We start from the raw sequence: 57,671 nt of genomic DNA on the forward strand, positions 1-57,671 counted from the left end.
CATTAACGATTATGCGTGAAATTGCCGCAATTGCCCTGGAGAATGGGGAAAACCTCTCTGATGAGGAAACGCGTAAAGCATGCCTTGAAGTATTTGCACTCTCTTCAATCGTTGCGGGTAATAAGGAAAAAAGCGAGAAAGAAATGGGCTTTTTTGCAGCGCGGGCTTTGATGAGAGGGCAACCTCTTGTTCTGCTTATGGCTGAAGTTGCCGGACATTACGGGATAGGACTTTCACGTCATTTTGCGGCAAAAATGGTGCCTGTGGCGGGGGCTCTTTGTGGCGCATCTCTCAATACAGCATTTCTTGCACATTACCGGGCGGTGGCCCGTGCCCATTTTACCATTCGCAGGCTGGAGCGTAGTTATGGGGCTTCAGTGCAGGAAGCTGCTGAAAATTATCGGGGCGAAGAAAGCGGCGTCTGAGCGGCTCACAAATCTCCGATATTTTTACCATATTTGCGGTCGAGATAATATTCCAGCAAGCCAGAGAGGACGATAAAGATCATCCAGATTATTTCCAGAACTTTCATGAGAGGAGAGAGTTGCGGAAAAAGGAAATGCACAATCGCAGTTATCAGAAGGATAATGGTATAAACATAGGTCTGTGGGATATGAAGCATGTCAGCTATCCTACGATAAAGGCAGTCCTCACTATTATAGTAGTTCGGGGAGTCATTTGCCAGTATTGTTTCCTAAAAGCAGGAATTGTTAGTATAGTTCCTTGATGATTATTATAGATTTTTATGAATATAACGCCTGAAATTTTACTATCGGCCTATGCTCAGGGGTTTTTTCCCATGGCGCCTGAGCGAGAGAGCACAGAGCTTGATTGGTATAAGCCTGAGAAGCGGGGGATTATTCCGCTGGGGAGACCACATATTCCGCGCCGTTTGCTCAGGACTGTCCTGTCAGGTGATTATCACGTCTATACAGATAAAGATTTTGACGAGATGACAGAAGCCTGTTCCCGTCTGCTTCCCGGAAGGGAAGAAACATGGATTAGTCCGAAAATCAGGGAGCTATATAGGCAATTACATGAGAGAGGTCATGCACATTCTGTAGAGGTGCGCAATCAGAAGGGTTTATTGGTTGGAGGGCTTTATGGTGTAACACTTGGCGGGGTTTTTTTCGGCGAAAGCATGGTATCGTTTGAACGGAACACATCAAAGATTGCTTTGGTTCATCTCATTGCAGCGCTGCGCAAGGCAGGGTATCATCTCCTTGATACACAATTCTTAACCCCTCATTTGGCCCGATTGGGCGGGATTGAGATCGACTCAGTGCATTATCAGACCTTATTAATGCAGGCACTGAAAGTAAAAGTTACTTGGCCAGAAGATGTAAGTCTTACGGGGCTTGAAGATTATATCCGGAATTTACGTCATGAAACTGGTATGAGGCAGGAAGGAATGTCATGAATATTTATAAAACTATTTTACAAGCCAGCACTGGGGTAGTTTTATCCCTGTCTTTTTTCAGTGTTGCCCAGGCTGCTTCTTCTCCTGCTCAGGGTAATCTGCCTTCCCTTGATCACCCCCGTCTTTCTCCAGAGCGTGATGTGGTTGTGACCTATCATTTCCAGACGAATGAACGCCCTTCATCAGCCGATGATATTAACGAAGTGACAGTTGCCTTTGCCTCATCTGGCGACAGGCTCCGGATTGACCCTGTTAATCACAAGACGGCCACAATTCTGGATCGTCCTGCCCAGAAGGTGACGCTTATCAATATGGAAACGAAAACATACGCCCAGTTGATGCCGCTCCGTGGGTTGCGCAATCCGTTCCTGCTGGATTTGAGTATGAGCTATGAAGCGGCAGACCATAAAAAGATTGCTGGTTATGACTGCCAGAACTGGATGATTAAGAGTGCGGCAGGAAAAGCACAGGCTTGCGTAACAGCTGATGGGGTTATCCTTTCGGAATCTGGCGTCGATGCTGACGGAATTACAGGCCAGCTTGAGGCGATAAATGTCACGTATCGTGATATTCCCTCGACTGAATTCGACCCTCCAGCTGATTTTAAAAAACTGATGCCGCGTTTCAGAAACCAGAAAGGGGCAGAAAATCCCATACCTGGTATTGTGGTCCCTCAAGCTGGTGGACCAGTCGAATCTCCATCATCTCCGGCTACGGAGTCTCAGGCTGCGACGGGAAGTCCGATGATTGAACAACAAGAACAGGCGGAGCAGGATAAAACACAACCCAGTCTTCCCAATGATTCCGCAAGTGACGGAAGTGTTACACATGCTGACCAGCCATGAGTGAATCAATGACAGGGATTTCTTTACAAAAGGGGGATCAGGCACCTGATTTTAACCTCCCTTCTTTTGGCCCGCATGGGGAGAGAATCTGCAGCAGCCACGCGCTTAAAGGACAGATTTATCTGATTTACTTCTATCCAAAGGCCATGACACCAGGCTGCACGACACAAGCTTGTGCATTGCGCGATGCCACAGCCGAGCCGCATGGCCTAAATGGACTGGCTCTGCCTGTTTTTGGTGTTAGTCCAGACCCTGTAAGCAGGCTGGCACGTTTTTATGAAAAAGAAAGCCTGAATTTTACATTAATTTCAGATGAAGAGCATATCCTTTCAGAAGCCTATGGTGTGTGGGTTTCAAAGTCCATGTACGGGCGCACGTATATGGGAATTGAAAGAAGCGCCTTTTTGATTGATGGTGATGGAAAGGTTATGGCGGCAAAATATAAAATCCGTCCTGCCGAGCAGGTAGAATGGGCCCGGAATTTCCTGGCAGGATTGACCCCCTGATCGGGGCCTATCTCGGATGGATCGCGTGCTTTCCTCAATAGGCAGGCGTGTCTGGCAGCTGATAAAATGCCTTATAAAGGCAGTTTTAGGGCTTTTAGGCTTATTGCTTATTCTCCTTATGGTGGCAGGGGGAGGGCTTTTATGGCGTCTGGCACAAGGACCGCTTGATGTAACGGCCCTGTCTCATTACTGGGGCCCCGTCACTCTTTATCAAAATCCCCAAAATAGAATAAAAGATATTACATTGCGGTGGGAACATCTTTCGCTGCAATGGTTTCCGGGGAGGCCGTCAGAGCCTTCTGCTCTTGATGTTCATCTACGAGGTTTGAAAACATTTTCAGGTCAGGGACGGGTTTTTGATCATCTTGCAGATCTGGAACTAGCTCTTGATCTTTCCTCTCTCTGGCATGGCTCGGTCAAGTTTTTACGCGTTCATGTAGAAGAGGGAAGCCTCGGACTAGTCCAGAAAGGGGCCTCTTACTGGGCTGTGGGGGGCATGGTTCCGCTTGCACAGCAGCAGAATTCTTCTCCTCAGCTGTTGAAATTTGACTTTTCTTCTTTTCAGAAACTCACGATCAATCATTTGAAAATCGTGCTTGAGAAAGAAAAGCCCGATCAGAAGCAGCTGGTTTTGAATATGTCAGAACTTGTTGCTTCCTATCAGCATGATAGTGGATGGAAAGGCGTTTCAGAATGTGCTGTAGAGCAGAAAGAGGGGTCTTCGCCCGAGACATCTGTTAATTTCTCCTTGTCTGTTCAACCAGATGATACGGGTAAGACAAAGTTGTCGATCCATTCTTCCATGTTTAAACCAAGTGCATATGGAGACTGGGTTCCTGGGGGGGGAGAAGGACTTTCCATCTTTAATTTCCCGGTTTCACTTGAAGGTGATGGCCTTATAACCCGTAAAAATATGGCAGGAGACTGGCAGGATTTTACCATCCGTCTTTTGGCGGGTGAAGGGTTGTACAGACAAAATGGTGCACCGCCTTTACACGTTAAGCAGGCTGATTTCACTTTCTATGGAAAGAAACAGAAGGCCCGTGAAATTTCGGTGCAGCTAAAGGCTGGGACATTAATTTTATATGATGATGCCAGTCAGGAAGCGCATTTTGCTTTTACGGGGCATATGGAAGCAGATGATCTTTTGTCGCCTAAAAATATAAAGATAATTTTTGCTTTCAAGGTGCCAAAGCTCGATTTTGCTCATCTCCCTTCCGTCTGGCCTATTGACGTCGCAAAGGGAGGGCGCCGTTGGATGGGGGCAAATATGACCTCCGGCACGGCTGAGAATTTTACACTTAAAGTGACACTTGCCAGTAAAACAGGCTGGAACGATCTAAATGACACCAATCTTGAGGGAAATCTTAAGGGACATGATCTGACGGTCTATTGGCTCAAGCCCCTGCCACCTGTGAAGCATATTGAAGCTTATGCGCATTTCCTTTCAGCCGATGCCCTACAGATTGACCTGCAGAAAGGTCATATGAGCGTCAAAGGGGGGAAGGGCATTGATGTTCCCAAAGGGAGTATTTTACTGACAGGTTTGGCAAAACCAGACCAGATGGGAGATATCAGACTTGATTTAAAAGGCCCTGTTAGGGATTTTTTGACAATTCTGGTTCATCCCCGCCTGCATCTTCTTTCACGTTATCCAATTTCATTTACGCATGTGAAAGGCAGTATGGAGGGGAAGCTTGGAGTTGTGTTGCCTCTTGATGCCAATGTGCTGATGTCAGATATAGGTTTTGACAGTCAGGCGCGGTTCACTCATGTCGGATTTAACAATAAAATGACGGGTGAGGTAGAAGATGGTCATGGCTCATTTCATGTTACAAGCGATGAAATTTCTACTGATGTGAAAGTAAAAATCAGACAGATTCCTCTTAGCTTTACATTCTGGGATTCTTTTAAGAAAAAGCCTCCCGGAACGGTTAATCGTTCCGTAAAGGCAAAAGCCGTTATTGACCTGACCCATTTGAAATCATTTGGTATTAATGCCTCTCCTAGGACAATGAATGGTACGGTGATAGCTCAGGCGGCTTATCAACAGAAAGAAACTGCGCAGAAGAAGCAGCAAGGAGATCTGAAACTTTCCTTAAATCTGACGCAAGCGGTTTTTGACGCAGCTGTCTGGAAAAAGGAGAGGGGGGCTTCTGCATATATATTAGCGCATCTTGGCTGGCTTGATGGCAAGCTCCATTCGGTAGATCAGCTTGAAGGTAGCGGACCTGATCTGGCGATCAGAGGGAAAAGTATTGTTACGAAGGGAGAAGTCACAGGTTTAGATGTCAGCCCGCTTCATCTTGGCCGCAATCAGGGCAATTTAATGATCAGTTGGCCTGGATCGCATGATATCAGGCCAGATTACAATATTTTCTTTGACGGGGCTTCTCTGGATATATCGCCGTTATTGGAACTGAATACCCCCCATAAAAAAGAAGGGAACAAGAAAAAACTGACCGGTCCCTTACTGAAGCCAGTAATCCTTCCTCAGGGAAATTGGTCAGTCGCCTTCAAGGCGGACAAACTTTATTATAATGGTTCCAAAGCGTTTTCTACTGTTCTGGCTGGGGCGCATTGGTCACGGAAATCTTTGCAGGAAATTCATGTTGCTCTAACGCGTCCTTATTCCTTTAATCTGGTCGTGCAGGATAGCCTCCTTCACAAAGGGGGAAAGTCCTTTTATCTCTCAAGTCAGGATTTGGGGAATAGTTTAGCCAGTTTTGATATTTCCAAAAGGTTTGAAGGAGGACGTTTTTTAATGAAGGGGTACTTTGCTTCCCGTGGAAAGGAAAATGCCCTGGGGTTAGGCTTAGGGGCTTTTTATGGTCGTGCGGAGTTGGGAGATATAGCGCTTCTTCATCCTCCGACTTTCCTGAAGCTTGCAACTTTATTCACCCCCTCGGAATGGCGGCAGCTTGGCAGCGATCGTCTGGAGCATATTAAGGCATCAGTCGATTTTTCTCTTGATGAGAAGAGTTTTTCCTTCCAGAAAGGGCAATTAGGGAATGCAGTTCTAGGGGGGCGTTTCAGGGGCAATATAAATATGCGCAACCGTGTCTTTGAGATGCAGGGGAGTGCCTCACCTTTTTTCTCATATAAGGACCCCTCTCAGAAACCTTTGGAAAAGAAACCACCGGAAGCACTTAAAAAATCATTTAGCTTTGTGGCGCTGACTTATAAAATTGACGGAACAGTGGATGATCCCCATGTTAAGATCACGCCTTTTTCCAGTTTCTCTTCCACGCCTTAATTTTTAGTCTGAAAGTTTCTGCATGTCTCAAGCGGATAACGATCTTTTCGGTTCCCCAGACGTTTCTGCTTCTTCTTCTGAACTTCGAAGCAGTCTTGTGCGTAAGCGTTCATTAACGCCGAAATATCAGCCTCTGGCAGATAGAATACGTCCTCAAACCCTTGAAGAGGTTAGTGGGCAGGCGCATCTTTTGGGCGAGAATGGAACATTAAGCCGCATGTTTGAAAGCGGCTCTCTGCCCAGCCTTATCTTATGGGGCGGTCCTGGTTGCGGAAAAACGACGATTGCGCGTCTGCTCGCTGAGAGGGCTGGTCTGTATTTTTCGCAGATTTCTGCTGTTTTTTCTAATGTGTCCGAGTTGCGAAAAGCTTTTGATGAAGCAGATCGTAGGCAGGAAGCGACGGGAAAAGGCACTTTGCTATTTGTTGATGAGATACACCGTTTCAATCGGGCTCAGCAGGATAGTTTTCTACCCTTTGTGGAAAGAGGCACAGTGGTTCTGGTAGGGGCCACGACTGAAAATCCATCCTTCTCGCTTAATGCTGCCTTGCTTTCACGCTGTCAGGTCATGGTCTTGAACCGCCTTGATGCGCAGGCGCTCAGTGAGCTCCTGAAAAGGGCGGAGAAAGAAATGGGGCGTTCCTTGCCTTTAACGGCTGAGGCAAGGCAGTCTCTTTGTGCAATGGCTGATGGTGACGGGCGTTATCTTCTGAATATGGCAGAGCAGATTTTTGCCCAGACAACCAAAAAGCCGGAAAATACGTTGGTAGATGCAGCTGGACTGGCACATATGTTGACCCGCCGTCCGGTCCTGTATGACCGCGATCGCGATGAACATTATAATCTGATTTCCGCGCTACATAAATCTTTGCGTGGCAGTGACCCAGATGCAGCGCTTTACTGGTTTGCGCGTATGTTGGAAGGGGGAGAAGATCCACGTTATATTGCACGCCGGTTGGTAAGATTTGCCAGCGAAGATGTTGGGGAAGCTGACCCGACATCCCTACCGCTTGCCCAGGCGGCAGCCACGGCATATGAAAGACTTGGCTCTCCTGAAGGCGAGTTGGCCCTGGCTCAATTAGTTGTGCATCTGGCCGTTGCGTCCAAATCCAATGCAGTCTATGTGGCTTATAACGAAGCAAGACGCCTGGCTAAAAAGACCGGAAGCCTGATTCCACCAGCTCATATCCGTAATGCACCAACAAAATTGATGAAAGAGCTTGGTTATGGCAAAGATTACGCCTATGACCATGATGAAGAAGACGCATTTTCGGGACAGAATTATTTCCCTGACGGAATGGAGCGCGTGACGCTTTACCGCCCGACTGATCGCGGCTTTGAAGAAAGAATACAAAAACGCCTGGATTTCCTGGCTCAGAAACGAGCATCCCGTTCCTCATGACTGTTCAAAATCTTATTGTTACTGAAGATGAATCCGACCTGCGGCTTGATCGCTGGTTCCGTCGCCATTATCCTAATCTGACGCAGGGTGCGGTGCAGAAACTCTGCCGTAAAGGGCAGATCCGCGTCGATGGTGGCCGAGTTCAGCCTAACCAGCGCCTTTATCCTGGTCAGAAAATCCGTATCCCTCCATTGCCTGACGTGAGCCAGCCAGCACCTCCTCCCCCATTAGACCCGATGGTGTTGAAGCGCCTTGAGGCTATGGTCCTTTATCAGGATGAGCAATTGATTGTGCTGAACAAACCCTCAGGTCTGGCGACACAGGGTGGACCGGGTATTACGGAACATGTAGACCAGATGATTGAGGCTTTTCGCCCGAAGGGGGGGGATCGTCCCCGTCTGGTGCATAGGCTTGATCGCGATACATCAGGCGTGCTGCTTCTGGCCCGCACTCCAGGCGTCGCAGCCAAGCTGGCAGCCTCTTTCCGTACAAGGGATGTTGAAAAGACTTATTGGGCCATTGTTGTCGGGCGGCCTAATCCTACTGAAGGGATTATTGACCAACCTTTGGCTAAGGTGGGTGCTGGTGGGGCAGCTCTGATTGTTCCGGCGCAGCGAGGCGATGAGGATGCGGTTTCAGCGAAAAGTTCATATGAGCTTGTTGACTGTGCGGGGCGTAAATTCAGCTGGCTTAAACTCTCTCCTCTGACCGGGCGGACACATCAGCTGCGTGTTCATTGTGAGAGCCTGAAAACACCCATTATTGGTGATCCACGTTATGGGGGAAAAATTGCACATCCTGAAGGATTTCCAGATCGACTTCATTTACATGCCAGACAATTAGAGTTCCCTCATCCAAAAGGGGGGACCCTGCGTGTTACGGCACCTCTGCCTCCTCATATGGTGGAAAGCTTCAAGTCTTTAGGGTTTGAGGCGGGGAAAACGGAGCCTCCTAAAAGGGTGCGCTAGAATAGAAAGAGAGGAAGGCCGGATGAAAAAGATTCTTGGGGGCTTGATAGCGATACTGCTTCTCTTTGTCGCAGCATGTGTCGGTTCGCATTTTCTGCTGGATCAGAATATCATTCGTCAGCAGATTGTGCAGGCAGTCAAACAGCAGAGCACTCTTGAACTAAAAATCTCCAGGGCGTCTTTTCAGCTTCTGCCCTGGCCCTCTTTTCATGCGGATGAATTAAGCCTTGCTCGTCCCGATTGCGCGCCCTTTGTAACAGCCCGTTCGGTTCACGCAGATATTGCATTCCTGCCTTTATTCCATCGTGAAATTGCCTTGAAGAATTTGACAGTGGAAAATGGAAAGGCTTCTTTCCAACCGAATAAGGGTGAATTCTGTTCAGACTTGGGGACAGTGTTTGCGGGAAAACAGACCGAAAAACTCCCTGAGAACAGGATGATTCCTTCGGGACATACACCTTGGCGTGTCAGTTTCAATGCTCTGGAAATTAAAGAAACCCAGCTTGAATTGCCTGCAAAAGAAGTAGCCACTTCTCCTTTTGGTAATAGGCTTTTTGTCGATCACCTTATTTTAAGTGACCTTAAAACGGATAGTCCGCACCTTGATTTTAAAGGTAAGCGGGGAGAGGAAGTCATTTCTCTTAAAGGCCGTCTTGGTTCCGTCCATGATTTTTTTGAGCCCGGTTCGCGTCCATGGGTTTTCAGTTTGGGGCTGAGCTTTGGTGAAAAAAGCAGAAGCGACCAGCTGACGATTGATGGTGTAGTCAATGATCTTGCTCATAATGGACAGACAACACTGACCCTGCAAGGACGCAGTGATAATTTGCAGGACTGGAAAAATCTGTTTCCTCAGGTTGTTTTGCCAGATATCAGCGGTCTGGAAGGCAAAGTCGCCTTCAGAGTGAATGATGATGCTTCCGGGTCATTCTTCCAGCTCTGGGGATATGGCTTCACGCCGACGTCTCTGTCCCTGCATATGAAAGAGTTTAAAAGTACCTTCTCCCATAAAAAACAGCCCGTGATTCTGAAGGATGTGCATTTGACGGCTGATGATATGGCTCCTGTCTTAAAGGTAGAGGGTACATGGGAGGACCAAACGAATTCGTGGCATTTTATGGCGGATTCTGGCTCATTGGCGCAGATTATGGCCCTCTGGAACGATCAGGAAGGAGCTGTTGTCCCGCTTGATGCGCATATTCGGGAAAGTCAGGCACCACAAACTATAAAGCAGGAAAATCCCACTCAATTTCAGCTTCAGGGGCAGATTAGCCAGCAATCAAGCCACATCACAGTTAAAGGGAGTGGGAGTCAGTTAAAACTTTCTAACATGGCATTCCTGCCATCTTTTTGGAATAAGCTTCTTTCAGGGACGAATTTACGTGATTTCACATTCCAGACAGATGTCACTTCTGTTTCTTTTTCAGAGCAGAAAGAAATTGATGCACTGTCTTTTGAGAATATACAGATCAAGAGCCAGAGTCTGAATGGAGAGGGGGCTGTTTCCTTTTCCCGTCTCACGCAGACTGTCCCCCGTTTTGTGGCGCATTTTCATTTTGACAGTTTTGATGGCAATCAGTTTGTGCCAGGCATTAAGGATGAGAAATTACCGGGGAATGAGACGCAGAAAGACAGACCAGCCTCTTTTCTTGATCAATTAACGTCTCTATCGCGGAAATGGGATGGTCTTATTGATCTGAAATTGGGTCAGTTTACCCTGGGAGGACTGACCTATCATGACCTGTCTTTTTATGGGTTAATGGGTGATGGGAAACTCACAATAGATCCAATGACAGCGCAGCTTGATGACTTTCCTCTCAAAGTTCGGTTGGCAGTGGGCGAGGGTCATGACCAGTCTTATCTTAATTTTGAGGCTGAATCGGTCCAGCTTCCGGCATCTTTATTGCTGAAATTATCCCATCAGCCAGCATTTCTGGATGGGACGATCCAGCTTGATGGGCAGCTTGCCGCACGGGGACACAACCGTAAAGAGCTTGTAGACTCTCTTGAAGGGGAATTGGGCTTGTCTCTGACGGAGGGCAGGATACAGAAATCTGTCCTTATGCCCTTGGCTGGCCCGGCAGGGACTTTTTTGAAAATGGGTAAAGCCAGTATGAAATTACGCTGCCTTGCTGGTAAGGTGAATTTTCATGCAGGGCAGGCGGATATTGTGACTATGGCCATGCAGGCTAAGCATTATGCCCTGTCCGGAAAAGGGCAGGTCAATATGTCTGACCAGACAGTTAATATGCTGTTTTCCCCTCATATTGAGCTTGATGATAATGAATTTTCGACCCCCTTTAAGGTTACAGGGTCTCTCACGGAGCCACGGATTGTTCCGGCACGTAATGAGCAAGGTTATTTCCAGATGAGCATTGGGAGCGCAGAGCGTGATTCCTGCGCAGAGGCTGTAAAAGAAGCACGTGGAGGGCATGGTGGCCCTGCTCTTGAAAAAGAAGAAAAACATAAGAGTAAGGTAGGAAGTATTTTGAAGTCTCTTGGTATTGGAGGAAAGTTCTGATGGCTGGCTCGCCAAAATGTTTCTGGAAGCATGTCACACTTGAACAGGGAGAAAAGGGGTTATATGGCCCAGCCCTGGATGGCAGACCTGTCCGTCTGACAGGGGGTGAGAAGCTTCTTGTTCATTCCTTGCCCCTTGCTGAAGTTTTGCTGGAAGAATGGTCTTCCTTCTCACCTGGGGAGGAAATTAGTTCGGATAAAATTCCTCTGACACGTATTGTCGGAAGCCAGATTGAACAGATCGCTCCATATCAAGCTGAAACGCAGGAGGCTTTATTTGCCTTCGGGCTTGATGAGGCACTTTGCTACCATAGCCCTGTGCAGGACCCTGTGATTGCTCAGCGTCTCAAAGAATGGATGAGGGAACTAGGGGAAATGTTCGTCCTTCCACAAGCGACGAATTTAACGCCTATTGCACATAAGGAAAGCTATAAACAGGCTTTAAGGCACCTGATACAAAAGCAGTCTATAGAGCGGCTGACAGCCTTACGCATTATGGCTCCCCTGCTCAGCAGCTTCTGGCTTCCTTTCGCCCTTACGTCAGGTGTTTTGACATCTGAAGAGGCTTTTATGTTCAGCTATGCCGATGAATATAACCAGCTTGAAGAATGGGGCGAAGATTCAGAATTCTCCACCTCACTGGAACGCAAACAGCAGGAATTATTGGATGTGATGCGTTACTGGACTCTGGTGCAGTCGGTAATGTGAGTGTTTTTCTTCTTACTAAAGAAGGTTCCTTTATGTTTTCTTTCCCCAAAAAAAGGGTCATAGACGGGCTTTATGCTCGCTTGGAACCGTTATCTGCACAACATAGTCAGACATTATTTGAAGCGGCAAGAATGCCCGGGATAGAGGAACGTTTCCGTTATTTATTTGATTTCCCCCCTCAAAATCCTGAAGAGCAGCGTCACTGGATTGAAAATGCCTCGCATAGTTCTGATCCTCTGTTTTTTGCTGTTATTGATAAAAAGACGAAACGTGCAGAGGGGAGGCAGGCACTTATGCGTATTGACACCTCTAACAGTGTAATCGAAATCGGAAATATTTTATGGGGGCCTGCCATAACGCGCACAAATGTTGCGACAGAGGCTTTTTTTCTACTGGCCGATTATGTGTTTGACCTTGGTTATCGCCGCCTTGAATGGAAGTGCGATAATGATAATCTGCCTTCTAAAAAAGCAGCGGAGCGTTTTGGATTTACCTATGAGGGAATGTTCCGCCAACATATGATCGTGAAGGGCAAGAATAGGGATACAGCGTGGTTTTCAATTCTTGATCATGAGTGGAAAACGATGAAAGCTGGCTATCAGCGTTGGTTACGTCAGGATAATTTCGATGAAACCGGGCATCAGATTCATAAACTGAAATTTTTTCAGACTGACGATTTATAATCGCAAACGACATCCCGGTTTCTGAATAAAGACCGGGATTCATAAAAACAGCTTTTTGGTGAAAACTTATTCAGCCTCGTCTGGTACCATGACGCTGACTGCTGCTGTTGCAGCGATGCCTTCTTCCCTCCCAGTGAAGCCCAGTTTTTCGGAGGTTGTGGCCTTGATAGAAATGCGGGAAAGGGGGACTTTAAGCAAGTCAGCCAAGCGTTCTCTCATGGCCTGGGCATGAGGGCCGATTTTGGGGCGTTCGCAAATAAGTGTGATGTCTGCATTCACCAAAAATCCGCCTTTCTGACGAATCAGATCACCTGCATGGATCAGAAATCTTGCTGAATCCATATCGCGCCACTGATTATCACTAGGCGGAAAATGGCGGCCAATATCCCCCTCGGAGAGTGCGCCGTAGATTGCATCACAGAGAGCATGAATTCCTACGTCAGCATCAGAATGTCCTGCAAGGCCTTTGTCATGAGGGACTTCAATCCCACAAAGAATCAGTTTGCGACCTTCAGCGAAAGCGTGAACATCGTAGCCTAGACCAACACGTGGCAGTAATGTCTGAGTATTCTGATTCATAATGCGTTCCAGTCTAATAAGGTCTTCTGCTACGGTCAATTTTATGTTGTCTTCCGATCCCTGAACAATGGCAACGTGATGATTTTCCAGTTCCAGTAAGGCGGCATCATCAGTTCTGGCGTCACGATGCCTCTGGTGAAGGTCATGCAGGAGCGGAAAAGAGAAACCCTGCGGCGTTTGTGCTCGCCAGAGATTTTCCCGCGAGATAGTATCAATGATAATATTGTTTGAGACTTTTTTGAGCGTATCGCTAACAGGTACAGCCGGAATGACACCTTCATGTGTTTCAAGGGCTTTTAAAGTCGCGAGAATTACTTTTTCGGGAACAAAAGGTCTTGCGCCATCATGGACCAACACAAAATCAGGTGGTTCTGGAAGCTTTGCAAGAGCTTCAAGACCAATGCGCACGCTATCATGACGTTCCTCCCCACCAGAGACGGGAGAGAGAACATTTAACCCTTCAAGGGCTTCATTGAGAAGGGGGTCTCCACCAACGGGCTGAATGACATCGACATAGGGCAGGAGGGCCAGTGCAGCATGACGGATGACCGGAATCCCTTTCAGAAGCTGAAACTGTTTACTGACTGTGTTGTCATCAGTTAAACCAGCGGCAAACCGGCGTCCTTGTCCGGCAGCCAGAAGTAGGGCAGCAATCTTTTTACGGGGGGCAGTAGAACGTGCCAAAACTGGTGCTCCTTGAATGATTAGTGAAGCTGTCTGTTCTGATAAGGACTATCAAGACTGAACATGGGGATTGTGACGTCGAAAGAATGATCATCATCGACAAGACGGGCATGATAAGTGCCTGACATAAAACCAGAAGATGTTTTGAGTTCTGCGCCAGACGTATATTCAAAATGCTCATGAGGGGCGATGACAGGAAGCTGCCCACCAATTCCCTCATTATATGTACGGATTTCATTACCGAAACTGTCAAAAACACTCCAGGTACGGCCTGTGAGCTGAAGCGAAGCTTCACCACCATTTTCGATAATGACGTGATAAACCCAGGTAAAAATATGGTCTTTCACGTCTGAAAGTTCTTCAATCCAGATCGGGCGGACCGTGACAGTAATTTCACCTGTTTTGGCAGTGTAACTCTGGGGGGCGATGAGAGAGGCCATTTCAGTGGCATCAAGGTCATCACCCTCGGCAAATTCCACAGTCTGGTTAAACATGATCTTCCCTTACGTGGACGTCTGGTTGACCTTTATTTCGTAATAAAGGTCACTCTATAAACGCTTGCCTGGTTTGTGTTTCAGGAACCATTTTCCTGAAAGCTCACAGAGCCAGTGCAGCGTCTGTAGCCTGTTTTAACTCCTCAATCAAATCGAGAGGATCTTCCAGCCCGACTGAAAGGCGGATCACACCATCATGGATTCCGAGTTCAGAGCGCTCTTCAGCAGTTATTTTTTTATGTGTCGTCGTTGCAGGGTGTGTGGCAAGGCTGCGTGCATCACCCAGATTATTGGAAATCGCGATGATGGAAAAAGCATTCATGCAGGCGAAAGCCCCTTCCTTGCCGTTCACAACTTCAAAAGCGATCATGGAACCGCCATCACGCATTTGTTTTTTGACAAGTTCAGCCTGCGGATGATCCGGGAATCCTGTATAATGTACGTTTTTGACCCCCTCCATATTTCTTAGCGCCTGTGCAACCTGGAGTGCATTCTGTGCCATGGTTCTGGCGCGTAAATCCAGTGTTTCAAGCCCTTTGAGTAGGACCCAGGCATTAAAAGGAGAAAGGCTATTACCGGTATTGCGTACAAAGGGTTGTAGGACTTCAGTAATCCATTGGCTGCTTCCTAATACAGCTCCTCCTAATGTACGGCCCTGGCCATCCAGATGTTTGGTACAGGAATAAATGACGACGTCCGCTCCCAGAGCAAGAGGGCGTTGCCCGACCGGAGTGGCAAAGACATTATCAACCACCAACAAGGCCCCTGCTTTATGGGCGTAATGGGCGATTAACTCAATATCAAGTACTTCGAGCATGGGGTTGGAAGGAGTCTCGATCAATACAGCTTTTGTCGGGACAGAAAGTGCTTCTTTCCAGGCATTTTCATCAAGCCCATCTATCAGAACAGTCTCGACGCCATAGCTGGGGAGTAAATTGGTCAGGAGCCAATGAGTGGAACCGAAAAGTGCTTTAGAGGCAACAACGCGGTCTCCTGCTTTGACCTGACATAACAGGGCGCATGAGATTGCTCCCATGCCTGATGACATTGTAAGGCAGGATTCGGCACCTTCCAGGAGGGATAAGCGTTCCTGGAGTGTATCGACGGTCGGGCTGCCATAACGGGCATATTGGTAATGCTCGACTGTGCCTTCAAAAGTGGCTGCAGCTTGCTCGGCACTGTCATAGACAAAGCCAGATGTCAAAAAGATTGCTTCAGACGTTTCCCCATGATGGGTTCTGTTCGCTGCGTTATGCAAAAGCTGCGTGGCAAGACGCCAGCCAGGCTGGGTGGCAGGCTGCTTGAGTGATGACGACATAAAACCCTCCATGTGTGTCGTGCTTCGGTGTCGTAAGCACAATGATCTATGGCGGGCCGTAGAAGTCCTGTTTGTATATGAAAAACAGGGCCTCTTTAGCGCTATTTTTTTACCTCGCCGCAAGCCGGCCGCTCAAATCACGAGGATCATTTTTTGCAAAATGATCGAGGGATAATGCAGGGTGACTTTTGTTACGTCAAGAGGCAGAGTAGGCAAATTTCTCCTTGGAAAGGGGATTGCAGGTGGACGCTGAAATAGGATATAGAACGGCGATCCCCAAGCGGATGTAGTTCAATGGTAGAACGGCAGCTTCCCAAGCTGCATACGGGGGTTCGATTCCCCTCATCCGCTCCATGGTGATCCTCCCATGAAAGCTCTTTTTTATTCAGGCATTGTGTCCTGATAGGCCTGACCGTTCCAGATCCATTTATCATTATTATCAATGAGCAAATCGTACATACCTTTATGGCGTGTATGCAGCACGGTGATATCGCCATTAACCGCGTCAACGACATTTACCCATTCATCGCCTTGCTGAAGATAAACAGAGGTCGTACAGCCTGAAGAGCCACAAAGACGGGGCGACTGAATTTGCACAAATAACCCCTCGTCTTTTTTATCTGGTGAGAGAGAGGCTGAGCCAATCAGAAATAAAGGAACGTCATGGTGGCGTGCTGAGTCGTCAATAATATCCTGATTTAGAGAGCGTGCCGTTTTGTCCAGAGGGGTATTGGGCATGGCCTTGAGGGTTATAAATGTTTTCTGGCTTCCCTCATGATGAGTGGCTGTTTTCGCTGAAAGCGGTGAGGCCAGTACAGCTGCAAAAAACATGCTTGCGGAAAAGAGTTTGCAGGCTTTTAGAGAGAAGAAAGGCTTCATGAAATCACCTGTTTTTTGAAGGTTTGTTTTTTATTCATGCCTGAAGGTCACAACAAGAACATCACGATGTGCAGGCTGTGACGGGTTGTCAGGTTCCACATTCGTGACACCATGATAAACTTTATGGTCATCGACGATCGCAGTATCAAGTGGCTCTGCGAGCGTGAAAGTACCCAGAAGTGTTTTTTTGTCTAACGCATGAATTGTCGTGACCCCCTCCTTGATATTTTCACGATGGATCATGACAACCAGAACAAGATCCACACCATCACGGTGCATGCCCTCAGGGGTTGGCTTTCCAATCTCATTACTCGCTGCTTCGATGCGGAATTGATGGACTTCTACGTGCCATGAGGGGGGAGGGGTATGGCCATCTGGTATGAGCTTGTTTGCGAGAAAGGCTCCATTACGGATAATGGCAAGCAGGGCAGGATGGTGGGCAATCGAGTCTTTAAGAGGGCTGAACCAGCGTTCTATGCCTCCATTCAGCAGATTATAATCACGGCTTTGATAATGAGGCTGATGTGCTTTCTGGATAATGTCGCTTTTTGTGACGGAATAAGTCCCGTAACGCCGCCGACGGTAACGGCCCCCATCAGCCATGTAGCGGTCCAGCCCGAGGTCATTCCAGCTTTTGGCAAAACTTTCCCAGTTTTTGAGGCCAGACAGTTTGTAAAAAGCTTCAGCTCTGGAGGCGGGGAGGAAGGAAAAATTCCGTTCCTTCAGTTCCATTAAAGCTGAAGCTGTTTCAGGGCTTTGGGAAAGAAGAGATGTAAGACTCATGACCATAAACCTCTATTTAGGGGTATCAGTTCATGAGAGTTACAAACTCTTCAATAACAGTAAAGAGCTTCTTTTCAGGAAAGAGAGCTTGAAGCATCTTTCTCAGAAGTGCCAGAACTCAGGTCTGGATGGTGGGGAGTAAAGTGCTCATGCAAGGCAGCGCTTGCAGTATGCATTAGACCAGTCAGATCGAATTGATGCTGCCGGTAAAGCCCTTCATGGATGAATTGGGCAAAACTAGCCCCCATGCCACTGCCACCAAAAGCTTTTTTCGATGGCCACATGCCCCAGGCATTATAATCACCCAGCACAACAACCGCTCCACGATCAACATATTTGAAAGGCTGGGGAACTGAACCGTTTATGAGGGCAGGTAATGCAACATGACCAACATAGCGTCCTTCCTGCCGGGCGACCTGTGCTGTAGGTGGAATGGGAGCCGCTTCGATGCGTGAGCAGTCACCAATGGCAAAGACACATGGGTCTTTTGTGCTTTGGAGTGTTGGAGACACTACGATTTGTCCGGAACGACTGATTTCAAGTCCCGAGAATAGTTCCGTCGCTTTAGAAGCTTGAACTCCGGCTGCCCAGATACGGAGCTTTGCATCAATATGACGCCCATCCTTGAGCTGGATGCCTGTATCGTCAATAGCACTGACGTTGGCTCCGGTCATGACTTCGAAGCCGATATCTGTGAATTGTTTTTTTGCTTCTTCAGAGACACTTTCGGGGAAAGCAGGAAGAATACGGGGGGAGGCTTCCAATAACATTGGCTTAAGGTATTTTTTGCGTCCTGTACGGCCCATGCCAGGAACTGAATCAAGGGCTTTGCAGAATTCAGCAGCAAGTTGGACGCCTGTAGCACCGCCGCCAATAATTGCCAGCGTCAAGGGCTGCTCAGTTGTTTTTGCTTCCTTAATGGCGTTATAGAATACTTGATTAAGACGATGTGCGTCGTTGATATTGTCTAGGAAAAGACAATATTCCTGCACCCCGGGTGTGCCAAAGTCATTGATATGTCCGCCAATAGAGACGACAAGATAGTCGTAGTCCAAGACAGTGCCGTTCTTAAGTGTTACTTTTTTATCAGCACTGTTAATTTTCGCGGGTGAGCTCTGGATGAAATTAAAGCCAAATTTTTTGGCGAGCTTTTCAAACGGAAATTCATTTGAAGCGGCTTCAAGTGTCCCGGCTGCAAATTCGTGTAAGGCTGGTTTCCATACATGCACAGCATTTGCATCAACGAGCGTCACTGTAGCGTTTTTTTGCGAGCGTAAAGCTGTAACAACCTCGAGGCCACCAATCCCGCCTCCTAAAACAACTACGCGTTTTTCAGCAGACATAAAATCAACCTTTATTTGCAGAGCACAGCGTCACACAAAGCGTATGCTCGGTATTTACTGAGAATATATGAGGATACTCTAATACTCTGGCAAGAGAACTATACAATATGAGACCTAGTAACATAATCGTTATAATAATATCAGACGGTTATAGGTCCATACGTTACATAGATAATAAAAAATTATTTAACAATCCAGGATGATTGCAACAATTAGCAAGTAGTTTTCTTTATCAATCTATAGTAAAAATTTATAGTCAAAGGGACTAGCTCCTGTAAGAGCCATTTATGTCGATATAGCCATGCGTTAAATCGCAGGTCCAGAGATGGGCACTTCCCTGACCCATTTCCAGGTCAACAGTGATCGTGATCTCCTGGCCTTTCATGTAATGTGTCACGGCGTCATTATCAAAATCAGGTGCTACTGTTCCATTCCGGGCGACCCAGTAATCACCAATGGCAATGGATAAGCGGTCTCGGTCAGCGGGTTCCCCGCTTTTACCAACGGCCATGACGATCCGTCCCCAGTTTGCATCTTCTCCGGCAATAGCCGTCTTCACAAGAGGGGAATCGGCAATAGAGCGAGCTATACGTTGCGCGGAATTATCATCATAAGCCTTCTGGACAATAATTTTGACAAGTTTGGTTGCACCCTCACCATCACGGATTACCTTTAGAGCTAATTCAAGCATGAGACTGTCCAGAGCCTGTTTGAATTCCGTTAATTTTGGATCATAAGCGTCTGAAATATCTGGGTTATCTGCTTCACAGGTTGCAAAAACCATTACCATGTCTGAAGTGGAGGTATCAGAATCGACGCTGATGGCATTGAAACTATTAATAACCCCTTTGCTCAACAAAGCCTGCAAAACAGATTGAGGCAGAGTCGCATCAGTAACAATATAGCTGAGCATCGTCGCCATATCAGGGGCGATCATACCGGAGCCTTTTGCAATCCCCTGAATAGTAACGGTCGTCTCACCAATTTTGGCTGTCCGGCAGGCTGCTTTGGGGAAAGTGTCGGTCGTCATAATGGCTTTAGCGGCATCTTCCCAACCATCTGCTTTAAGGACGGAAGAGAGCTCCGGCAAAGCATTTATGATTTTATGATAAGGGAGGATTTCGCCGATAACGCCCGTAGAAGCGACAAATATCTCTTCTTTTTCGCAGTCTAACTGCTCAGCAAGAGACGTAACGCAGTGAAGCACTGCGTCATCACCAGCCTTACCGGTAAAAACATTGGCGTTACCTGAATTTACCAATAAAGCGCGTGCTGAAGGGGAGTGGGACAGGGCTTTCTGACACCATGGAATCGGTGCTCCGGGGCAGCGGTTGCGTGTAAACACACCCGCTGCCACCGTTGAGGGCGCAAAGACCATCAGCATAAGGTCAGTTCGGCCTTTATAGCGGATCCCAGCTGCCACACTTCCTAATCTGACGCCCTCAATTGTGCCAAGCTTGGGGAGAGGCAAAGCAAGGGGAGAGACTGAGTGTGGCGCTGCCATGGTCGGAGGTCCTGTCTGTATGGTTTGTTAAATCGTTTTTTAGTGAGTGTTGGCAGGGGATTCCGGAAGAGGCTTGCCATGCTCATCATAACGGATGATCTTTACACTTTTTTCAGCGGATTGAACAACTTTGCCAATTTCTTCTTTGAGCATTTCCTGACGGATTGCGCCCTGAACATCTTCATATTTGGGTATGGGAGCAGTGCGTTTGCCAAGAACCTGAATAACGTGCCAGCCATAAACAGTATGAACAGGCTGTTTTGTGTAAGTATTAGGCTGTGCAGCAAAAGCAGCTTTTGAGAAGTCAGGGATCATATCGCCACTTTTGAACCATCCCAGATCACCACCATTATTTTTGGCTGTTGCTGTGTCTGAAGAGTTTTCTGTGGCCAGTTTGGCGAAATCAGCGCCTTTATCAAGCTGAGCAATTAGGCTTTTGGCCTTGGCTTCTGAATCGACAAGGATATGACGTGCGTGAACTTCTTCCTCAGGTTTTTTACTGGCGTAATGAGCGTCATAATACGCTTTCATGGTGCTGTCAGTGATTTTGGGAGCAACGCGTTCTTTAATGTAAGCGTTCATCAGCGCTGCTTCTGAGGCTTGTTTCATAGCGGCTTTGACTTCGGGGTCGTTTTCGAGTTTGGATTTTTTTGCAGCGACCTCAATGGCTTTCTGGCTGATGAGCTGACCAAGAACCAGCGGCACGATTTTCTCGCGAGGCACGCTCATAACAGCAGGAGGGAGCTGGGAAAGAGCGCCCTGCATGTCTGCAACTGTAATTTTCTGGCCATCAACTGTTGCAATAACAGTGTCAGGAGAAGCAGGTTTGGACGCAGTCTGCGACATTTCAGTTTTTTTTGCAGGTGCTGCAGGTGCTGCAATAGCAGGGAGTACACCTGCACTTGCCAGAGAGAAACCTCCGACAAGAGTCGTGCACGCTAGAAGAAAGCGATTAATCTGCATGATAAAACCTCAATAATCATTATGATTAAAAAAAACCTGGCCTGACCATGACAAAGGCTGCGCTTTCCCGCAAGAGGGAAGAGAGGCAAATTCTGCCAGCTTTCTCGCAATAGTGAAGGGATTTTAGAAAATATAAGATGAAATAAAGTGCAAAAAACAGCATTAAATCAACTGTTTTAAGAGTATTTATCCTTTTAATGTAATGAGCGCTGTGAAAAATTTAAGCTTTTGTAATATTCACCGCAATAAGGGTTTCCGTCCGATTATATTAAAATACTTCGAACGGCACGCAGTGTTGCCGTTATCAGGAAACGTGACAAAATCTCCTAATAGTCCTAGTTAGGGGGGGGTCGATGAGGGGTCTTCGTTTTTCGCTCATCATGGATTACACTGACGCATCTTTCTTAGTGAAGTTATTTTTCAGGGTCTTATATGATTGCACGTCTCGCCCGCGCTATTTTTGGTTCTGCTAATGATCGTTATCTGAAACGGTATCAGAAGCGTGTGCCTGAGATTAATGCCCTTGAAGCTTCCATACAGCCCTTGAGCGATGAAGCACTGCGCCGGAAAACTGATGAATTCCGTGAGCGTCTCTCCAGAGGTGAAACACTTGATGATATCCTGGTTGAGGCGTTTGCAGTCTGTCGTGAGGCTTCAAAACGTGTTTTGGGGATGCGGCATTTTGATGTGCAGCTTATCGGCGGGATGGTCTTGCATGAAGGCCGTATTGCTGAAATGCGCACTGGTGAAGGTAAGACACTGGTTGCGACATTGCCTGTTTATCTTAATGCCCTTACAGGCAAGGGGGTGCATGTTGTCACGGTCAATGATTATCTGGCTAAACGTGATGCAGAGGAAATGGCCCAGCTTTACGGCTTCTTGGGACTGAGTACGGGGGTTATTATCCCCGATATGACAGATGAAGCCAGACGTGACGCGTATCATTGTGATATCACATATGGAACGAATAATGAATTCGGTTTCGATTATCTACGCGACAATATGAAATACTCTCTTGGTGAGATGGTCCAGCGTGAATTCAATTATGCAATCGTTGATGAAGTTGACAGTATTTTAATCGATGAAGCCCGGACTCCTCTGATTATTTCAGGTCCTGCTGAAGATAGTTCCGATCTCTATCGTCAGGTTGATGCGGTAATTCTGAAGCTTGTTGAAGACCTGGCAACATACGATAAGGATGAAAAACTCCGTACAGTGACATTGACGGAATATGGGTCTGATAAGGTCGAAGAGCTTCTAAATGAGGCTGGCATCTTAAAAGATGGTGGGCTTTATGATGTACAGAATGTAGCTGTTGTCCATCATGTCCAGCAATCCTTGCGTGCCCATACGCTTTTTGCTCGTGATGTTGATTACATCGTAAGGGATGACAAGCTTATCCTGATTGATGAATTTACGGGACGCATGATGGATGGCCGTCGTTATTCCGATGGTCTGCATCAGGCACTGGAAGCGAAAGAGCATGTGGAGATCCAGCAGGAGAACCAGACCCTCGCTTCTATTACATTCCAGAATTATTTCAGACTCTATCCTAAACTATCAGGCATGACCGGTACAGCCATGACTGAAGCGGACGAGTTTGCTGAGATCTATAAGCTGGACGTTGTGGAAATTCCGACCAATCTGCCCGTCAAGCGTAAGGATGGAGATGACGAGGTCTATCTAACGGCAATTGAGAAATATAAAGCCGTTGCTGAATTGATCAAACAAGTCCACGCCACAGGACAGCCAATTCTTGTCGGAACAACATCAATTGAAAAAAGTGAGTATCTCTCTGACATTTTGAAACAGATGCGGATCCCTCATAATGTCCTGAACGCCCGGCATCATGAAAAAGAGGCTGTTATCGTTGCCCAGGCCGGTGCGCCAGGGGCCATTACGATTGCGACGAATATGGCAGGGCGTGGTACTGACATCAAGTTGGGTGGTAATGTTGAAATGCTGATAAAACAGCGAATTTCAGCAGAATCTGACCCGGATCAGCATGAGCAGATTGCTGTAAAAATTCGTGATGAAGTTGCTAAGAATCGCAAAATCGTTGAAGAGGCAGGTGGTCTGTTCGTGATTGGTACAGAGCGTCATGAAAGCCGGCGGGTTGATAATCAGCTGCGTGGACGTTCTGGGCGACAGGGTGATCCTGGAAATTCACGCTTCTTCCTTTCGCTTGAAGATGATCTGATTCGTATTTTCGGCACGCACCGTATGGGTGGCATGATGCAGAAAATGGGATTGAAAGAGGGTGAGGCGATTATTCACCCATGGCTGAATCGTGCTCTCGAAAAAGCGCAGAAAAAAGTCGAAGCCCGCAATTTTGATATGCGGAAAAACACTCTGAAATATGATGACGTCATGAATGACCAGCGGCGCGAGGTCTATAGTCAGCGCCGTGAATATATGTCTTCAGAGGATGTTTCTCCTATTATTAAGGAATTAAGGCAGCAGGTAATCGAAGAACTGGTCGAGGCCCATATTCCCGAAAAATCTTTTGCCGAAGCTTGGGATATGGCCGGACTTCATAAGGAGCTAGATGAAATTCTTGCCCTTGATCTGCCGGTTGAGGAATGGGCGAAAGAAGATGGGATTGATGAAGAGCATGTAATGGAGCGGATTGAAGAGGCTGCTCTCAAGGCGCATGCCATACGGGCAACCTCTATGGGGCCTGATATGATGCGTCTGGTGGAAAAACATATCTTGTTGACCTCATTTGATAGTGCCTGGAAGGAACATCTGCACGCTCTTGATCAGCTTCGTCAGGGGATTGGCCTGCGTGCTTATGGCCAGCGTGACCCGCTTAATGAATATAAGCATGAAGCCTTTCAGATGTTTACGCATATGCTTTCTGAAATGCGGATGAAAACGATACAGACATTGTCTCATATTCATACGGTTTCTGAAGTTCCTGAAGCGCCCCCGGTACCCCCAGCCCATTATGAAGCTGTCCCGGAGAGTGAAGATGATATCATAGACGCTGAGACGCTGGCTTTATGGAACAGCAGAACGCCTCGTAATGCACCATGCCCTTGTGGCTCGGGGATGAAGTTTAAGCATTGTCACGGCAGAATTATTCAGTAATCACACATTTTTAAAGTTAGAGAAGATAAAAGAGGGTCTGATGGCAGGTCATTCACAATTTAAAAACATTATGCATCGTAAGGGCGCACAGGATGCACGACGTGCAAAACAGTTTGGGAAAGTTATTCGTGAGATAACGGTTGCAACACGTTCTGGTCTGCCTGATCCTGCCATGAATCCCCGTTTGCGGGCTGCGATCATTGCAGCACGTGAAGTTAATATGCCTAAAGATACTGTTGAGCGTGCTATTCGTAAGGCATCAGGCGCTGGCGGCGGTGATGATTATGAAGAAGTTCGTTATGAAGGATATGGCCCTGCTGGTGTGGCCATTATCGTTGAGGGGCTGACAGATAACCGGAACCGTACAGCTTCTGAAGTAAGGGCAGCGTTCTCGAAACATGGTGGATCATTAGGGGAGACAAATTCCGTTTCCTTTATGTTCCAACATATTGGTGTTGTGACTTACCCGCTGGAGGTTGCAACAGAAGAAGAGATGCTCGAAGCTGCTATCGAAGCTGGCGCTGATAATGTTGAGGTTATTGACGGGATTCATGAAATTACCAGCTCAATGGAAGCACATATTAAAGTGCGTGACGAGCTTGAGAAACGTTTCGGAGAAGCACGTTCGGCTAAGCTGGACTGGCGTCCTGAAACGACAGTCCCACTGGATGAGGATAAAGCGCGTTCAGTCCTGAAGCTGATTGATGTGCTTGATGAAAATGACGATGTTCAGGCGGTTTATGCCAATTTTGACCTACCTGACGAGGTCGCAGAGGCATTGAGCGCTTGACGCGTCTGATCGGTCTCGACCCTGGCCTGCGTTTTCTGGGCTGGGGTGTGATTGATGTTGAAGGGAACAGATTACGTCATGTTGCTGATGGGGTATTGGCAACTGATAGTGATGACCCTGTACCTCAGCGTCTCTGCACACTCTATGAGGGTCTGAAAACATTGATAGAGCATTTTGCTCCAGCCGAGGCAGCAGTTGAGGAAACTTACGTAAACCGTAATGGTGCCTCGACGTTAAAGCTTGGTTATGCGCGTGGTGTGGCGCTTTTGGTGCCTGCTCTTTCAAATGTTCCGGTCAGTGAATATGGTGCCAAAGCAGTTAAACGTTCTATCGTCGGGACAGGGGCTGCGACCAAGGAGCAGGTCATGATGATGGTAAAACGTCTCCTGCCGGGGGCTGTCATAAAACGTGCTGATGCTTCTGATGCCCTTGCTGTGGCAATCTGCCATGCTCATTTAAGGGCGACAGCGCAGCATGTGATGAGGCAGGGTGTCATAATGGCAGGGGCTTCAGGAGCATATAGGAAATGATAGGCCAATTAACAGGCTTTGTCAGACAGATTGAACCAGATCGTTGCCTTGTTGACGTCAATGGCGTGGGTTATGTCGTGTTTGCGTCAACCCAGACTTTAGGACAACTGCCCAAGCCTCCAGAAATTGCCTGTGTTCTGATAGAAACAGTTGTGCGTGAAGATGCCATCCAGCTTTTTGGCTTTGCTGAATCAGAGGAGCGTGAGTGGTTTCGTTTACTGACGACCGTGCAAGGTGTGGGATCACGCGTTGCATTGGCCATTCTGTCGGTAAGTCAGCCTATGATGTTGTTTCAGGCGATTAATGCAGGAGATAAGCAGGTTTTTACCCAGGCATCCGGTGTAGGGCCACGTCTTGCGACCCGTCTGCTGACAGAATTAAAACCTAAGGTTGCAAAAATGCCAGGTCTGTCTCATGCGGCGCAAATTTCCGAAATTGAAGCACTCCCTGGAGCTAGCCTGGAAGCTGATGCCATTATGGCTCTTGAAGGGCTCGGGTTCAGACGGGTTGAAATATGGCCTGTTGTCAGCCGTCTGCTTCAGGAAGATAATTCCCTGCAACTGGACCAGATCATTCGCCTTGCTCTGAAGGAGCTTGCACGTTCGTGAAAGAACCATGGGATATACAGGCTGAACGTTCCCCTGAGACTGATGCGGCAAAACATCCAGAAGATGTGGCTGAAACGAGTCTGCGTCCTCAAACCCTGGCGGATTTTACCGGTCAGAAGGCAAGTCGTGAAAATCTGGCGATCTTTATAAAAGCAGCTAAAGCCAGGGGGGAAGCCCTGGATCACGTCCTTCTTCATGGTCCTCCGGGGCTGGGTAAGACAACTCTCGCCCAGATTGTTGCGCATGAGCTCGGGGTTGGGTTTCGGGCGACTTCGGGGCCAGTGATACAAAGGGCTGGCGACCTGGCAGCGATTCTGACGAATTTACAGCCACGGGATGTTTTATTTATTGATGAGATTCATCGTCTTCAACCAGCGATTGAAGAAATCCTATATCCTGCAATGGAGGATTTCCAGCTTGATCTTGTCATTGGTGAGGGGCCTGCGGCACGTTCTGTGAGGATTGATCTTGCTCCTTTTACATTAGTGGCAGCGACAACACGGGCCGGGCTTCTGGCGACGCCCTTGCGGGACCGTTTTGGCATCCCTCTCAGACTGGTTTTTTATACGCCTGAAGAATTATGCCAGATCGTTTCCCGGGCGGCAGGAAAACTAGGGATGAGCCTGACACCAGAAGGCGCCGCAGAAATTGCCCGCCGTTCAAGAGGGACGCCTCGTATTGCAGGTCGGCTTCTGCGCAGGGTACGGGATTTTGCGCTGGTTTCCAGAAAAGAGGAGATCGATCAGGAAACAGCTGATCTCGCTTTATCAAGGCTAGAGGTGGATCGTCATGGTCTTGATGCAATGGACCGCCGTTACCTGCGCCGTATCGCCGAACATCATCATGGTGGTCCGGTAGGGGTGGAAACCCTTGCTGCGGCGCTGGCTGAGGCACGCGATACCTTGGAGGATGTTATTGAGCCTTATCTAATTCAAGAGGGCCTGATTTTACGTACGTCTCGCGGTCGTATGTTGGGTGAGCCGGGCTGGCGTTATCTTGGATTAAGGCCACCAACAGATATTCCGACTTTGTTTTGAAAATTCTAAAGGGTAATCATGGCTCATTGCATTAGGTTCCGTGTTTATTATGAAGACACAGATGCAGGAGGCATTGTCTATCATGCCCGTTATCTTGGCTTTGCTGAACGAGCCCGGGCAGAGGCCTTAAGAGCGCTTGGAATGCCTGTTGGCCAACTGGCAGCAGAAGAAAATCTGGGTTTTGTCGTTGCTAATCTTTCAGCCCATTATAAAAGCCCAGCCCGGCTAGATGCCTTGCTGGAGGTAAAAACGCAGCTGCTTAAATTAGGAGCTGTTCGGCTTGTCCTGCAACAGACCATCTCGACGATTGAGGAGAGGGAAGAGGATCGGGCAGAGAAACGCCTCAATGTAATTTTAAAGGTCGAGCTGGCAGCGATGAGCCTCTCACCTTTGAAAATAAAGCAATTACCTGTTCATTATAAGGAAAAGTTATCCTCTCTTATGTCAGAGGATTGAACTCTTTTATATCATTAAAGGTAATTTTTAAAAATCATTGGAATTTAAACGCTTTTCGTTAGGAATATTTTAATTAATAATTTGTTTATAAATTAATTGATTTTAAAAAAATCTATTGTTAATTTTTTTGCTCGTGTTGTTTTCAAATGGTTTCAGGATTTGAAACCAATTTTTTTAAACATAACATGTGTGCGGTAATTATATGGCTAAACTATCAAATTTTAATAAAATAGTGATCTGTTTTTTAGGTTTGTTACTGAGTGCCTGTGCTGGTTTTGATAAAAAATTTGAACCAGATCAGGCAAAATGGTCTCAGGAGGTCGGAGATAAGACAGTCATAATAAGAGGCTATTATATAACCGCTAATGACAAGAGTGAAACACGTTGTGACGCTAATTCTGGCAAAGCTCTGTTAATGCCAGATACCCCGTATTTTCGGGATTGGATCCGTATTTTAGGGGTGTCATATGCATTTAAATCTTCTCCATCAGAGAAGGCACAGCAGTTTATCCGTCGCAGTTCATGGCGTGAGAACTGTATCTATAATTTTAGCCAAGTACCTCCTGGGAATTGGCTTGTTATGATCAATATTAATCCACGATGGCAGTCATCATGTACTAAATTTGGCTGTTCTAGTGGCAATCTTGTTCCTTTTTATCTATATGTACCTGTAGTTGTTAAGCCTGAGGATAAAATCGTTAAAAAGAATGCTATCCTCGATTATAGTAATATCGGATTTTTTTCTCGAAGTAGTCAAATGCATTCAGGTGAGTTACATGACTGGACGGATCCAGGAGATTAAATAAATCATAGCCGTAGGTGACCTTATGGGGTGTTCTTTTTTATCCCTGAGAATTCCCCAGAAAATCAGGTCATTGAATTAAAGGATTTCTTCGATATCATAATTTCATTTTTGAAATATTCATAAATCCTACAGGTTCCGATTATTAAGGAGGCATGGATTGGATTTTTTATTATGAAGTCCTATTTTTAATTATATATTTGATCATGAAAAATAACGATTCACAAATTTAATATATTATTTATATTATGAAGTATAATATCATAATAAATTCAAAAATACTTATATATGTATAAATAAATTTTAAGTTCTTAATTAAATTAATATATGAAATTAAATCTCATTTTGATTATACTGCCGTTTTATTATAAAATAACAAAGAATTTTCATTATTACAGGGCTGGTGGAATGATGGTTTGTGTTTTCTATCTTTTCTATGGGCAAAATGCGGATTATCTGAACGAACGGTAATAAAAAATCCCTTTCCCACTGCGCAGAATACTGTCATGTATGGAAAACGAAAGCTATAAGTGGATTTGTCTGTCAGAGTCTGTGGCTTAAAAGAACAAAAAGTCGGGAGAACGTGGAAGTGGACCAAGCGGTGAGTTCAGCAGCCCTCGGTGCCGTAAGTGCAGCAGGGTTGTCGCCGGTGCAATTATTTCTGCATGCATCTATCGTGGTCAAACTGGTCATGATTGGTCTGGCGGCATGCAGTGTTTTCGTCTGGGCAGTCATTATCGAGAAAATCCTTCTGATCCGCCGTGTTAACCGGGAAGCTTCGGCTTTTGAGGACCGGTTCTGGGCGGGTGGTTCGCTTGATGATCTTTATGAGAATGAGGGGGCGCGTCCTGTTCACCCGATGGCGGCCGTTTTCGGCGCCGCAATGGGGGAGTGGCGTCGTTCTTCACGGATTGAAAACGTTGATATGGTACGGGGTGGTACGCAAAACCGTATTGATCGGGCTATTAATATTACAATTGCACGTGAAAATGATCGCTTATCGCGCTATGTGACGACCCTGGCCACAATTGGCCCTGTTGCGCCATTTGTCGGATTGTTCGGTACAGTCTGGGGTATTATGCATGCTTTTGGTTCCATTGCTGCCATGCATAATACGAATCTTTCTGTTGTTGCGCCGGGTATTTCCGAAGCGCTTTTTGCAACGGCGATTGGTTTGCTGACAGCGATCCCTGCCTATGTGGCATATAATATGATCAGCCGTGCGCTTGATAACTTTTCAGAACGGATGGAAGCCTTTGGCATTGAATTTGCTGCCATTCTTTCCCGTCAGTCTGAAGAACGTAAAGCAGGAAGAGGCTAGGCATTATGGCAATGTCAGGAGGAGGGCCCGTTTCAGGGCGCCGTCGTCATAGACCGGCGACAGAAATCAACGTAACACCTCTGGTTGACGTAATGCTTGTGCTGCTCATCATTTTCATGGTGACAGCCCCGATGATGACGAGCGGTGTTAATGTCGACCTGCCGAAAACGAGTGCCAGTCCCATTAATACAGATAGTAAACCCATTACTGTATCACTGCGCAGTGATGGCAGCCTTTATCTGGGGGATGAAGCTGTCAACGCAGATGAATTGGTGACGCGTCTGAAGCAGGCTGCCGATAATGATTCGACTCGCCGCATCTTTGTTAAGGCTGATGCCAAAATTGATTATGGTCAGGTAATGAATGTTATGGGGCAAATTACCACGGGCGGTTTTAGTCATGTGGCGCTTCTCGCGCAGCAACCTCAATCGGGACCCTGAGAAAGGGTATAGGAGCGCATACTGTGCAGCCTGGATTGCCGTTTGAGAATAAAGATGTTGATCTCAGAGAGTTTGATAATCTGGAAGAGATACCCGAGAAACGTCTGGGTCTTGTAGGGACTGTGTTGTCCATCATGGGGCACGCAGGCATCCTTGCAGCGCTATTATGGCATCATGTTGATCCTCTTCCCGAGCCTCCTCCGCCACAACAGGTTGAGATGGTATTTGATGCGGAAGGGTCAGATGCACCGCTTCATAAATCTTCACATAAAGCAGAAATTCCCAAGCCTTATGCTGAGGAAGAAAGTGATGAGCCTCCATCGCCTGAAAAGCCTAAAGATGCGCCTCATGAGCCGCCACCTCCTACGGCGCCTCCGCCTCCGCCAGCTATGGCTGCGCCAGATCCTGCTCAGACTGTAGCAAAAACAGATGTGCAGCAGAAAGCAGAGCTGCATGAGGAGGGGGAGCTTACGGCTGAAACGCAGAAGCAGCCCAAGCCGGACAAGAAAGCAGCGGATGTAAAAGCGCCGCCTGCCCCTATGATTAAACCAGTCAAGAAGCCTCAGGAGTCCAAGACACATCAGCCTAATGAAGCGAAAAAAACGCAGTCAGAGAGTCATTCACTTCTGGCTACGCTAGACAGCTTTCGTGCTGAACAGAAACAAATCACCCCTCCCAAGGCCAAGGCGAATCCTTCTCGTGGTGGTTCACCACGTGGAGGAGGAGACCCCAATGGAGATACCAAGTCTCTGAATATGGGAGAACAGAAAGCGATTGGGTCTTCTGTCAGACGGTGTTATCAGGAAGATACCGCTGCGAAGAACTATGCAAGCTTTGTTGCCCATATGATTGTAACAGTTGATTCGAGTGGTGAGGCCAGAATTGCTGAATTTGCCCCTGATACTGCTGCACGTATGGCGTCCGATCCTTCCTATCGTGTGTTGGCTGAACGTGCACGTGCGGCTGTGTTAAGCCCGACCTGTGCACATTTGCCAGTTCCTGCCCGTTTACTGGGCCAGACAAGACAGTTCCGTTTTGTTTTCAGACCGTAATTTCGTAAAGTCACCTAATCTTTAAAGGCGAGGTAACCTGTTATGTCCTTTTTTACTGATGCTGAGGCAGAGAGCCTGAAAAAGCATTTCACCCGTCGTTCCGTGATTACAGGGGTCGGGCAGGGAGCTGTGGCTCTGGGAGGCATTATGGCTCTTCCTCTATCTGCTCATGCTGCATCTTCTTCTGCTCCTGGTGCTGCGGAGATTACAGTGGATCAGGCGCATCAGGCACCTATCCCCATTATTATTCCTGATTTCGGCGCAGGAATGGGGACACGTATTTCAGAGGTGATTACGGCTGATTTGAATAGTACTGGCCTTTTCCAGGCGATGCCTGGTGAGGTTCCTTCAGGGAGCCAGCCTGATTTTGGTGCCCTGAAAGCAAGAGGGGCGAGGGCAGCTGTTGCGGGCTCTACGAGTGGAACTGATAATGTCCGGGTTGAAATGCGGCTTTGGGACGTTCTGGCAGGTCAGCAGCTTCAGGGGACAGCTTATACGGCTTCTGAGTCCAATTGGAGGCGTATTGCCCATATTATTGCTGATGTGATTTATCAGCGTCTTCTAGGTGAACAAGGTTATTTTGATACGCGCATTGCCTACGTCGCCCGTACAGGGCCGCGACGCAAGCAGGAAACCCGTTTGGCGATTATGGATCAGGATGGTGCAAATTCGCATATTCTCACCAGTGGTCAATGGCTTACCTTAGAGCCGCGTTTCAGCCCGATCAGCCAGCAGATAGCCTTTTTATCTTATTACCAGAATCGACCACGTGTTTATCTTTACGATCTTAATTCCGGGCAGCAGAGCATATTAGGGACTTTTAACGGAATTTCCTTTGCACCCCGTTTTTCTCCTGATGGGACGGGCGTAATCATGTCTGTTACAACCCAGAATGGGGGGGCCGATATTTACCGTGTTGATACAGCAACCCATGCTCGGGTACGTATTACTAATAGTGGGGGCGTGATTGATACAAGTCCCTGTTTCAGTCCTGATGGCCAGCAGATTGTCTTCAACTCTGACCGTGGTGGCAGCCCCCAGCTCTATATTATGAGTGCAACGGGAGGAAATGTAAGACGCATTTCTTACGGGAAAGGGCATTATGGTTCTCCGGTCTGGTCTCCCAGAGGGGATATTATTGCGTTTACTAGATTGAATAATGGGGTCTTCTCCCTTGGTGTCATGAATCCAGACGGCACAGGTGAACGTATTCTGACAGAGGGTTTTACAGTTGAGAGTCCCAGCTTTGCGCCAAATGGTAGAGCTATTACGTTCTGCCGCCAAACTGCGTCAGGGGCAGGGGGAGTAGGCTTCACCTCAACGGTGGGTGTGATTGATATTGCCGGGTTTAATGAGCATGTGATTCCGACCTCGACAGGGGCTTCAGATCCGGCATGGTCATCTTTTCGTCACTAGCAAAAACCTTTCTTTGATGTAAAACCATAGAATACTTGACAGCTTTTAAAATAAGAGGGAAGATTTCGGCGAAGGGCGAGTTTCTTTTTTAAATCAAAAGAGCCTTTTCCATTTGACTCGCTCAAGAGTCTTCCTGAGGTTAAAAATATGAAATTCAAGGCATTTGGTATATTAGGTTTAACCCTTGCTCTGGCAGCTTGCGGCAGTTCATCTGACCATAAAGCCAGCGTTGGTGAGGGTATGTCACAGCAGAGCGGTCCAGTTCCCGGAAGCGAAGCTGATCTCGTAGCGAGTGCTGGCGACCGCATTTTCTTTGCGCTTAACCAGAACAAGCTTACGCCAGAAGCTCGTGCAACTCTGGACAAGCAGATTGCATGGCTTCAGCGTTACCCACAGGTTAATATCCTGATTGCTGGTAACTGCGATGACCGTGGCACAGAGGAATATAATATTGCTCTTGGCCAGCGTCGTTCCAATGCGGCTCGTGACTATCTGTTAGCTCATGGTATCAGCGCAAATCGTATTAACACCATTTCCTATGGCAAAGATCGTCCAACGGTTGATGGTGATAACGAGGAAGCCTGGGCTCAGAATCGTAACGCGATTACATCCGTCCAATAAAAAGGGCTATTAGGGTCTTGGGCATCTTGCCCGTTATGATCCTTTTGTAGGGGGCCAGGCAGAAGAGTCACTCTTCTGAATGGCCTTTTGCATGAAGAAAGAAGAAGAGGTTTAACATGGCGTTTCCTATGCTTCTGGAGAGGCTGCAAAAGTCTTCATCTCTGAGGTTCGTTGCTCTGTCGTGTGTGGTATCATCTTTTTCTGTCATGACGGCTTATGCCGATGGCCTCTCCCGTGAGGATATTTTACGGCAGCATCAGCAGCTGGAACGGCAACATGAAGACCCGGGTGCTGTTGACGATCAATCACCGGGGTTGGCGCCGCCCATGGCGCCACCTTCTTCGGGACTTGATGCTCCTTCAGCAGAAGGCGAATCAAGTGGTGGTTCTGATTCCGCTCGGGGAACAGGGAACGAGGAGGAAAGTGCGGACAATTCTTCTGAAGGTTTGACAGCGCGTCTTCTGCAGCGTGTTAATAATCTGGAAGCACAGGTGCGCGATATGCGTGGTGAGTTGGACCAGTTGACAAATCAGGTTCAGCAAAGCCAGGCTGATACTGCCAAACAGATTGGGGATATGCAGTTTGCCCAGCAAAATCGTGGGGCAGTGCATAGTAATAATGCCCCTCCACCTCCCGTATCTGAGGGAAATACTGGTCCCAAACCGAGTATGACGCCTGTAAAGTCTGGGCAGGAAGCGCTCAGGGCGAAGCGGTATGATGATGCGGAATATTATGCGAGAGCTGCCCTGAAATCAGCGAAAAACAAGTCTGTGAAAGTAGAAGCAAATTTCTTGCTGGCTCAATCTATGGCAGGACAGAAAAATTATCGGCAGTCAGCGCTGTCTTATTTTGACGCATACCGTAATGACCCGTCCTCATCACGTGCGCCAGAAGCCCTCCTGGGGGTAGCGGCCTCAATGATTTCCTTGCAGAATAAGTCTGCTGCATGTGAAGCTTTGAACAAGCTGAATGAAGAATTTCCTGACGCAAATGCGCGTGTAAAATCAAGTGCCAAGGTTTTCCGTGCTCGCGCAGCCTGTCACTAAGTCCGAATTTGCAGCATTAATGACCGCTTTCGGGCCTTTTGGGCCTGATGAGGCATCTTCCCCTATAGCTCTGGCTGTTTCTGGTGGGGGAGATTCCATGGCTTTGGCTTTTCTGGCCCGAACATGGCGGTCTCATATTATCGCTTTTATTGTCGATCACGCATTGCGCTCTGAATCACGGCAGGAAGCCGAGCTGACAGGGCAGAGATTAGCTCAGTTAGGCGTTCCCTACCGTATTTTAACACTCGATAAATTACCACCAGGCGGATTGCAGGAGCGTGCACGAGATGCCCGTTTCGCCGCACTGGAGCGTGCATGTCAGGCAGCAGGAGCATCAGTCCTGATGTTGGCGCATCATCAGGCAGATCAGGAAGAGACGCTTCAGATGCGACTGGAGCGTAAAACGGGGCTGGAAGGAATGACCGGTATCGCTTCATGTGTATATCGTGGGTCATTAATGCTTCTGCGGCCATTTTTGAAACTGCGTCCTGAACGTTTGAAAGAAACCCTCCGTCAGGGAGGTGTGGCGTGGTGTGAAGATCCTTCCAACCAGAACAGGCGGTTTAGACGTGTTCAGATCAGGCAGGATTTAACTGAGGCTGAGCGTGCCCTTTTAAGGGAACAGCATAGAGGTTCTGTGGAACATTTTCAGAAAATGGAAGCGGATATTTCTGTCCTGTTCTCTGAAAAAATCCAGGAACAGGCCGAAGGATGGGCTATTTTATCACCAGAATTATTTACTGGTCTGAAGGCTGATCTGGGGCATTTCCTTTTGGGGCGGCTGATAAGGCGCATTAGCGGAAAGTCCTATCTCCCAGCATCTGTTCCCCTGGCGCGCCTGTTTGAGATGCAGGAGGGAAGTTTAGGGGGTGTTATTCTTAAAAAGCGTTTTGTACAGGGGAAATTGAAAGATTTTGTCCTTTATCGTGAAGATCGTGACATGAATTCTTCAGAAACAGCTCGGCAAGGAGCCGTATGGGATAGAAGATGGGTCTATCAAGGCCCCGATCGACCGGAATGCCAGATTGCTGCCTTATCGGATCAAGCTAGTGCCATAAGAGTGGGACGGCAGGTACCTGCTGCTGTTTTGAAAACGGTGCCAGCTTTATGGCATGGAGACAAGCTGATGGCTGTGGCAGATTGTGTCAGAGGGCTGTGTCCAGAAGTGCCGAGAGCACCGATTTTATGGCAGGGCGGTATGAAAATTATCGGTGCTAAACTATTTTATTAAAAATTTAGGAACTTTTGTAATGTTTTTGCCCTTGCAGGGGCTAGGAAAGCCTTCTTAAAGTTCTATCTTTAGGAAATGAATTTCAAAAAACATGAATCTTGGATTCTATTTGGTTATGGTCTCATCCTGAGTGAGGATACAGAATTAAGATGAATAATATCGGTCGTAACGTTGTAATCTGGGTTATCGTCATTATGGCGGCCATCGTCATGCTGACGGCTTTTCAGCCCGGTTCAAGCCGTCAGGCTGTACAGCAACTGGCTTATTCTGACTTTATTCACGATGTTGAAGATCACCAGGTCCGCTCTGTTGTGATACGTGATCAGAATATTACCGGGGTGTTGAGTAACGGTACATCATTTAAGACATATGCACCGTTTGATCCTGCAATGGTGTCTGTTCTGACAAAGTCTGGTGTTGAAGTCACTGCGCGTCCGCCACAGAGCGATGAAAGCCCGATTTTACGCTATATTGCCGCTTATTTGCCTATTATCCTGATGTTGGGGTTAGGTTTTATGATCTTCCGCCAAATGCAGGCTGGTGCGGGTGGTCGTGGTGCTATGGGGTTTGGTAAATCGAAAGCGAAACTTCTGAATGAAAAGCAGGGTCGTGTAACTTTTGCAGATGTTGCCGGGATTGATGAGGCCAAAGCAGAGCTTGAAGAAATCGTGGATTTTCTGAAAGACCCTCACAAATTTACACGTCTTGGTGGCAAAATTCCTAAAGGTGTATTGCTCGTGGGGCCTCCCGGGACTGGTAAGACACTTCTTGCCCGCTCTGTTGCCGGGGAAGCAAATGTTCCATTCTTCAGTATTTCCGGTTCAGACTTTGTGGAGATGTTCGTCGGTGTCGGGGCATCACGTGTGCGCGATATGTTTGAACAGGGTAAAAAGTCGGCTCCCTGTATCATTTTTATTGATGAAATTGATGCAGTAGGGCGCCATCGTGGCATTGGTCTTGGTGGCGGGAATGATGAGCGCGAGCAGACCCTTAACCAGATGCTTGTGGAAATGGATGGTTTTGAGAGTAATGAGGGCGTGATCATCATTGCAGCGACCAACCGTCCTGATGTGCTGGATCCAGCTCTGTTGCGGCCAGGTCGTTTTGACCGTCAGGTTGTCGTTTCCAATCCTGATGTCAGTGGGCGTGAGAAAATTCTGCGCGTTCATATGAAAAAATTACCTCTGTTTGCCGATGTTGATGCTCGTATCATTGCGCGTGGCACCCCTGGTTTTTCAGGCGCGGATCTGGCTAATCTTGTAAATGAAGCGGCATTATTTGCAGCTCGTCAGGGAAGCCGTTCTGTATCAATGGCGCAATTTGAACAGGCAAAAGATAAGGTCATGATGGGTGCTGAGAGGCGGTCAATGGTCATGACTGAAGAAGAAAAACGGACCACAGCTTATCACGAAGGGGCACATGCTCTTTGTGCTTATCTGACACCGGGCAGTGATGCAATCCATAAAGCCACGATTATCCCACGTGGTCAGGCTTTGGGTATGGTTATGACCTTGCCGGAAAAAGATAACATTTCATATAGCCGCAAATGGTGTCTGGCCCGTCTGGTTATTGCCATGGGCGGACGTGTGGGTGAGGAAGTGATCCTCGGTTATGAGAATGTCAGTGCTGGCGCAGCAGGTGACATCAAGGGAGCGACTGATATTGCCCGCCGAATGGTCCGGCAGTGGGGTATGAGCGACAAGCTTGGTATGGTTGCTTATGATAATCCTGATGAAGTTTCGGCCGAAATGGCAGATGAAATTGATCAGGAAGTCAGGGCACTGATTGATACAGCTTATGCTCAGGCCAAACAGCTTGTTCTTGCCCATATTGATGATCTTCATCGTCTTGCTGAAGCCTTGTTGGAGTATGAGACCCTGACGGGGGATGAAGTCGGGAAGGTTATCCGTGGGGAGCCGCTTGATCGTTCCGAAGAAGGAGATCGTCCTCTCGGGGGTGAAAAAGGGTCTGTTCCAACATTTCGGCCCCGTCAGATAGGGCTTAATGCTCAGACAGTCTGAAATTTAAAATTGCAGATTTATAGGGCAGGCACCTGGTTTTATGTCAGGTGCCTGTTTTTGTTGGGCATTTCTCACAAATTCCGGTATGTAGCTCTGCAAGTCTCTTTATGATTTTATAGAATATGGATCGAGAAGGAGCAGTCGCTCATGGCTGGTAAAAGAGTTTTCTTTGGAACTGATGGAATCCGTGGCCGGGCTAATACTGCTCCTATGACAGTTGAAGTTGCACAGAAGCTTGGGCAGGCTGCTGGTTTATACTTCAGAAGACGTCAAAATCGTCATACAGTAATTTTAGGAAAAGATACGCGTCTTTCAGGTTATATGATTGAGTGTGCTCTTGTTTCAGGGTTCTTGTCAGCGGGAATGGACGTAACCCTGGTAGGGCCATTACCAACGCCGGCCATTGCGTTTTTGACCCGTTCCTTGAGAGCTGATTTAGGCGTTATGATCTCAGCATCTCATAATCCTTATACGGATAATGGTATAAAATTATTCGGACCAGATGGGTTCAAGCTTTCAGATCAGGCAGAAAGTGAAATTGAAGCCCTGATGGAACAGGATTTGTCAGATTCGCTTGTATCTCCAGAAGAAATTGGCCGTGCCTCACGCCTGAATGATGCTGCTGGACGCTATATTGAGTGTGTGAAATCCTCATTTCCACGTGGTTATCGTCTTGATGGGCTGAAAATTGTCCTCGATTGTGCCAATGGTTCCGCCTATCATGTTGCCCCTACAGCGTTATGGGAACTGGGAGCGGAAATTATTCGTATTGGCTGTGAACCAAATGGGACGAATATTAATGATCATGTTGGCTCAACCTGTCCCCAGACACTCTGTGAAGCTGTAAGAAGCCATAAGGCAGATTTTGGAATTGCTTTGGACGGTGACGCAGATCGTGTCCTGATTGCTGATGAGCATGGCCGTTTAATAGATGGTGATCAGATTTTGGCTTTGATTGCTACTTCTTGGCAGAAGCAGGGGAAGTTGCAGGGAAGTGAAATTGTCGCGACGATTATGTCCAATCTGGGACTTGAGAAATATCTGGCTTCACAGGGACTGACTTTATATAGGACAGCCGTCGGTGACCGTTATGTCGTCGAGCGTATGCGGAAAACAGGTGCTAATCTGGGGGGAGAGCAGTCAGGTCATATGGTCCTTTCAGATTATGGGACGACTGGTGACGGCCTTCTTGCTGCTTTACAGATTTTAGCTGTTATGGTTGAGGCTAAAAAGCCTGCTAGTGAAGTCTGCCAGCTCTTTACTCCCTATCCACAAATTTTAAAAAATTTGCGTTATAAGGGCAAAAACCCCATGAACCTGCCTGAAATGCAGGAAGTCTGTCATTGGGCTGAAGGCAAGCTTAAAGGTCATGGCCGCCTCATTCTCAGAGCAAGCGGCACAGAGCCTTTGATAAGGGTCATGGTTGAAGCTGAAGACAAAGAAATGGTTCAGGATATGGTCGAAAAAATCTGCGAGAAAATAGATAAGATCGTTTGAGAATTATACCTCAGAAAGCAGTTGCTGATGTAACAACAAAACGGCTTTTATTCACGGCTTCGTCTAAATATTTTGTCCAATAAGGAGGCAAAATATTTTAGACATTTCTACCAGTGATTGAAATCAGGTAGCAGCCATTTCGGATATGAGACTATTTTGCGAGCGATCATGGGCAGAGGCTTCTATTTCAGTATCATTGGTATCACGCATGATATAACCCCGTCCCCATACGGTCGTAATGAGATGCCCTAAGCCGTAATGTTGTAATTTCCGTCTTAATTTACAGATAAAGACGTCAATAATCTTCATTTCAGGTTCATCAATACCGCCATATAGGTGGTTTAAAAATGTATCTTTGGTCAGAACTGTATTTTTACGTACGACTAATAATTCAAGAATAGAATATTCTTTACCTGTCAGATGTAATGGTTTCCCAGAGATACTGACAATTCTACTTTCAAGATTCAGTTCAAGATCGCTTACTTTTAATAAAGAATCTGCATAACCACGTGAACGCCTTATTAAGGCTCTACAACGGGCGACTAATTCCTCTGTATTAAATGGTTTAACCAGATAGTCATCTGCACCCATGGAAAATGCTTTTACTTTAATTTGTGATTGATCAACTGAAGAAACAATCATAACAGGTAATTTTAATTGAGACCGCCGTGCCTGACGAATAAGCTCGGGGGCATCCATATCATCAAGATTAAGGTCAGTGATAAGCAAGTCAAAATCATAGTGGCGCATCATATCTAATGCGTCTTCACCAGTTTTGACATGATCAACTGCGTAGGCTGCTGCTTGAAGTGTTTGGATTAGGGACGTGGCTGGGGAGAGGTCACTCTCTGCAATTAAAATACGCATTTTTTTTTATCCTAATTAGCTAGGCTGTCATGAGAATGGTTACCTACTAAAAAATACAACCTGTGATTGTTTATATGTGAAAATACCCTTTTATTCAATTAATTTTCTTTTTGGGTAATCCTTAAGCTTAAGCTGTGAGCCTTCTATTTCTATTAATTGAGTTTTAATAATCCGTAAAAATTGCAGGGAATTTAAGATAAATTTTCTTATGAGATATTAATGTCACAGTGCGTATTTATGTCTCGTGATGTTTGTCTTTAAAAGAATATTTAACTATAAAAAGTTAATCTTGCTTTTACGAAGGAATGATTCAAAGCTTTAAGAATAAGTGAAGAAAGTTCTGAGTTATGGAAAGAGAAAAAGATCGTATAACAGAGACGCTTTTTTACGATTTATTAAAACTCGAAAATAAGGCTTTGGCGCAGTTACAAATTGCTGAAGAGTCTTTGCTGGTACGCTATAACGCTGCGAGTGATCCAGAGTCTGATGACGCTACGGTTGAAGAGTTCAGTCGCTGGCTTCAGACAGGGCGGCAGGAAATTGAGCACGCACGAGCCAGACTGGCGGCAATCACTATGGAACGCGGCCTTGTTCGTCAAGCACTCGCAACCAGCCGGGCCTCTGCAAAAAAAAAAGCCAAAAAGTAATCTTTAATGCTGCGGACGTAATGAGTTCAGCAAGGCTGAAGAGGTACCTATTACGGCGCAGGCCACAGGGTGTTCGCTATCTCTCACCAGAAGGAGGAGTATCTTTTTCTGATCAGGGAACAGATCGCTTTCGATTTCAAAACGATTGGGTGAAGCGATTTCTGGAGATTGATTTCCCAATAATGTGTAAGTTTTGGCAGCTTCCTGCAAAAAACGGGAAGAAACTTTTTCTAACGCAATCAGAAGCGCTTCATCACTAAGAGTAGCGTCTTTACTATAAGCGGTTTTTAGCAGATCCCAGTCTTCTCTTAAAATAAAACAGGGTATGCCGCCTTCAGCAGTTTCCCGTTCAGCCCGGACAATCTGACCGGACTGTGCGAGCTTAACGATATCGAGAACAGGCAAAGCCGTCGGATCAAGGGTAATGGACATAAAGGCTAGACCCATTCCCCCTGGCGCATAAGAGGCTGTCTGACACCATCTTTAATCCCGTCTATATCAATATGGGCTGAACCGATCATCCAGTCTATATGAATGATGGATTGATTGGCGCCGCGGGCTACCAGCTCTGTTTCGCTCAGTCCCTCTGAATCAAGCATGCACTTTGTATATGACTGTCCCAGAGCGATGTGACTTGAGGCATTTTCATCGAACAAAGTATTACGATAAAGGATACCACTCTGTGAAATAGGGGAAGAATGAGGCACAAGGGCTACTTCACCGATACGGCGTGCGCCTAAATCACTGTCGAGAAGGCGTTCTAGCACATCCTGTCCTGTACTGGCGTGGGCTTCGACGATCTTCCCATCCTGAAACTTCACGCGGATTCCATCAATCAGCGATCCTTGATGAAAAAGGGGCTTCGTGCTTGAAATTATACCATCAACACGGGCGCAATGCGGCGTGGTGAAAACCTCTTCAGTCGGTATATTGGGGTTGCAAACAATATTATTGGTCGTTGTTTCAGCGCCGCCTGCCCAGAAATGACCATCAGCAAGGCCGATTGTGATATCTGTACCAGGTCCCTTGAAAGCAAGCGCATCAAAACGGAGATCGTTCAACTGAGTTGAACGTTCATGAAGCAGGCGGTTATGTTCGCGCCAAACGCTGACAGGGTCATCATGATCAACACGTGATGCCCTGAAAATGCCCTGCCAGAGAGCATCCAGGGCCTCGTTTTCATTTAATTCAGGAAAAACCTGCTTGGCCCAGACGGGGTTTGCAGCGGCAACAATCGTCCAGTTCGTGGCAAATTGTGTAATGACTTCCATGGCAGGGCGATTAACACGGGAATTTGCCTTGCTTGCTCTCGAAATATAATCGGGATTTTGTCCCTTCAGAAGGGTCGGGTTGCCACCAGTAACGGCAAGACGGGCAGTTCCTTCCTTATAAGCGTGAGCCATGGCATCTGCGATCCAGCCATTTGCTACGTCAAAGCTTTCCGGTGGTGCATAACGGTACCGTGCGAGCGTAATTTCATCATCATTGAAAAATGTTGTGACCAGGGAAGCCCCGGCTTTATAGGCGTGTTCGCTAATGCGCCGGACTAAAGGAACAGCCTCCAGTGGAGCTGTAATAAAAACCTGCTGCTGTGGGACCAGATTGAGGCCAACACGTACGGCAACTTCACCAAGTCGGTCAAGTAATTGTTCGTGAGTGAATTTTTCGGAAGACATAATGCATAACTCTCAGAAGTTTAAGCCGATTATCGGGTTTTGCTGGTTTTGAGAAGAGCAGGTGAAACAGCTCCCTTTTTAAAGGGAGCTGTTTGAAGTCTGTATAATTTTGCTGAGAACTTTTAAGAGTCGTTCACATTGTTCATCAGAGCCGATTGTCACGCGTAGCCACTGCTTGATACGCTCAATGGAGGAAAGGTGTCTTACCAGGATGCCATGCTCTCTGAGCATGCCCGTGAGACTGAAAGCATCGTGATCAGGATGATGAATTAAAATAAAATTCGCCTTGGAGGGTAGCACCTTGAAACCTAGAGCCTCTAATCTGGGAATGAGTTTCTCACGGGTCGCTATTACCTTATTGATATTGCCCTGAAACCATTCCTGGTCGTGTAACGAGGCTATGGCTCCGGCTTGGGAAAGGCGTGAGAGAGGGTAGGAATTGAAACTGTCTTTAACACGTACCATGCCCTCGATAAGAGACGAGTTGCCAAGGGCATAGCCGACACGTAGCCCCGCAAGTGAAGACGATTTGGAAAATGTCCTGACAACCAGGAGATTGTCATAATGTTTGATAAGTGAGGTTGCACTTTCAGCACCGAAATCCACATAAGCCTCATCAATGATTACAACACGGTCAGGCTGTGCTTTCAGTAATTTTTCAATCTCACTGATAGCAATAGAGCGTCCGGTCTGTGCATTAGGATTGGCAATAGCGATTCCGCCACAGGGAGCTCTATAATCTTCTGTATCAAGAAAGAAGTTCTGTTTAAGTGGGACCGAGCGATAGGATAGACCGAAAAGCGTGCAGTAAACAGGATAAAATCCATAAGTGACATCGGCAAAAAGGATGTCAGCATCTTCGCGGAACAAGGCGCGGAAAGCGTGGCCCAGAACTTCATCCGAGCCATTTCCCACAAAAACATTGTTGGTATTCAGGCCGAATTTCTGGGCAATCGTTTCACATAACAGGGATGATGTCGGGTCCGGGTAAAGGCGGAGGTCATCATTCGTGGCGTCTTTCATGGCTTTGAGAGCCATGGGGCTTGGGCCATAGGGGGATTCGTTGGTATTGAGTTTAACCAGACCAGAGAGCTGCGGCTGCTCACCAGGTACGTAAGGGTGAAGCATGTGAACTGAAGAATTCCAGAAACGGCTCATAATTTTATCCCGGTTCGTTCGCTATACTGTAAAAAGAATCATACCCTGAGCATGCACGAAATGAAATCAGCTGAAAAGGTGACTGATGCCCTGATTTTGGGCCAATATGCGTGCTGAAACACCCTCCATATCCTTATGGTCCGGGTCAGCGCCTGCTTTTATAAGTTTTTTGGCAATGCTCTCGCGGCCAAACATGATGGCGAACATCAGAGGGGTTCGTCCAGCATGGTTGGGTTTGTCAACAGAGGCGCCTTTTTCAAGCAAGAGATCAGCGATTGTGTCGTAACCTTTAAATGCGACCCCTGAAAGGGCCGTGGCACCTTTCAAGTCAGTAGCATTTGGATCTGCCCCGTGTTCAAGCAGAAATCGGGCTGCTTCCAAATGGTCATTATAAGTTGCGACAATAAGGGGTGTGTATCCTCGACTGTCAGTACAATCAACGGGCATGCCGGCCTCAAGAAATTGTGATAATAGATCAATATCGCTGCTTCTGGCTGCCTCTATAAAAAGAGCTGTTATCTGCTCAGGTGTAAAATTTATTTTATGCTGTGTCATATACACCTCTGTTTTATACAGGAACTGTTAATTTATTATCACGCAGAAGAAAGCAGTATTTCCACATTTCATAATGACAAAAAGCTTTATAAAATGCCTGGAATTCTATCATTTTTGCATCATAAAGTGACGCTGCATCTTGTGCCAGATTTTTTTGTTTTTTACTCAGTTAAGTTCGCAAGAAATTCTGACTATTTCGTGAATGCACAAATGGCCAGAGAAGCTGGACAGGTTATCTGACGGCAGGGCAAACTGTCCGGGAAAATATTATAGATATTACGAATTGAGGATTTCCAAAGTGACTGAAGCGCTATCGAAACTCAGTATTGATACCATTCGTACCCTTTCAATGGATGGCGTCCAGCGTGCCAATTCCGGTCATCCAGGTACGGCTATGGCCCTTGCTCCTGCGATGTATGCCCTATGGCAACATGATATGAATTATGACCCCGCCAACCCGCTTTGGCCAGCAAGAGACCGTTTTGTGCTTTCAGGCGGACATGCTTCCATGTTGCTTTATTCCCTGATTCACCTTGCAGGAATCCATAAGGTCAAAAACGGCGCTGTTCTGAACACGCCTTCCTTGACATTGAAGGACCTTGAGTCGTTCCGTCAGCTTGACTCCCTGACACCAGGGCATCCAGAATATCATCATACAACGGGTGTTGAGACGACAACGGGGCCTCTTGGGCAAGGGTGCGGCATGTCTGTCGGGATGGCTATGGCAGAGCGCTGGCTTGCTGCGCGTTACAACCGTCCGGGATTTGACCTTTTCGATTATCACATCACAACTTTCTGTGGCGATGGTGATATGATGGAAGGCATCGTTTCTGAAGCTGCGTCTCTGGCAGGGCATCTGGCTTTAAGTAATCTGACATGGGTTTATGACCGCAATCATATCTCGATTGAAGGCTCGACAGACCTCACCTTTACGGAAGATGTTGGAAAACGTTTTGAAGCTTATGGCTGGCATGTTGTACATATCGAGGATGGTAATGATGTAAAAGCCATTCATACTGCTTTGAAAGAATGTAAGCAGGTTAAAGACAGGCCCAGTCTGATCGTCTTGACGACTATTATTGGCTACGGTGCTCCTCATAAGGCTGGTACGGCATCAGCACATGGCGAACCGCTCGGTGCTGAAGAGATTGCGGGTGCAAAAGCTGCTTATGGTTGGCCTGAAAAAGCTCCAGAATTTTTTGTTCCCGACGGGGTTAAGGAGCATTTTGCGACAGGGCTAGGGAAGAGAGGGGCTAAGGCCAGTGCAAAATGGTATGAGCTCTTTGCTGAATATAGCAAAAAATATCCTGATCTTGCAGCTGAGCTGAAAGCAATTTTTGCGGGTGATTTACCTGATGGCTGGGATAAGGATCTGCCGGTTTATCCGACAAATGAGAAAGGGATTGCTTCTCGTGCAAGTTCTGGTGAGGTTCTCAATGATGTCGCAAGGAACCTGCCATGGATGATTGGCGGTTCAGCTGATCTCTCTCCTTCGACCAAGACGACCATTAAGGATGGTGGTTCTTTCCAGCCTGCCAAATGGAATGGTTCTTATGCAGGCCGTAACATCCATTTTGGGGTGCGTGAGCATGCAATGGGGGCTATCTGTAATGGCCTGGCACTGGCAGGGCTGCGTAGTTTCTGCTCCGGGTTCCTGATTTTCTCCGATTATATGAAGAATCCCATCAGGCTCTCTGCATTAATGAATCTACCTGTAACATATGTCTTTACGCATGATTCAATCGGCGTTGGAGAAGATGGGCCAACCCATCAGCCTATTGAGCAGTTGGTTCAGTTGAGAGCAACGCCAAATGTGGTTGTGCTGCGTCCAGCAGATGCCAATGAAGTTTCAGAAGCCTGGCGTTTTACGATGCAACATAAGACAGGTCCTGTCGCCTTTGCTCTAAGTCGCCAGAATTTGCCAACGATTGACCGCACAAAATATGCCTCTGCTTCCGGCCTGTCCAAAGGAGCTTATGTGTTAGGCTGTTGTGGACAGATGCCCGATATTATCTTGATGGCAACAGGCTCCGAAGTGGGACTGGTTGTGAAGGTCTATGAACGTCTGATTGAAGAAGGTGTGAAAGCACGTGTGGTTTCCATGCCAAGCCTTGATCTTTTTGAGGAGCAGGATCTTTCATATCGTGAGAGCGTGTTGCCACCTTCTGTAAAAGCACGTGTCGGCGTAGAAATGGCATCTCCCATTGGGTGGGATAGATATGTCGGTCCAACAGGTACGATGATTGCTATGCATGGTTATGGTGCTTCCGCTCCTGCTGAAGAACTGATGAAGAAATTCGGCTTTACCGTTGAGGAAGTCTATAAGGCGGCAAAAGCACAGCTTGCAGCTCATAAATAAGAATAAGCTGGAACGTAGAATTAAAAGGAAGAGAAATGACCCACAATAAAGAGGGCAACTCCCTGAAAAGACTGGCCGGATATGGCCAGTCACCTTGGTTTGATTTCATACGGCGTGATTTTACGGCCAATGGCTCCTTAAAAAAAATGGTCGAAGAAGATGGATTGAAAGGCGTTACGTCTAATCCTGCAATTTTCGAAAAGGCAATTGGCCACGGTGCGGAATATGAAGAGGAGGTACGTTCCCTTCTCTCAAAAGAAAATCTTTCTGCAGGTGAGCTTTATGAGCGCATCGCCATTGAAGATATTCGCGCTGCCTGTGCGGTTCTGAAGCCGGTTTTTGATGAGACCAGAAAGCGTGATGGCTATGTCAGCCTGGAGGTCTCGCCTTATATTGCTTACGACCAGAAAGCAACGATTGCTGATGCACGTCGCCTCTGGAAAGAGGTTCATCGCGAGAACCTCATGATCAAGATACCAGCAACGAAAGAAGGCACGGCTTCTGTCAAGGAAGCTATTTCTGACGGCATCAATGTCAATGTAACGTTGCTTTTCTCTCTTGATGCCTATAAAGCTGTGCTTGAAGCTTATATTCAGGGTCTTGAAGAACGGGTTAAAAAAGGTGAGAGCCTAGCGCATCTGGCAAGTGTCGCTTCTTTCTTTGTCAGCCGTATTGATAGTAAAATCGACGCAGAAATTGACCGTCGTATTGCAGATAATGATCCTGAGTCTGAAGCTCTGAAGGCTTTACGCGGCAAAGTAGCGATTGCTAATGCCAAGCTTGCTTACCAGCATTATCTCGAAGTGACCAATAGTCCGCGCTGGAAAGCACTGGAAGAGCGAGGGGCGCAAACCCAACGACTGCTTTGGGCCAGTACTGGGACAAAAGACAAGGCTTATAGCGATGTCCTTTATGTCGAGGAGCTGATTGGTGGTGATACGGTCAATACCATTCCCCCAGCGACATTTGATGCTTTTCGCGATCATGGGAAACTGAGAGCAAGCCTGGTTGAGACTGTTGAAGAGGCCCGGAAGGTGCTTTCTGAAACAGAGAGGCTTGGGCTTGGTCTTCAGAAAATAACTGAAACGCTGGTTATAGAAGGATGTGCTTCCTTTTGCGTCGCTTTTGATGCCCTGTTAGGGGCTGTGGAAGCACGCCGTGAAGCTGTGCTTGCGGATCGCCTGGCTTCTGTCAGTCTTGCTCTTTCCGAAGATATTTCCAACGCTGTGGTGGCCGCGGAGAAGAAATGGGCACAGAGTGGTGAAATCCGCCAGATCTGGGCCCGTGATGCAGCTGTCTGGACAAACGGTCCGGAAAGCAAGTGGTTGGGGTGGCTTAATGGCCCAGCTGACAGCCTTGCTCTTTGTGGTGTTTATGAAAAATTCGCTCAGGAAGTGAAAGGCCGTCATTATAGCGATATCCTCCTTTTGGGGATGGGAGGATCCAGTCTGGGTCCAGAAGTGCTGGAGAAAACATTTGGTCATAGTGTCGGTTTCCCACGCCTTCATGTTCTTGACAGCACTGACCCTCAGCAAATTGCAAGTTTTGAGCAGAAGATCGACCTGAAAAAAACCCTTTTTATTGTTTCAAGCAAGTCAGGAAGCACATTAGAGCCGAACATTCTTTTTGCTTATTTCTGGGAGCAGGCCAAAAAAGCTTTAGGGCAGGATCCTGGTCCTCATTTTGTTGCAGTCACTGATCCAGGATCAGCCTTTGAGAAAAAAGCCAAAGATCATAAATTCGGTCATATTTTTTATGGTAATCCAGAAATCGGAGGACGTTATTCAGTAATTTCGGCTTTCGGTCTCGTTCCAGCAGCGGCAGCAGGTTATAATGTCAGGGCTCTTCTGGAAAGCGCTATGCTAATGGTCGGTTCCTGTGATGGGAGTGTGCCACCCGTTATGAATCCAGGTGCGCGCATAGGGTTAAGCTGGGGAGTAGCGGCTAAAACATTTGGCCGTGATAAAATCACAATTGTGACTTCTCCGACTTTTGCGTCCCTTGGTGCATGGCTTGAACAGCTTGTTGCGGAAAGTACAGGTAAAAAAGGTACTGGCCTGATCCCGATTGATGGTGAGACTCTGTCTGATCCTGAGGTTTATGGAAAAGATCGTGTTTTTGTCGAGTTACGTCTGGTAAGTGAAGCTCCTGATCCACGTATGAAAGCTCTGCGTGACGCTGGACATCCAGTGATAACGGTCCAGCTTCATCAGAAAGAACAACTTGCTCAGGCTTTTTTCGTCTTTGAATTTGCAACCGCTGTTGCAGGGTCTGTTTTAGGGATTGATCCTTTTGACCAACCTGATGTTGAATTTAGTAAAATTGAGACGCGTAAGCTGACCTCTGCTTATGAAGAGACAGGCAGCCTGCCAGCTGAAGCTCCTTTTGTTACAGATGGTGCTCTTGAATTTTTCGCTGATGATAAAAATGCTCAGTCTCTTGGTAAGGGAAACGGTGTTTCCGTTCTCAAAGCGCATTTCGCACGCCTTAGGAAAAGCGATTATTTTGGCCTTCTGGCTTATATTGAGCAGAATGAATCTCATAAAGCCTGGGTGCAGCATGTAAGGCTTACCTTAAGAGATCAGTTGCATGTGGCTGTTGCGGCTGAGTTTGGCCCTCGTTTCCTTCATTCAACAGGTCAGGCCTATAAAGGTGGACCGGATAGTGGTGTGTTCCTCCAGATTACGGCAGATGATGTGGCTGATTTAAAAGTTCCTGGCTCCAGCTATACGTTTGGTGTTGTGAAGGCAGCGCAGGCACGGGGAGATTTTGATGTTCTTGCTTCGCGTGGTCGTCGTGCGCTTCGAGTTCATATAAAAGGGTCTCTGGAAGAGGGACTGAAGCGCCTGAATAGCCTTGTTATAGAAGCACTTGAAGGAACAAAATAAATGCATATTGGAATTATTGGTCTTGGCCGGATGGGCGGTAATATTGCAGCGCGTTTGACACGGCATGGTCATGACGTTGTTATGCTGGACCGTACGCCGAAGACCTATATTGACACTATTGCCAAATGTGCAGAAGGCAAGGCTCACGGTGTCCATAGCCTTGAAGAAATGGTTGAGGCACTCGGCAAATCAGGTGAAAGCCGTCGTGTAATCTGGTCCATGTTGCCTGCCGGCAGGATTACCGAAGAGACGGTTGCTGAACTTGGCAAGCTGCTCGGAAAAGGTGATATTATTATTGATGGCGGAAATAGCTATTATAAAGATGATATCAGACGTTCCAAAGCTCTCGCTGAGAAAGGTATTTCCTATATTGATGTAGGTACTTCAGGTGGTGTGTGGGGTTTGGAGCGGGGGTACTGCCTCATGTATGGAGGAGATAAGGAAGCAGCAGATTATGTTGATCCTTTTCTCAAAGCATTAGCACCGGGGGTCGGCTCTGTTTCACCCTCAGCGAATCGTGATGTCAGTAAGCATGATTCCCGTGCCGAGCAGGGGTATCTCTATTGCGGACCAGCCGGTTCAGGCCATTTTGTGAAAATGGTTCATAATGGAATCGAATATGGCATGATGCAGGCTTTTGCAGAAGGGTTTGATGTTCTCAAATCCAAAAATTCTGAAAAGCTGCCTGAAGATGAACGTTTCGATCTCAATGTTGCTGATATTGCTGAGCTCTGGCGTCGTGGGAGTGTTGTCTCTTCATGGCTGTTGGATCTGACGGCTTCTGCACTCGCCAATAATGGTGAGCTTAGTGAATTTAGCGGTGAGGTTCAGGATTCAGGTGAAGGGCGCTGGACGATCGAAGCTGCTATTGAGGAAGATGTTCCTGCTCCTGTCATGACGGCGGCGTTATTTACACGTTTTAGGTCACGGTCAGGTAATAATTTTGCTGAAAAGGTTCTCTCGGCAATGCGTTTTGGTTTTGGTGGTCACGTGGAGCCTAAATAAACCATGATTATGGAATGGTGCCGGGCCAGAAAGTCTGGCATCGTTTCTCAGATGAAAGGATTCCCATTTTATGGGTGAAGAACAACTTCCTCTTAAACTTGTTGTTTCTGATATGGATGGGACCCTTCTCCCGAAAAATAAAGTTCTGACGGCCAGAACACGTGAAATGATCAAACAGCTGGAACGTGCAGGCGTGACATTATGTCTGGCTAGTGCACGCCCTCCAGAAGGGATGATGCGCTATATCAATCAGCTCAGCTTAACATCTATCTGCGCTGGTTTTAATGGCGGTCTTATCTTCACGCCTCATAAACAGATTCATGAAAATATAACATTATCCCTGCCTTTGGTGCATGATCTTATAGATGCAATGGCATCATATCCTGTTGAAATCTGGTTGCAGGATTATAAAACATGGCTTGTAGAGGATAAAACAACGGCTCTTGTTCAGCATGAACATGAAGTTACGGATGTCGAACCCGTTCAGGTTACAAGATTACGCGATCATGCTGTTCCTGTTAATCGTGTTGTGGCTATGGGGCGTGATCCGGAAGTTCTGGTTGCGTTGGAACACGCTTTAAGCAGCCATTATCAGGGTCGTATTTCAGCTTTGCGCTCTAACCCTCTTATGCTTGATATTACTGCGCCCCAGGCTACGAAGGGCCATGCTCTCAGGAAGATTGCGGAACTTTATAATATCCTTCCTGAGCAGATTGCCGCTCTGGGGGATGCTGAAAATGATATTTCGCTCTTAAAGGCTGCGGGTATAAGTATTGCCATGGGGCAGGCACCGCAAATTGTTAAAAATGCAGCCTCCTTTGTGACGACCGGGAATGAAGAAGAGGGCTGGGCCAAGGCGATAGAGGAATTTGTGTTGCCTAACCTTAAAGATTAAGACAGCCAGGTATTGAAGAGTAAAATTATGACCATGACTATGAAAGACGCATCTACTGAAATTTTAACTGATTCTGATGCGGTGGCTCAACGGATGGCAGCGCTGATCATATATGCTATCAGCGCTTCTACAGGACCAAAAATACGTATAGCCCTTTCTGGCGGGTCAACACCCAAACGTCTTTTTGAATATCTTGCCCAACCTGAGATAGCGCAGAAAATTGACTGGTCGCGTCTTGAGATTTTTTATGGGGATGACCGCCATATTCCTTATGACCATGCTGATAGCAATCATAAAATGGCGATGGAAACATTGCTCTCTAAAGTTCCTTTGCACCCTTCACAGATTTTCCCGATTCCGGTTTCTGGAACAGCTGAGGAAGATGCAGCTTCTTATGAAAAGACGCTTCAGGGTTTGTATGGAAGCGAGACACTGCAAACCGGCAAACCCTTTTTTGATATTGTCATATTAGGGCTGGGTCCAGATGGTCATACAGCGTCTCTCTTTCCGGGGCAGAAAGTGTTGGATGAAGGCAATCATTGGGTGGGTGTTGCCAGACCCACTCATGTTCCCTATGAACGCGTGACGTTAACTTATCGAGCTATCGCTTCAAGTCGCTTGGTCGTTTTTCTGGTTACAGGGGCTAGTAAAGCAGAAATGCTTGAAAGATTAAAAGCAGGTGATAAAACCATCCCTGCAGGGCGTATTTCATCTGAAGGAAAGATTCTTATTCTTGCTGATAGCGCGGCTGCTGGAGCAGGTTAGATGACGATTGATGCATGTAAACAGGCCGCGGCGGAAAAAGCGGTTTCTTTTATTGAATCTGGTATGGTTGTGGGGCTGGGAACCGGCACAACAGCGGCTTTTATGGTCAGGTGCCTTGGGAGGCGTGTGGCAGAGGGTCTGGATATTATAGGGATTCCGACCTCAGAGGCTACGAAATCTCTGGCGCAGAGTCTGGGCATCAAACTGGGCACTCTTGATGAACATCCCGACCTTGATATTGCCATTGATGGGGCTGACGAAGTTGAAAAAGGGACACTCAACCTCATTAAAGGGCTCGGAGGGGCTTTGTTGCGTGAGAAGATGATTGCTCAGGCAACAAAACGCTTTGTCGTAATTGTAGATGAGACTAAGCCTGTTGAAAGTTTGGGAGAGCGGGTTCCAGTTCCTGTGGAAGTGGTGCAGTTTGGAGCAAATAGTACAGCATCACGCCTGAGAAAGACCGGTGTCCAATCCGTAGTGGCGCGGAAAACGGCAGAGGGTAACTTGTTTATTACCGATAATGGCAATTATATATTTGACTGCATGTTTGGACCGATAAAAGATCCTTTTACTCTGGCCCAGGAACTTGATTCAATTGTGGGCGTCGTTGAGCATGGTTTGTTCGTCAATATGACCCAGGACGTAATTATCGCCCGGAAAGATGCTATTGTGCAATGGTCGCTTTAGAAGAGGAGATTATCCTCTCTAAAGATAAACCAGACTATATGGCGCCGCACTATCTGGTGGCTATGGGTGTTTCAGGAGTAGATAAAACGCCCTTTGCCGCGAGTGGCTTGAAAAACAGGTTCAATCAGGTCAAGGAGGAATCCTGACCTGCTCAGCCTTGAAACCTCACTACCGGGATATTCTATCCAGAGGTCTGTCAGTTCAGTTTATTTATCTATGTCCTGCACATGAAGTTGTAAAAGGGTGCTTTGAACGTCGTTCAGGGCGTTATATGCCGCCTTCCTTATTGCCAAGCCTATACTATGCTGGGAGAACCAGGAGAGGACGAAGCTGTTATAAAAGTCTCCGGTTTTGCGAGCCCGGAGACTTTACTGGAAAGCGTCCTTAAAATTCTTGAAAATTTCAGGTAGTTAAAAACTGATCTGCGACCTATAGCTCCTGTGAGCGGGATAGAATTTCCATAATCGAGGCTGACGTTTCCTCAATCGAACGTCTCGTCACATCAATAATGGGCCATTTATGGCTGCGACAGAGGCGTTTGGCCCAGTTAAGCTCTTCTTCCACTTTTTCGTAATCTATATAATCAGTTTGTGTTGTATTGGGGGTATGCCCATTTTCAGGAACAATCTGCGAAAGACGTGTTCTGCGGATATCAATGAGTGTCTGGGTTGAAATGGTTAGACCGATAATAGGGCATGTGGATTCATAAAGAGTAGGGGGAGGTTCTATGCCCATGACAAGGGGGATATTGGCCGCCATAATGCCACGATTGGCCAGATAAAAGCAGGTTGGGGTCTTTGAGACACGGGATACGCCCACTAAAATAACATCAGCTCCCTTTAAATCCTGCACTTGTTGACCATCATCATGGGAAAGGACGTAGTGCATAGCTTTGATGCGACGGTTATAACTTTCATCCATGATATACTGGCCACCTGGCCGCCCATTTGGTGTTTCTCCCGTTTCTTCAGCCAGAAAGCTGATGGCGCTATTGAGTACATCAAGAAGGCTGACGTGAATCTGCTCACAGCCTGCTTTCAGTTCATCCTGAAGCTTGGAGTTTGTAAAAGAAGACATCACGAGACCTGGCTTTAATGCAATCTGGTCAAGAACGTGACGTAATTGTAGCGAGGTCCGGATCAGGTTCCAGTGACGTAGTTGTATATCAAGTCCTGGAAATTGTGCCATACAGGCCCGCGCTACGGATTCAAGTGTCTGTCCTGTTGCATCTGAAATCAGATAGAGTATGAGCGTTTCAGCCATAAAATCTCCTTTTGTCAGCTTTGTGACAAAAAAGGCTGCTTTGAAGAAAGCAGCCTTTTTTGAATTTCTTTAATAACTGTTTATTCAGTTTTATTTTTTGTGTCTGGATGTCAGGGCTGCCTGAGCTGCGGCCAGACGGGCAACTGGAACCCGGAAAGGTGAGCATGAGACATAGTCTAATCCGACTTCTTCGAAGAAGGCAATGGAGCGTGGATCGCCACCATGTTCACCGCAAATACCAAGTTTGAGTCCTGGTTTGGCGGAACGGCCTTTTTCAACCCCCATACGGACCAGAGCCCCAACGCCTTCCTGATCGATCGAAATAAAGGGATCATGAGGGAGCAATCCCTTCTCTACATAAGAAGGAAGGAAAGAGCCAGCATCATCACGAGAAACCCCCAGAGTTGTCTGGGTAAGGTCATTGGTTCCGAAAGAGAAGAAATCTGCGCTTTCAGCAATTTTATCAGCCATCAGAGCCGCTCTCGGCAACTCAATCATGGTGCCAATAATGTAAGGCAGTTCAGCTTTCTGCTCTTTTAGCACGTCTGCGACGACTTTTTCACAAAGCTTACGAAGAAGATCAAGTTCAGCTTTTGTACCAATGAGAGGGATCATGATCTCAGGTTTGACAGGGCGACCTGTTTCCTTACTAACAAGAAGGGCCGCTTCAGTTAAGGCCCGAACCTGCATTTCATAGATTTCAGGATGGCTGATTCCGAGCCGGCAGCCACGATGCCCAAGCATTGGATTAGCTTCTGAGAGCGCGCTCCGGCGTTCGCGTAATATTTCAACATTCTGTCCCAGCGCTTTTGCCACTTCAGCCAGTTCCTGCTCTCCATGCGGGAGGAATTCGTGAAGAGGAGGGTCAAGAAGACGAACAGTGACAGGCAAACCAGCCATTGTCCGGAAGAGAGATGAGAAATCATCACGCTGGAACGGTAAGAGCGCGTTAATCGCCCGCGCCCGTGCCTCGGGTTCTTCCGCCATAATCATCTGCCGCACATGTCCGATGCGTTCTGGACCGAAGAACATATGCTCTGTACGACAGAGGCCGATACCTTCAGCACCAAAGCGGAGGGCTGTTTCAGCATCATCGAGTGTTTCAGCATTGGCACGGATACCGAGACGGCGTGCAGCGTCAGCCCATTGCATGAGGGTTGTGAAATCACCAGAGAGAGAAGGCGCTACAGTTGGCACGCGGCCAAGGAAAACCTCTCCAGTGCTCCCATCAAGGGTAATCCAATCCCCGGCTTTAAGGGTATGGCCATTTACGCTGAGGGTCTGGGCATTATAATTAACGGAAATTGTTCCTGCACCAGCAACGCACACTCTGCCCATACCACGTGCAACGACAGCAGCATGAGAGGTCATGCCTCCTCTTGTTGTAAGGACACCACGGGCAGCATGCATACCGTGGACGTCTTCAGGTGAGGTCTCGATACGGACAAGAATAACATCTTCACCCTTTGTGGCACGGTCTTCGACATCTTCAGCACTGAATGCGATGACGCCTGTTGCCGCTCCCGGAGAGGCAGGAAGCCCTTTTGTCATCAGAATACGCTCTGATTTAGGGTCCAGGACGGGATGCAGGAGCTGGTCTAATGATGAAGGGGGAACCTGTTTAATGGCCTCTTCCTTGGTGATGAGGCCCTCTTTTGCCATATCAATGGCAATCCGCAGGGAAGCAGCAGCAGTACGTTTGCCGTTGCGGGTCTGGAGAAGATAGAGTTTGTTACTTTGAACAGTAAACTCAATATCCTGCATATCCCTGTAGTGACGTTCCAGAAGTTCGCGAACTTTCAGAAGTTCTTTATAGGCGTCTGGAAGTGCTTTTTCCATGGAGGTCTGCCCAGAAGCTGCTTTCGCTTCTGCCATGGGCTGTGGCGTGCGGATTCCCGCGACAACGTCCTCCCCTTGGGCATTAATGAGATATTCTCCGTAGAAAATATTCTCACCCGTGGAAGGATCGCGCGTAAAGCATACGCCTGTTGCGCAGTCATCACCCATATTGCCAAAGACCATGGATTGCACGTTGACTGCTGTTCCCCAGCTTGCAGGAATGTCATTAAGACGACGATATGTGTTTGCGCGGGGATTCATCCATGAGTTGAAAACAGCACTGATCGCGCCCCAAAGCTGTTCTTGAGGATCTGTTGGGAAAGGCGCTCCCGTTTCATTCAGAACCAGAGCCTTGTAATCTTCGATCAGGAGTTTCCAGTTTTCAGCTGTTAGTTCCGTATCATCATTTTTGTGGAGCGTATGTTTGGCGCGTTCCAGAATTTCCTCAAAATGATGATGAGGAACCCCCATAACAACGGAGCCATACATCTGGATAAAGCGGCGGTAACTATCCCAGGCAAAACGATCATCACCTGCTGATTTAGCAAGGCCCTCAACAGTCTGATCATTCAGTCCGAGGTTGAGAACGGTATCCATCATGCCCGGCATGGAAACGCGTGCACCGGAACGGACGGAAACCAGCAAAGGCGCGTTTGCGTCTCCAAAACGTAGCCCCATGGTTTTTTCAATACCAGCCATGGCAGCTTCAAGCTGTCCGGCCAGATCAGAAGGATAAGAGCGTCCGTTTTCGTAAAAAGCAGAACAAACTTCCGTCGTGATGGTAAAACCAGGAGGAACAGGAAGACCAATTCTTGCCATTTCAGCAAGATTAGCCCCTTTGCCGCCAAGAAGGTTGCGCATTTCCGCACTGCCTTCATTCAGACCGGGTCCGAAACTATAAATCCATTTGCTCATCGCTTGCCCACTCATTTTTTCCTGCCTCAGTCGTGAGGCAGAAGTGACTCTTTCGTGATGCAGGAGGCTCTTATGGAACCCCTCTGATTCTCCACGAATTGAATCATGACTTTTTCTTCTGAAAGCTGCAATGGGTTTTTAAATTTTTTTTTAAAATAAAATAGAATAAGGCAGCAGACAGCGATGGCCATTTATGAGAGGCCAGGCAGGTAGAGTGCACACAGGTCTTTGTAAATATGGATATTTTAGTCTGCGGAGGTTTGCCAGGCAGGCCCGATTATCGCGATAATGCGTTTTGAACCTTCCTCACGCAGGATGATCATTTCACATTCTTCCAGATAGTGAAGTTGACGCCTTGCCCTGCTGAGAGAGTGCGTTCCGTAAATACGTGCCAGTATTTCATCGGAGGGGCAGGGTGCATGAGACCGTGCTGACTGGGCAAGAAGGAGGTAAAGACCTTGAAGGTCTTCGGGAAGCTGTTCAGAACGCCTGAGGATATCCTGCCAGTCTTCTGAAAGAGACTCTTCATAAGAAATCCCCGATCTGATCGACCCGAGAAGACGTCTGAAGCCATTCATATCGAGAACGGAACGTGGCAAGCCATGAAGGCGTGCTCTCATCTGGAAGTCCTGATAAAGCGTTGCCAGGGCGTGGTAATAACTTTTTTCATCGGTGGTTGTTTCGCGGATTAAATTCCATAATGCCAGTGGATCAGGCTCTTGAAGTCCGGCTGAGGTATTTTCTTCTGTGGCAGCAGCATTGGCACGCTTGTCTGCGTAAGCATCAAGTTGTGCCAGGAGATCGGGTGGCGGAGGTTGAAGCTCCCGCCGGGGGCGTGGGGTGAGTTCGGGTTCATCCTGTAAAATGAGTTCGTGCAATTCTTCTACTGAAACAGAGGGTTTTTCTAGAGGCATAAGCAGAGGACCAGAACCTCGGCTCGCTGTTGCGACAGAGCCTATCGTAATGCGTTTCGGTCGGCGGGATAAGGCCGGGCCGAGTGCCATGAACTGACCACGTTCCAGATCACGAAACGCCTCTGCGGCTCTGCGTTCCATTCCCAGAAGGTCGGCAGCCCGTGCCATGTCAATATCCAGGAACGTCCGTCCCATAAGGAAATTTGAGGCTTCAGCGGCCACGTTTTTGGCCAGTTTTGCCAGACGTTGTGTAGCGATGATTCCGGCCAGTCCCCTTTTGCGGCCACGGCACATGAGATTGGTCATGGCGCCAAGAGAAAGGCGTCGGGCTTCGTCAGAGGTATCGCCCCCAGCCGCAGGCGCAAAGAGCTGTGCCTCATCGACTATGACAAGGACAGGATACCAATAAGTACGTGGGGCTTCAA

General features: G+C 47.3%; 51 protein-coding genes, 1 tRNA gene and 1 riboswitch (2 of these 53 cut by a window edge). Of the genes, 35 read left to right on the forward strand and 17 right to left on the reverse strand.

Annotated elements, in window-relative coordinates; genetic code table 11:
- Positions 1-425: the 3' portion of an EcsC family protein gene (locus tag AC3B6P_RS07995; protein WP_489805607.1), read on the forward strand. 415 nt of this gene lie to the left of the window's left edge; the window shows 425 of its 840 coding nt (coding positions 416-840); its start codon lies beyond the left edge, outside the window; it ends in the stop codon at positions 423-425.
- 5 nt (positions 426-430) lie between these two features.
- Here the strand turns inward: AC3B6P_RS07995 and AC3B6P_RS08000 are convergent, their stop codons facing one another.
- Positions 431-622 carry a hypothetical protein gene (locus tag AC3B6P_RS08000; RefSeq protein WP_489805608.1) on the reverse strand — a complete coding sequence of 64 codons (192 nt, stop codon included), beginning with the start codon at positions 620-622 and terminating at the stop codon, positions 431-433.
- A 123-nt stretch (positions 623-745) separates the two neighbouring features.
- Here AC3B6P_RS08000 and aat point away from each other — a divergent pair, with 123 nt between their 5' ends.
- Genes aat through AC3B6P_RS08045 form a run of 9 tightly spaced genes read left to right on the forward strand, consistent with a single transcriptional unit; the run spans position 746 to position 12,305 of the window.
- Positions 746-1,420 (forward strand): leucyl/phenylalanyl-tRNA--protein transferase, encoded by a 675-nt coding sequence (gene aat, locus AC3B6P_RS08005; protein WP_489805609.1) that lies wholly within the window; start codon positions 746-748, stop codon positions 1,418-1,420.
- A complete protein-coding gene (locus tag AC3B6P_RS08010; RefSeq protein WP_489805610.1) occupies positions 1,417-2,265 on the forward strand; it encodes a DUF4412 domain-containing protein in 849 nt (282 codons plus the stop codon). The genes aat and AC3B6P_RS08010 overlap by 4 nt, the downstream gene beginning before the upstream one ends.
- Before the next feature lie 8 nt (positions 2,266-2,273).
- Complete coding sequence (gene bcp, locus AC3B6P_RS08015; RefSeq protein ID WP_489805611.1) at positions 2,274-2,771, forward strand: thioredoxin-dependent thiol peroxidase; 498 nt, start codon at positions 2,274-2,276, stop codon at positions 2,769-2,771.
- A gap of 16 nt (positions 2,772-2,787) precedes the next feature.
- Positions 2,788-6,027 (forward strand): hypothetical protein, encoded by a 3,240-nt coding sequence (locus AC3B6P_RS08020; RefSeq protein WP_489805612.1) that lies wholly within the window; start codon positions 2,788-2,790, stop codon positions 6,025-6,027.
- A 22-nt stretch (positions 6,028-6,049) separates the two neighbouring features.
- Positions 6,050-7,429 (forward strand): replication-associated recombination protein A, encoded by a 1,380-nt coding sequence (locus tag AC3B6P_RS08025; RefSeq protein ID WP_489805613.1) that lies wholly within the window; start codon positions 6,050-6,052, stop codon positions 7,427-7,429.
- Positions 7,426-8,397: an RluA family pseudouridine synthase gene (locus tag AC3B6P_RS08030; RefSeq protein ID WP_489805614.1), complete on the forward strand. Its 972-nt coding sequence runs from the start codon at positions 7,426-7,428 to the stop codon at positions 8,395-8,397. The genes AC3B6P_RS08025 and AC3B6P_RS08030 overlap by 4 nt, the downstream gene beginning before the upstream one ends.
- A gap of 22 nt (positions 8,398-8,419) precedes the next feature.
- On the forward strand, positions 8,420-10,915 hold the full coding sequence (locus AC3B6P_RS08035; protein WP_489805615.1) for an AsmA family protein: 2,496 nt from the start codon (positions 8,420-8,422) through the stop codon (positions 10,913-10,915).
- A complete protein-coding gene (locus AC3B6P_RS08040) occupies positions 10,915-11,622 on the forward strand; it encodes an ATP12 family protein (protein ID WP_489805616.1) in 708 nt (235 codons plus the stop codon). The genes AC3B6P_RS08035 and AC3B6P_RS08040 overlap by 1 nt, the downstream gene beginning before the upstream one ends.
- A 32-nt stretch (positions 11,623-11,654) precedes the next feature.
- On the forward strand, positions 11,655-12,305 hold the full coding sequence (locus AC3B6P_RS08045; RefSeq protein WP_489805617.1) for a GNAT family N-acetyltransferase: 651 nt from the start codon (positions 11,655-11,657) through the stop codon (positions 12,303-12,305).
- Positions 12,306-12,371: 66 nt separating this feature from the next.
- Here the strand turns inward: AC3B6P_RS08045 and AC3B6P_RS08050 are convergent, their stop codons facing one another.
- The 3 genes from AC3B6P_RS08050 to AC3B6P_RS08060 form a co-directional block, all read right to left on the reverse strand.
- On the reverse strand, positions 12,372-13,568 hold the full coding sequence (locus tag AC3B6P_RS08050) for a bifunctional 2-C-methyl-D-erythritol 4-phosphate cytidylyltransferase/2-C-methyl-D-erythritol 2,4-cyclodiphosphate synthase (RefSeq protein WP_489805618.1): 1,197 nt from the start codon (positions 13,566-13,568) through the stop codon (positions 12,372-12,374).
- A gap of 20 nt (positions 13,569-13,588) precedes the next feature.
- Positions 13,589-14,062: a Co2+/Mg2+ efflux protein ApaG gene (gene apaG, locus AC3B6P_RS08055; protein WP_489805619.1), complete on the reverse strand. Its 474-nt coding sequence runs from the start codon at positions 14,060-14,062 to the stop codon at positions 13,589-13,591.
- 103 nt (positions 14,063-14,165) lie between these two features.
- Entirely contained in the window at positions 14,166-15,380 is a 1,215-nt protein-coding gene (locus AC3B6P_RS08060; RefSeq protein ID WP_489805620.1) for an aminotransferase class I/II-fold pyridoxal phosphate-dependent enzyme, read from the reverse strand.
- Positions 15,381-15,454: 74 nt separating this feature from the next.
- Positions 15,455-15,534, reverse strand: a riboswitch (SAM riboswitch).
- Between the two features lie 126 nt (positions 15,535-15,660).
- Here AC3B6P_RS08060 and AC3B6P_RS08065 point away from each other — a divergent pair.
- A tRNA-Gly gene (locus AC3B6P_RS08065) sits at positions 15,661-15,734 on the forward strand.
- Between the two features lie 27 nt (positions 15,735-15,761).
- Here AC3B6P_RS08065 and AC3B6P_RS08070 read toward each other — a convergent pair.
- The 5 genes from AC3B6P_RS08070 to AC3B6P_RS08090 form a co-directional block, all read right to left on the reverse strand.
- Complete coding sequence (locus AC3B6P_RS08070; protein WP_489805621.1) at positions 15,762-16,259, reverse strand: hypothetical protein; 498 nt, start codon at positions 16,257-16,259, stop codon at positions 15,762-15,764.
- 30 nt (positions 16,260-16,289) lie between these two features.
- A complete protein-coding gene (locus tag AC3B6P_RS08075) occupies positions 16,290-17,042 on the reverse strand; it encodes a 2OG-Fe dioxygenase family protein (RefSeq protein WP_489805622.1) in 753 nt (250 codons plus the stop codon).
- 74 nt (positions 17,043-17,116) lie between these two features.
- On the reverse strand, positions 17,117-18,385 hold the full coding sequence (locus AC3B6P_RS08080; RefSeq protein ID WP_489805623.1) for an NAD(P)/FAD-dependent oxidoreductase: 1,269 nt from the start codon (positions 18,383-18,385) through the stop codon (positions 17,117-17,119).
- A 265-nt stretch (positions 18,386-18,650) separates the two neighbouring features.
- On the reverse strand, positions 18,651-19,889 hold the full coding sequence (argJ, locus tag AC3B6P_RS08085; protein ID WP_489805624.1) for a bifunctional glutamate N-acetyltransferase/amino-acid acetyltransferase ArgJ: 1,239 nt from the start codon (positions 19,887-19,889) through the stop codon (positions 18,651-18,653).
- 39 nt (positions 19,890-19,928) lie between these two features.
- The gene (locus AC3B6P_RS08090; protein WP_489805625.1) at positions 19,929-20,852 is read right to left on the reverse strand and encodes a peptidylprolyl isomerase; all 924 of its coding nucleotides are present in this window, start codon (positions 20,850-20,852) and stop codon (positions 19,929-19,931) included.
- Between the two features lie 432 nt (positions 20,853-21,284).
- On the opposite strand from AC3B6P_RS08090, the gene secA reads away from it, so the two are divergent.
- From secA to glmM, 16 genes are all read left to right on the forward strand, one after another.
- Positions 21,285-23,945 carry a preprotein translocase subunit SecA gene (gene secA, locus AC3B6P_RS08095; protein ID WP_489805626.1) on the forward strand — a complete coding sequence of 887 codons (2,661 nt, stop codon included), beginning with the start codon at positions 21,285-21,287 and terminating at the stop codon, positions 23,943-23,945.
- A gap of 40 nt (positions 23,946-23,985) precedes the next feature.
- A complete protein-coding gene (locus tag AC3B6P_RS08100; RefSeq protein ID WP_489805627.1) occupies positions 23,986-24,735 on the forward strand; it encodes a YebC/PmpR family DNA-binding transcriptional regulator in 750 nt (249 codons plus the stop codon).
- Complete coding sequence (gene ruvC / locus AC3B6P_RS08105; protein WP_489805628.1) at positions 24,732-25,265, forward strand: crossover junction endodeoxyribonuclease RuvC; 534 nt, start codon at positions 24,732-24,734, stop codon at positions 25,263-25,265. The genes AC3B6P_RS08100 and ruvC overlap by 4 nt, the downstream gene beginning before the upstream one ends.
- On the forward strand, positions 25,262-25,873 hold the full coding sequence (ruvA, locus tag AC3B6P_RS08110; protein ID WP_489805629.1) for a Holliday junction branch migration protein RuvA: 612 nt from the start codon (positions 25,262-25,264) through the stop codon (positions 25,871-25,873). Before ruvC ends, ruvA begins: the two co-directional genes overlap by 4 nt.
- A complete protein-coding gene (gene ruvB / locus AC3B6P_RS08115) occupies positions 25,870-26,910 on the forward strand; it encodes a Holliday junction branch migration DNA helicase RuvB (protein WP_489805630.1) in 1,041 nt (346 codons plus the stop codon). Before ruvA ends, ruvB begins: the two co-directional genes overlap by 4 nt.
- A gap of 18 nt (positions 26,911-26,928) precedes the next feature.
- A complete protein-coding gene (locus tag AC3B6P_RS08120) occupies positions 26,929-27,366 on the forward strand; it encodes a YbgC/FadM family acyl-CoA thioesterase (protein WP_489805631.1) in 438 nt (145 codons plus the stop codon).
- A gap of 202 nt (positions 27,367-27,568) precedes the next feature.
- Positions 27,569-28,168 carry a hypothetical protein gene (locus AC3B6P_RS08125; RefSeq protein WP_489805632.1) on the forward strand — a complete coding sequence of 200 codons (600 nt, stop codon included), beginning with the start codon at positions 27,569-27,571 and terminating at the stop codon, positions 28,166-28,168.
- Positions 28,169-28,757: 589 nt separating this feature from the next.
- Entirely contained in the window at positions 28,758-29,489 is a 732-nt protein-coding gene (tolQ, locus tag AC3B6P_RS08130; RefSeq protein WP_489805633.1) for a protein TolQ, read from the forward strand.
- 5 nt (positions 29,490-29,494) lie between these two features.
- Positions 29,495-29,929, forward strand: coding sequence for a protein TolR (gene tolR / locus AC3B6P_RS08135; RefSeq protein WP_489805634.1), 435 nt, complete (start codon positions 29,495-29,497; stop codon positions 29,927-29,929).
- A 134-nt stretch (positions 29,930-30,063) separates the two neighbouring features.
- A complete protein-coding gene (locus AC3B6P_RS08140) occupies positions 30,064-30,981 on the forward strand; it encodes an energy transducer TonB (protein WP_489805933.1) in 918 nt (305 codons plus the stop codon).
- 42 nt (positions 30,982-31,023) lie between these two features.
- On the forward strand, positions 31,024-32,397 hold the full coding sequence (gene tolB / locus AC3B6P_RS08145) for a Tol-Pal system beta propeller repeat protein TolB (RefSeq protein WP_489805635.1): 1,374 nt from the start codon (positions 31,024-31,026) through the stop codon (positions 32,395-32,397).
- 147 nt (positions 32,398-32,544) lie between these two features.
- Positions 32,545-33,018, forward strand: coding sequence for a peptidoglycan-associated lipoprotein Pal (pal, locus tag AC3B6P_RS08150; RefSeq protein ID WP_489805636.1), 474 nt, complete (start codon positions 32,545-32,547; stop codon positions 33,016-33,018).
- Positions 33,019-33,134: 116 nt separating this feature from the next.
- The gene (locus tag AC3B6P_RS08155) at positions 33,135-34,064 is read left to right on the forward strand and encodes a tol-pal system YbgF family protein (protein WP_489805637.1); all 930 of its coding nucleotides are present in this window, start codon (positions 33,135-33,137) and stop codon (positions 34,062-34,064) included.
- A complete protein-coding gene (gene tilS, locus AC3B6P_RS08160; RefSeq protein WP_489805638.1) occupies positions 34,042-35,295 on the forward strand; it encodes a tRNA lysidine(34) synthetase TilS in 1,254 nt (417 codons plus the stop codon). Before AC3B6P_RS08155 ends, tilS begins: the two co-directional genes overlap by 23 nt.
- A 149-nt stretch (positions 35,296-35,444) precedes the next feature.
- Entirely contained in the window at positions 35,445-37,316 is a 1,872-nt protein-coding gene (gene ftsH / locus AC3B6P_RS08165; protein WP_489805639.1) for an ATP-dependent zinc metalloprotease FtsH, read from the forward strand.
- 147 nt (positions 37,317-37,463) lie between these two features.
- Entirely contained in the window at positions 37,464-38,813 is a 1,350-nt protein-coding gene (gene glmM / locus AC3B6P_RS08170; protein WP_489805640.1) for a phosphoglucosamine mutase, read from the forward strand.
- Between the two features lie 123 nt (positions 38,814-38,936).
- Here glmM and AC3B6P_RS08175 read toward each other — a convergent pair whose 3' ends face one another.
- Entirely contained in the window at positions 38,937-39,680 is a 744-nt protein-coding gene (locus AC3B6P_RS08175; protein WP_489805641.1) for a response regulator transcription factor, read from the reverse strand.
- A 347-nt stretch (positions 39,681-40,027) separates the two neighbouring features.
- Here AC3B6P_RS08175 and AC3B6P_RS08180 point away from each other — a divergent pair, with 347 nt between their 5' ends.
- Positions 40,028-40,327, forward strand: a complete 300-nt coding sequence (locus AC3B6P_RS08180; RefSeq protein ID WP_489805642.1) for a hypothetical protein — start codon at positions 40,028-40,030, stop codon at positions 40,325-40,327.
- A gap of 3 nt (positions 40,328-40,330) precedes the next feature.
- Here AC3B6P_RS08180 and AC3B6P_RS08185 read toward each other — a convergent pair whose 3' ends face one another.
- The 4 genes from AC3B6P_RS08185 to AC3B6P_RS08200 all read right to left on the reverse strand — a co-directional run bounded on the left by AC3B6P_RS08185 (position 40,331) and on the right by AC3B6P_RS08200 (position 43,716).
- Positions 40,331-40,759, reverse strand: coding sequence for a hypothetical protein (locus AC3B6P_RS08185; RefSeq protein ID WP_489805643.1), 429 nt, complete (start codon positions 40,757-40,759; stop codon positions 40,331-40,333).
- A gap of 5 nt (positions 40,760-40,764) precedes the next feature.
- Entirely contained in the window at positions 40,765-42,003 is a 1,239-nt protein-coding gene (locus AC3B6P_RS08190) for an aminopeptidase (protein ID WP_489805644.1), read from the reverse strand.
- Between the two features lie 78 nt (positions 42,004-42,081).
- Positions 42,082-43,161: a histidinol-phosphate transaminase gene (gene hisC / locus AC3B6P_RS08195; protein ID WP_489805645.1), complete on the reverse strand. Its 1,080-nt coding sequence runs from the start codon at positions 43,159-43,161 to the stop codon at positions 42,082-42,084.
- A 66-nt stretch (positions 43,162-43,227) separates the two neighbouring features.
- Positions 43,228-43,716, reverse strand: coding sequence for an ankyrin repeat domain-containing protein (locus AC3B6P_RS08200; protein ID WP_489805646.1), 489 nt, complete (start codon positions 43,714-43,716; stop codon positions 43,228-43,230).
- A gap of 298 nt (positions 43,717-44,014) precedes the next feature.
- Between AC3B6P_RS08200 and tkt the strand changes: the two genes are divergently transcribed.
- The 7 genes from tkt to AC3B6P_RS08235 all read left to right on the forward strand — a co-directional run bounded on the left by tkt (position 44,015) and on the right by AC3B6P_RS08235 (position 52,461).
- The gene (gene tkt / locus AC3B6P_RS08205) at positions 44,015-46,075 is read left to right on the forward strand and encodes a transketolase (protein ID WP_489805647.1); all 2,061 of its coding nucleotides are present in this window, start codon (positions 44,015-44,017) and stop codon (positions 46,073-46,075) included.
- Positions 46,076-46,110: 35 nt separating this feature from the next.
- Positions 46,111-48,963, forward strand: coding sequence for a bifunctional transaldolase/phosoglucose isomerase (locus AC3B6P_RS08210; protein WP_489805648.1), 2,853 nt, complete (start codon positions 46,111-46,113; stop codon positions 48,961-48,963).
- Positions 48,964-49,968 (forward strand): phosphogluconate dehydrogenase (NAD(+)-dependent, decarboxylating), encoded by a 1,005-nt coding sequence (gene gnd / locus AC3B6P_RS08215; protein WP_489805649.1) that lies wholly within the window; start codon positions 48,964-48,966, stop codon positions 49,966-49,968.
- A gap of 70 nt (positions 49,969-50,038) precedes the next feature.
- Positions 50,039-50,863: an HAD family hydrolase gene (locus AC3B6P_RS08220; protein WP_489805650.1), complete on the forward strand. Its 825-nt coding sequence runs from the start codon at positions 50,039-50,041 to the stop codon at positions 50,861-50,863.
- 27 nt (positions 50,864-50,890) lie between these two features.
- Positions 50,891-51,628 carry a 6-phosphogluconolactonase gene (gene pgl / locus AC3B6P_RS08225; protein ID WP_489805651.1) on the forward strand — a complete coding sequence of 246 codons (738 nt, stop codon included), beginning with the start codon at positions 50,891-50,893 and terminating at the stop codon, positions 51,626-51,628.
- A complete protein-coding gene (rpiA, locus tag AC3B6P_RS08230; protein WP_489805652.1) occupies positions 51,629-52,315 on the forward strand; it encodes a ribose 5-phosphate isomerase A in 687 nt (228 codons plus the stop codon).
- A complete protein-coding gene (locus tag AC3B6P_RS08235) occupies positions 52,303-52,461 on the forward strand; it encodes a hypothetical protein (RefSeq protein WP_489805653.1) in 159 nt (52 codons plus the stop codon). The genes rpiA and AC3B6P_RS08235 overlap by 13 nt, the downstream gene beginning before the upstream one ends.
- Before the next feature lie 283 nt (positions 52,462-52,744).
- Here AC3B6P_RS08235 and AC3B6P_RS08240 read toward each other — a convergent pair whose 3' ends face one another.
- The 3 genes from AC3B6P_RS08240 to AC3B6P_RS08250 all read right to left on the reverse strand — a co-directional run.
- Complete coding sequence (locus AC3B6P_RS08240) at positions 52,745-53,578, reverse strand: pyruvate, water dikinase regulatory protein (protein WP_489805654.1); 834 nt, start codon at positions 53,576-53,578, stop codon at positions 52,745-52,747.
- Between the two features lie 90 nt (positions 53,579-53,668).
- Positions 53,669-56,332 carry a pyruvate, phosphate dikinase gene (gene ppdK / locus AC3B6P_RS08245; protein WP_489805934.1) on the reverse strand — a complete coding sequence of 888 codons (2,664 nt, stop codon included), beginning with the start codon at positions 56,330-56,332 and terminating at the stop codon, positions 53,669-53,671.
- A gap of 245 nt (positions 56,333-56,577) precedes the next feature.
- Positions 56,578-57,671, reverse strand: partial view of a helicase HerA domain-containing protein gene (locus tag AC3B6P_RS08250; protein ID WP_489805655.1) — the 3' portion only. The gene runs 382 nt beyond the window's last position; 1,094 of the gene's 1,476 nt are visible here — the last part of the coding sequence; its start codon lies beyond the right edge, outside the window — the gene reads right to left on this strand; it ends in the stop codon at positions 56,578-56,580.

It is taken from the genome of Aristophania sp. ESL1142 (genome assembly GCF_058107345.1).

Bases quoted from the DNA above. Each gene is read 5' to 3' on its own strand.
- argJ (WP_489805624.1), bottom strand. From the start codon at position 19,889: ATGGCAGCGCCACACTCAGTCTCTCCCCTTGCTTTGCCTCTCCCCAAG.
- hisC (WP_489805645.1), bottom strand. From the start codon at position 43,161: ATGAGCCGTTTCTGGAATTCTTCAGTTCACATGCTTCACCCTTACGTA.
- AC3B6P_RS08010 (WP_489805610.1), top strand. From the start codon at position 1,417: ATGAATATTTATAAAACTATTTTACAAGCCAGCACTGGGGTAGTTTTA.
- AC3B6P_RS08080 (WP_489805623.1), bottom strand. From the start codon at position 18,385: ATGTCTGCTGAAAAACGCGTAGTTGTTTTAGGAGGCGGGATTGGTGGC.
- aat (WP_489805609.1), top strand. From the start codon at position 746: ATGAATATAACGCCTGAAATTTTACTATCGGCCTATGCTCAGGGGTTT.
- AC3B6P_RS08120 (WP_489805631.1), top strand. From the start codon at position 26,929: ATGGCTCATTGCATTAGGTTCCGTGTTTATTATGAAGACACAGATGCA.
- glmM (WP_489805640.1), top strand. From the start codon at position 37,464: ATGGCTGGTAAAAGAGTTTTCTTTGGAACTGATGGAATCCGTGGCCGG.
- AC3B6P_RS08140 (WP_489805933.1), top strand. From the start codon at position 30,064: ATGGGGCACGCAGGCATCCTTGCAGCGCTATTATGGCATCATGTTGAT.
- ruvA (WP_489805629.1), top strand. From the start codon at position 25,262: ATGATAGGCCAATTAACAGGCTTTGTCAGACAGATTGAACCAGATCGT.
- AC3B6P_RS08040 (WP_489805616.1), top strand. From the start codon at position 10,915: ATGGCTGGCTCGCCAAAATGTTTCTGGAAGCATGTCACACTTGAACAG.
- AC3B6P_RS08175 (WP_489805641.1), bottom strand. From the start codon at position 39,680: ATGCGTATTTTAATTGCAGAGAGTGACCTCTCCCCAGCCACGTCCCTA.
- AC3B6P_RS08185 (WP_489805643.1), bottom strand. From the start codon at position 40,759: ATGTCCATTACCCTTGATCCGACGGCTTTGCCTGTTCTCGATATCGTT.
- AC3B6P_RS08100 (WP_489805627.1), top strand. From the start codon at position 23,986: ATGGCAGGTCATTCACAATTTAAAAACATTATGCATCGTAAGGGCGCA.
- AC3B6P_RS08220 (WP_489805650.1), top strand. From the start codon at position 50,039: ATGGGTGAAGAACAACTTCCTCTTAAACTTGTTGTTTCTGATATGGAT.
- tolB (WP_489805635.1), top strand. From the start codon at position 31,024: ATGTCCTTTTTTACTGATGCTGAGGCAGAGAGCCTGAAAAAGCATTTC.
- AC3B6P_RS08025 (WP_489805613.1), top strand. From the start codon at position 6,050: ATGTCTCAAGCGGATAACGATCTTTTCGGTTCCCCAGACGTTTCTGCT.
- secA (WP_489805626.1), top strand. From the start codon at position 21,285: ATGATTGCACGTCTCGCCCGCGCTATTTTTGGTTCTGCTAATGATCGT.
- AC3B6P_RS08045 (WP_489805617.1), top strand. From the start codon at position 11,655: ATGTTTTCTTTCCCCAAAAAAAGGGTCATAGACGGGCTTTATGCTCGC.
- AC3B6P_RS08090 (WP_489805625.1), bottom strand. From the start codon at position 20,852: ATGCAGATTAATCGCTTTCTTCTAGCGTGCACGACTCTTGTCGGAGGT.
- AC3B6P_RS08155 (WP_489805637.1), top strand. From the start codon at position 33,135: ATGGCGTTTCCTATGCTTCTGGAGAGGCTGCAAAAGTCTTCATCTCTG.
- AC3B6P_RS08020 (WP_489805612.1), top strand. From the start codon at position 2,788: ATGGATCGCGTGCTTTCCTCAATAGGCAGGCGTGTCTGGCAGCTGATA.
- rpiA (WP_489805652.1), top strand. From the start codon at position 51,629: ATGACGATTGATGCATGTAAACAGGCCGCGGCGGAAAAAGCGGTTTCT.
- AC3B6P_RS08210 (WP_489805648.1), top strand. From the start codon at position 46,111: ATGACCCACAATAAAGAGGGCAACTCCCTGAAAAGACTGGCCGGATAT.
- bcp (WP_489805611.1), top strand. From the start codon at position 2,274: ATGACAGGGATTTCTTTACAAAAGGGGGATCAGGCACCTGATTTTAAC.
- pgl (WP_489805651.1), top strand. From the start codon at position 50,891: ATGACCATGACTATGAAAGACGCATCTACTGAAATTTTAACTGATTCT.
- ppdK (WP_489805934.1), bottom strand. From the start codon at position 56,332: ATGAGCAAATGGATTTATAGTTTCGGACCCGGTCTGAATGAAGGCAGT.
- AC3B6P_RS08180 (WP_489805642.1), top strand. From the start codon at position 40,028: ATGGAAAGAGAAAAAGATCGTATAACAGAGACGCTTTTTTACGATTTA.
- AC3B6P_RS08200 (WP_489805646.1), bottom strand. From the start codon at position 43,716: ATGACACAGCATAAAATAAATTTTACACCTGAGCAGATAACAGCTCTT.
- apaG (WP_489805619.1), bottom strand. From the start codon at position 14,062: ATGTTTAACCAGACTGTGGAATTTGCCGAGGGTGATGACCTTGATGCC.
- AC3B6P_RS08000 (WP_489805608.1), bottom strand. From the start codon at position 622: ATGCTTCATATCCCACAGACCTATGTTTATACCATTATCCTTCTGATA.
- AC3B6P_RS08075 (WP_489805622.1), bottom strand. From the start codon at position 17,042: ATGAGTCTTACATCTCTTCTTTCCCAAAGCCCTGAAACAGCTTCAGCT.
- AC3B6P_RS08030 (WP_489805614.1), top strand. From the start codon at position 7,426: ATGACTGTTCAAAATCTTATTGTTACTGAAGATGAATCCGACCTGCGG.
- AC3B6P_RS08070 (WP_489805621.1), bottom strand. From the start codon at position 16,259: ATGAAGCCTTTCTTCTCTCTAAAAGCCTGCAAACTCTTTTCCGCAAGC.
- tolR (WP_489805634.1), top strand. From the start codon at position 29,495: ATGGCAATGTCAGGAGGAGGGCCCGTTTCAGGGCGCCGTCGTCATAGA.
- pal (WP_489805636.1), top strand. From the start codon at position 32,545: ATGAAATTCAAGGCATTTGGTATATTAGGTTTAACCCTTGCTCTGGCA.
- AC3B6P_RS08060 (WP_489805620.1), bottom strand. From the start codon at position 15,380: ATGTCGTCATCACTCAAGCAGCCTGCCACCCAGCCTGGCTGGCGTCTT.
- ftsH (WP_489805639.1), top strand. From the start codon at position 35,445: ATGAATAATATCGGTCGTAACGTTGTAATCTGGGTTATCGTCATTATG.
- AC3B6P_RS08235 (WP_489805653.1), top strand. From the start codon at position 52,303: ATGGTCGCTTTAGAAGAGGAGATTATCCTCTCTAAAGATAAACCAGAC.
- AC3B6P_RS08190 (WP_489805644.1), bottom strand. From the start codon at position 42,003: ATGTCTTCCGAAAAATTCACTCACGAACAATTACTTGACCGACTTGGT.
- AC3B6P_RS08125 (WP_489805632.1), top strand. From the start codon at position 27,569: ATGGCTAAACTATCAAATTTTAATAAAATAGTGATCTGTTTTTTAGGT.
- AC3B6P_RS08240 (WP_489805654.1), bottom strand. From the start codon at position 53,578: ATGGCTGAAACGCTCATACTCTATCTGATTTCAGATGCAACAGGACAG.
- gnd (WP_489805649.1), top strand. From the start codon at position 48,964: ATGCATATTGGAATTATTGGTCTTGGCCGGATGGGCGGTAATATTGCA.
- AC3B6P_RS08035 (WP_489805615.1), top strand. From the start codon at position 8,420: ATGAAAAAGATTCTTGGGGGCTTGATAGCGATACTGCTTCTCTTTGTC.